51 protein-coding genes and 2 pseudogenes (1 of these 53 running past the window's edge) are annotated in these 57,671 nt (G+C 59.4%); 30 read left to right on the plus strand and 23 right to left on the minus strand.

The features are described 5' to 3' along the window. Nucleotides 1-82 precede the first annotated feature (82 nt). The 3 genes from ACQZ5H_RS30280 to ACQZ5H_RS30290 form a co-directional block, all read right to left on the minus strand. Complete coding sequence (locus tag ACQZ5H_RS30280) at nt 83-520, minus strand: lipase family protein (protein ID WP_449099960.1); 438 nt, start codon at nt 518-520, stop codon at nt 83-85. After that, the gene (locus ACQZ5H_RS30285; protein ID WP_449099961.1) at nt 517-1,206 is read right to left on the minus strand and encodes a hypothetical protein; all 690 of its coding nucleotides are present in this window, start codon (nt 1,204-1,206) and stop codon (nt 517-519) included. Before ACQZ5H_RS30285 ends, ACQZ5H_RS30280 begins: the two co-directional genes overlap by 4 nt. Before the next feature lie 843 nt (nt 1,207-2,049). Then, complete coding sequence (locus ACQZ5H_RS30290) at nt 2,050-2,781, minus strand: hypothetical protein (RefSeq protein WP_130279820.1); 732 nt, start codon at nt 2,779-2,781, stop codon at nt 2,050-2,052. A 598-nt stretch (nt 2,782-3,379) separates the two neighbouring features. Here ACQZ5H_RS30290 and ACQZ5H_RS30295 point away from each other — a divergent pair. Further along, on the plus strand, nt 3,380-4,534 hold the full coding sequence (locus ACQZ5H_RS30295) for a nucleotide disphospho-sugar-binding domain-containing protein (protein WP_130279821.1): 1,155 nt from the start codon (nt 3,380-3,382) through the stop codon (nt 4,532-4,534). Nucleotides 4,535-4,657: 123 nt separating this feature from the next. Here ACQZ5H_RS30295 and ACQZ5H_RS30300 read toward each other — a convergent pair whose 3' ends face one another. Both ACQZ5H_RS30300 and ACQZ5H_RS30305 read right to left on the minus strand, forming a co-directional pair. After that, the gene (locus tag ACQZ5H_RS30300) at nt 4,658-5,671 is read right to left on the minus strand and encodes a substrate-binding domain-containing protein (protein WP_449099962.1); all 1,014 of its coding nucleotides are present in this window, start codon (nt 5,669-5,671) and stop codon (nt 4,658-4,660) included. A gap of 10 nt (nt 5,672-5,681) precedes the next feature. Then, entirely contained in the window at nt 5,682-7,034 is a 1,353-nt protein-coding gene (locus ACQZ5H_RS30305) for an ROK family protein (protein WP_449099963.1), read from the minus strand. A gap of 186 nt (nt 7,035-7,220) precedes the next feature. On the opposite strand from ACQZ5H_RS30305, the gene ACQZ5H_RS30310 reads away from it, so the two are divergent. The 6 genes from ACQZ5H_RS30310 to ACQZ5H_RS30335 all read left to right on the plus strand — a co-directional run bounded on the left by ACQZ5H_RS30310 (nt 7,221) and on the right by ACQZ5H_RS30335 (nt 13,268). Further along, on the plus strand, nt 7,221-8,033 hold the full coding sequence (locus ACQZ5H_RS30310) for a sugar phosphate isomerase/epimerase family protein (protein ID WP_449099964.1): 813 nt from the start codon (nt 7,221-7,223) through the stop codon (nt 8,031-8,033). A 45-nt stretch (nt 8,034-8,078) separates the two neighbouring features. Beyond that, nucleotides 8,079-9,200: a substrate-binding domain-containing protein gene (locus ACQZ5H_RS30315; RefSeq protein ID WP_449099965.1), complete on the plus strand. Its 1,122-nt coding sequence runs from the start codon at nt 8,079-8,081 to the stop codon at nt 9,198-9,200. Nucleotides 9,201-9,310: 110 nt separating this feature from the next. Then, on the plus strand, nt 9,311-10,477 hold the full coding sequence (locus tag ACQZ5H_RS30320) for a levoglucosan dehydrogenase (protein WP_449099966.1): 1,167 nt from the start codon (nt 9,311-9,313) through the stop codon (nt 10,475-10,477). After that, the gene (locus tag ACQZ5H_RS30325; RefSeq protein WP_449099967.1) at nt 10,474-12,048 is read left to right on the plus strand and encodes a sugar ABC transporter ATP-binding protein; all 1,575 of its coding nucleotides are present in this window, start codon (nt 10,474-10,476) and stop codon (nt 12,046-12,048) included. The genes ACQZ5H_RS30320 and ACQZ5H_RS30325 overlap by 4 nt, the downstream gene beginning before the upstream one ends. Further along, nucleotides 12,041-12,976: an ABC transporter permease gene (locus tag ACQZ5H_RS30330; protein WP_449099968.1), complete on the plus strand. Its 936-nt coding sequence runs from the start codon at nt 12,041-12,043 to the stop codon at nt 12,974-12,976. Before ACQZ5H_RS30325 ends, ACQZ5H_RS30330 begins: the two co-directional genes overlap by 8 nt. A gap of 4 nt (nt 12,977-12,980) precedes the next feature. Continuing rightward, nucleotides 12,981-13,268: a putative quinol monooxygenase gene (locus ACQZ5H_RS30335; RefSeq protein ID WP_449099969.1), complete on the plus strand. Its 288-nt coding sequence runs from the start codon at nt 12,981-12,983 to the stop codon at nt 13,266-13,268. Nucleotides 13,269-13,407: 139 nt separating this feature from the next. Here the strand turns inward: ACQZ5H_RS30335 and ACQZ5H_RS30340 are convergent, their stop codons facing one another. Further along, nucleotides 13,408-16,290 carry a PAS domain S-box protein gene (locus ACQZ5H_RS30340; protein ID WP_449099970.1) on the minus strand — a complete coding sequence of 961 codons (2,883 nt, stop codon included), beginning with the start codon at nt 16,288-16,290 and terminating at the stop codon, nt 13,408-13,410. 639 nt (nt 16,291-16,929) lie between these two features. Here ACQZ5H_RS30340 and ACQZ5H_RS30345 point away from each other — a divergent pair. After that, nucleotides 16,930-17,619: a response regulator transcription factor gene (locus tag ACQZ5H_RS30345; protein WP_449099971.1), complete on the plus strand. Its 690-nt coding sequence runs from the start codon at nt 16,930-16,932 to the stop codon at nt 17,617-17,619. A gap of 21 nt (nt 17,620-17,640) precedes the next feature. Next, on the plus strand, nt 17,641-19,002 hold the full coding sequence (locus ACQZ5H_RS30350; RefSeq protein WP_449099972.1) for a sensor domain-containing phosphodiesterase: 1,362 nt from the start codon (nt 17,641-17,643) through the stop codon (nt 19,000-19,002). Between the two features lie 321 nt (nt 19,003-19,323). Here the strand turns inward: ACQZ5H_RS30350 and ACQZ5H_RS30355 are convergent, their stop codons facing one another. Next, nucleotides 19,324-20,181, minus strand: a complete 858-nt coding sequence (locus tag ACQZ5H_RS30355; RefSeq protein ID WP_449099997.1) for an efflux RND transporter permease subunit — start codon at nt 20,179-20,181, stop codon at nt 19,324-19,326. Between ACQZ5H_RS30355 and ACQZ5H_RS30360 the strand changes: the two are divergent. From ACQZ5H_RS30360 to ACQZ5H_RS30375, 4 genes and pseudogenes are all read left to right on the plus strand, one after another. Continuing rightward, nucleotides 20,119-20,537, plus strand: a pseudogene (locus ACQZ5H_RS30360) (SDR family NAD(P)-dependent oxidoreductase); the annotation flags it as partial. The gene ACQZ5H_RS30355 and the pseudogene ACQZ5H_RS30360 overlap by 63 nt on opposite strands. A gap of 234 nt (nt 20,538-20,771) precedes the next feature. Continuing rightward, nucleotides 20,772-22,718 (plus strand): putative bifunctional diguanylate cyclase/phosphodiesterase, encoded by a 1,947-nt coding sequence (locus tag ACQZ5H_RS30365; RefSeq protein ID WP_449099973.1) that lies wholly within the window; start codon nt 20,772-20,774, stop codon nt 22,716-22,718. 65 nt (nt 22,719-22,783) lie between these two features. Next, nucleotides 22,784-23,200, plus strand: a complete 417-nt coding sequence (locus ACQZ5H_RS30370) for an iron chelate uptake ABC transporter family permease subunit (protein WP_449099974.1) — start codon at nt 22,784-22,786, stop codon at nt 23,198-23,200. Continuing rightward, nucleotides 23,101-23,325, plus strand: a complete 225-nt coding sequence (locus tag ACQZ5H_RS30375; RefSeq protein WP_449099975.1) for an iron chelate uptake ABC transporter family permease subunit — start codon at nt 23,101-23,103, stop codon at nt 23,323-23,325. Before ACQZ5H_RS30370 ends, ACQZ5H_RS30375 begins: the two co-directional genes overlap by 100 nt. A 104-nt stretch (nt 23,326-23,429) precedes the next feature. On the opposite strand, the gene ACQZ5H_RS30380 is transcribed toward ACQZ5H_RS30375, so the two are convergent. Beyond that, nucleotides 23,430-24,167: an SDR family oxidoreductase gene (locus tag ACQZ5H_RS30380; protein ID WP_449099976.1), complete on the minus strand. Its 738-nt coding sequence runs from the start codon at nt 24,165-24,167 to the stop codon at nt 23,430-23,432. A 358-nt stretch (nt 24,168-24,525) separates the two neighbouring features. Continuing rightward, nucleotides 24,526-25,164, minus strand: coding sequence for a glutathione S-transferase family protein (locus ACQZ5H_RS30385; protein WP_449099977.1), 639 nt, complete (start codon nt 25,162-25,164; stop codon nt 24,526-24,528). A gap of 145 nt (nt 25,165-25,309) precedes the next feature. Here ACQZ5H_RS30385 and ACQZ5H_RS30390 point away from each other — a divergent pair. From ACQZ5H_RS30390 to ACQZ5H_RS30430, 9 genes and pseudogenes are all read left to right on the plus strand, one after another. After that, nucleotides 25,310-25,420 (plus strand): annotated as a pseudogene (locus ACQZ5H_RS30390) (helix-turn-helix domain-containing protein); the annotation flags it as partial. A gap of 155 nt (nt 25,421-25,575) precedes the next feature. Next, on the plus strand, nt 25,576-26,214 hold the full coding sequence (locus ACQZ5H_RS30395; protein ID WP_449099998.1) for a substrate binding domain-containing protein: 639 nt from the start codon (nt 25,576-25,578) through the stop codon (nt 26,212-26,214). A gap of 401 nt (nt 26,215-26,615) precedes the next feature. Further along, the gene (locus tag ACQZ5H_RS30400) at nt 26,616-28,310 is read left to right on the plus strand and encodes an ABC transporter substrate-binding protein (RefSeq protein WP_130279824.1); all 1,695 of its coding nucleotides are present in this window, start codon (nt 26,616-26,618) and stop codon (nt 28,308-28,310) included. Between the two features lie 21 nt (nt 28,311-28,331). Continuing rightward, entirely contained in the window at nt 28,332-29,312 is a 981-nt protein-coding gene (locus tag ACQZ5H_RS30405; protein WP_449099978.1) for an ABC transporter permease, read from the plus strand. Then, the gene (locus ACQZ5H_RS30410) at nt 29,312-30,214 is read left to right on the plus strand and encodes an ABC transporter permease (protein WP_449099979.1); all 903 of its coding nucleotides are present in this window, start codon (nt 29,312-29,314) and stop codon (nt 30,212-30,214) included. The genes ACQZ5H_RS30405 and ACQZ5H_RS30410 overlap by 1 nt, the downstream gene beginning before the upstream one ends. Further along, a complete protein-coding gene (locus ACQZ5H_RS30415) occupies nt 30,211-31,026 on the plus strand; it encodes an ABC transporter ATP-binding protein (protein ID WP_130279829.1) in 816 nt (271 codons plus the stop codon). The genes ACQZ5H_RS30410 and ACQZ5H_RS30415 overlap by 4 nt, the downstream gene beginning before the upstream one ends. After that, nucleotides 31,023-31,955: an ATP-binding cassette domain-containing protein gene (locus ACQZ5H_RS30420; RefSeq protein ID WP_130279831.1), complete on the plus strand. Its 933-nt coding sequence runs from the start codon at nt 31,023-31,025 to the stop codon at nt 31,953-31,955. Before ACQZ5H_RS30415 ends, ACQZ5H_RS30420 begins: the two co-directional genes overlap by 4 nt. 11 nt (nt 31,956-31,966) lie before the next feature. Next, nucleotides 31,967-32,443, plus strand: a complete 477-nt coding sequence (locus ACQZ5H_RS30425; protein WP_130279833.1) for a GNAT family N-acetyltransferase — start codon at nt 31,967-31,969, stop codon at nt 32,441-32,443. Nucleotides 32,444-32,453: 10 nt separating this feature from the next. Continuing rightward, a complete protein-coding gene (locus tag ACQZ5H_RS30430; RefSeq protein ID WP_449099980.1) occupies nt 32,454-34,481 on the plus strand; it encodes a beta-N-acetylhexosaminidase in 2,028 nt (675 codons plus the stop codon). 8 nt (nt 34,482-34,489) lie between these two features. Here ACQZ5H_RS30430 and ACQZ5H_RS30435 read toward each other — a convergent pair whose 3' ends face one another. The 3 genes from ACQZ5H_RS30435 to dinB all read right to left on the minus strand — a co-directional run bounded on the left by ACQZ5H_RS30435 (nt 34,490) and on the right by dinB (nt 37,606). Further along, nucleotides 34,490-35,692: an ROK family transcriptional regulator gene (locus ACQZ5H_RS30435; protein ID WP_148194775.1), complete on the minus strand. Its 1,203-nt coding sequence runs from the start codon at nt 35,690-35,692 to the stop codon at nt 34,490-34,492. Between the two features lie 319 nt (nt 35,693-36,011). Beyond that, nucleotides 36,012-36,392, minus strand: a complete 381-nt coding sequence (locus tag ACQZ5H_RS30440; RefSeq protein ID WP_130279839.1) for a DUF6180 family protein — start codon at nt 36,390-36,392, stop codon at nt 36,012-36,014. 125 nt (nt 36,393-36,517) lie between these two features. Continuing rightward, a complete protein-coding gene (dinB, locus tag ACQZ5H_RS30445) occupies nt 36,518-37,606 on the minus strand; it encodes a DNA polymerase IV (protein ID WP_130279841.1) in 1,089 nt (362 codons plus the stop codon). Between the two features lie 519 nt (nt 37,607-38,125). Between dinB and ACQZ5H_RS30450 the strand changes: the two genes are divergently transcribed. The 3 genes from ACQZ5H_RS30450 (at nt 38,126) to ACQZ5H_RS30460 (ending at nt 42,529) form a co-directional block, all read left to right on the plus strand. Then, nucleotides 38,126-39,349: an ATP-binding protein gene (locus tag ACQZ5H_RS30450; RefSeq protein ID WP_449099999.1), complete on the plus strand. Its 1,224-nt coding sequence runs from the start codon at nt 38,126-38,128 to the stop codon at nt 39,347-39,349. 420 nt (nt 39,350-39,769) lie between these two features. Further along, the gene (locus tag ACQZ5H_RS30455) at nt 39,770-41,089 is read left to right on the plus strand and encodes an LLM class flavin-dependent oxidoreductase (protein WP_449099981.1); all 1,320 of its coding nucleotides are present in this window, start codon (nt 39,770-39,772) and stop codon (nt 41,087-41,089) included. Nucleotides 41,090-41,158: 69 nt separating this feature from the next. After that, nucleotides 41,159-42,529, plus strand: a complete 1,371-nt coding sequence (locus tag ACQZ5H_RS30460) for an FAD/NAD(P)-binding protein (RefSeq protein WP_130279843.1) — start codon at nt 41,159-41,161, stop codon at nt 42,527-42,529. A gap of 193 nt (nt 42,530-42,722) precedes the next feature. Here ACQZ5H_RS30460 and ACQZ5H_RS30465 read toward each other — a convergent pair whose 3' ends face one another. From ACQZ5H_RS30465 to ACQZ5H_RS30505, 9 genes are all read right to left on the minus strand, one after another. Further along, a complete protein-coding gene (locus ACQZ5H_RS30465) occupies nt 42,723-43,673 on the minus strand; it encodes a L,D-transpeptidase family protein (RefSeq protein ID WP_449100000.1) in 951 nt (316 codons plus the stop codon). 662 nt (nt 43,674-44,335) lie between these two features. After that, entirely contained in the window at nt 44,336-44,566 is a 231-nt protein-coding gene (locus ACQZ5H_RS30470; RefSeq protein ID WP_130279915.1) for a hypothetical protein, read from the minus strand. A gap of 474 nt (nt 44,567-45,040) precedes the next feature. Beyond that, nucleotides 45,041-45,862: a carbohydrate ABC transporter permease gene (locus ACQZ5H_RS30475; RefSeq protein ID WP_449099982.1), complete on the minus strand. Its 822-nt coding sequence runs from the start codon at nt 45,860-45,862 to the stop codon at nt 45,041-45,043. Further along, nucleotides 45,859-46,731: a carbohydrate ABC transporter permease gene (locus ACQZ5H_RS30480; RefSeq protein ID WP_449099983.1), complete on the minus strand. Its 873-nt coding sequence runs from the start codon at nt 46,729-46,731 to the stop codon at nt 45,859-45,861. Before ACQZ5H_RS30480 ends, ACQZ5H_RS30475 begins: the two co-directional genes overlap by 4 nt. A 52-nt stretch (nt 46,732-46,783) precedes the next feature. Further along, a complete protein-coding gene (locus tag ACQZ5H_RS30485; RefSeq protein WP_449099984.1) occupies nt 46,784-48,109 on the minus strand; it encodes an extracellular solute-binding protein in 1,326 nt (441 codons plus the stop codon). Between the two features lie 41 nt (nt 48,110-48,150). Continuing rightward, the gene (locus tag ACQZ5H_RS30490) at nt 48,151-49,686 is read right to left on the minus strand and encodes a putative N-acetylmannosamine-6-phosphate 2-epimerase (protein WP_449099985.1); all 1,536 of its coding nucleotides are present in this window, start codon (nt 49,684-49,686) and stop codon (nt 48,151-48,153) included. Nucleotides 49,687-49,741: 55 nt separating this feature from the next. After that, on the minus strand, nt 49,742-50,491 hold the full coding sequence (locus ACQZ5H_RS30495; RefSeq protein ID WP_449099986.1) for a GntR family transcriptional regulator: 750 nt from the start codon (nt 50,489-50,491) through the stop codon (nt 49,742-49,744). A gap of 426 nt (nt 50,492-50,917) precedes the next feature. Next, nucleotides 50,918-51,112 carry a hypothetical protein gene (locus ACQZ5H_RS30500; protein WP_130284496.1) on the minus strand — a complete coding sequence of 65 codons (195 nt, stop codon included), beginning with the start codon at nt 51,110-51,112 and terminating at the stop codon, nt 50,918-50,920. Between the two features lie 171 nt (nt 51,113-51,283). Continuing rightward, the gene (locus ACQZ5H_RS30505; protein WP_130284494.1) at nt 51,284-51,484 is read right to left on the minus strand and encodes a hypothetical protein; all 201 of its coding nucleotides are present in this window, start codon (nt 51,482-51,484) and stop codon (nt 51,284-51,286) included. A 130-nt stretch (nt 51,485-51,614) separates the two neighbouring features. Between ACQZ5H_RS30505 and ACQZ5H_RS30510 the strand changes: the two genes are divergently transcribed. The 3 genes from ACQZ5H_RS30510 (at nt 51,615) to ACQZ5H_RS30520 (ending at nt 54,645) form a co-directional block, all read left to right on the plus strand. Continuing rightward, a complete protein-coding gene (locus ACQZ5H_RS30510) occupies nt 51,615-51,881 on the plus strand; it encodes a hypothetical protein (RefSeq protein WP_449099987.1) in 267 nt (88 codons plus the stop codon). A 1,097-nt stretch (nt 51,882-52,978) separates the two neighbouring features. Continuing rightward, nucleotides 52,979-53,272, plus strand: coding sequence for a metalloregulator ArsR/SmtB family transcription factor (locus ACQZ5H_RS30515; RefSeq protein ID WP_130284488.1), 294 nt, complete (start codon nt 52,979-52,981; stop codon nt 53,270-53,272). Nucleotides 53,273-53,589: 317 nt separating this feature from the next. Next, complete coding sequence (locus ACQZ5H_RS30520; RefSeq protein WP_449099988.1) at nt 53,590-54,645, plus strand: methyl-accepting chemotaxis protein; 1,056 nt, start codon at nt 53,590-53,592, stop codon at nt 54,643-54,645. Between the two features lie 396 nt (nt 54,646-55,041). Here the strand turns inward: ACQZ5H_RS30520 and ACQZ5H_RS30525 are convergent, their stop codons facing one another. After that, entirely contained in the window at nt 55,042-55,236 is a 195-nt protein-coding gene (locus ACQZ5H_RS30525; RefSeq protein WP_130284484.1) for a hypothetical protein, read from the minus strand. 195 nt (nt 55,237-55,431) lie between these two features. On the opposite strand from ACQZ5H_RS30525, the gene ACQZ5H_RS30530 reads away from it, so the two are divergent. Continuing rightward, nucleotides 55,432-56,052, plus strand: coding sequence for a TerC family protein (locus ACQZ5H_RS30530; RefSeq protein WP_112720328.1), 621 nt, complete (start codon nt 55,432-55,434; stop codon nt 56,050-56,052). 707 nt (nt 56,053-56,759) lie between these two features. Here ACQZ5H_RS30530 and ACQZ5H_RS30535 read toward each other — a convergent pair. Next, on the minus strand, nt 56,760-57,056 hold the full coding sequence (locus tag ACQZ5H_RS30535) for a hypothetical protein (protein WP_112720318.1): 297 nt from the start codon (nt 57,054-57,056) through the stop codon (nt 56,760-56,762). A 300-nt stretch (nt 57,057-57,356) separates the two neighbouring features. Here ACQZ5H_RS30535 and ACQZ5H_RS30540 point away from each other — a divergent pair, with 300 nt between their 5' ends. Beyond that, nucleotides 57,357-57,671 carry the 5' portion of an Hsp20 family protein gene (locus tag ACQZ5H_RS30540; RefSeq protein WP_130284482.1) on the plus strand. 153 nt of this gene lie beyond the right edge of the window, so only the first 315 of its 468 coding nucleotides appear in the window; it begins with the start codon at nt 57,357-57,359; its stop codon lies beyond the right edge, outside the window.

Here is a 57,671-nt window from a genome sequence, read left to right on the forward strand (position 1 = left end):
AGCCCCCGCTGAAAACATGCGAGGGACGGTTGAAACATGGGTCAATTCTCAATGGAAATATTACGCTGCGCCGGGTCAGCTCTCAGTGGAAATCAACACCCTTAACCCCGTAAATCGTACCGACGAGCCCTGCGAGCCCTCCGCCCAGAGAGTGGCCAGTCAACGTTATGTCTGCGCTAGAACCTCCGTTTGCTGTCACGGTCGCCAAAAGGTTCTGGTAGTAGGCAATAGCTGCGTTTACGTCTGCTGCCTCGTCGGTGCCACCACCGATCGTCCATCCATTCCACAAATCGCCATCAAAAAAGTTGCTGCCGAATACGGTTGTGGTGCCGCGGTATGCGATTTCGTATTTGCTGCCGTTCGAGTAGGTGACTGCCCCGAAGTCGTTGCTTCCGATATCTTGATAGGTCGTCCTTGTCCAACTTCCCAATCCTGTTGACGCGGAACCATCCAATGCCGCGTGAGATCCAAAATCATAAGCGTTCATCGCGAGAATTGCATTCATCAGGTCATCATTCATAAATCGTTCCTCCGAAGATAGTTGACTAGATTTTCCATCAAGCTGTAACCAAAGAAGTAGTTTGGTAGGTTTTTGAGTGCCCCCTTTCCCGCGTAACGGTCGAGCTTATTATGAAATGATGTCACCCAGGGAAGGTAAGCGTCGACACTACGCGTTACGGGATCGTCCGTTATTTGAATTGTTGCGTTAATGAAGCGAGCATTTGGACCACCTACTTGCGCTATATTTTTATAGTCGACGAATTCTATGGAGTACGGATTAGTGAGATCGGAGAACGTAATAAGCTGGGGGAGCCATGGTTCACCGACTGTAAAGGCCTTGCCGGCCCACGCGGTTAAGGTGCCACCAGGCGGGTCGTGCGGAAATGCACGGCTGGTGACCTCTCCATTGTACTCAATTAGTGCGAAGACGATGCGTCCGTTTGGAAACCTGATTGGTAAGGCATCCCCCTTTACGGCGATGTGGCTACAGTTCGTCTCAATGACCATGCACGGAGGCTGGTGGATCGTCTCCTGTATCACCCCGCTTTCGACAAGCGGACGCCCGTCCACCTCAAAATTTAAGGTGAGACGATACCGATAGGAATCCGTGACGTAAAACAGATCACGTGTAAGAATAATGCCGGCTACGGCAGCAGCCGTGACAAGGGCGCCGAGCGTAAGAAGTACGAAAAGTGTCCGCGTCATGGGGCCCGCCCTCTTGCTGCGGGGGGTTGAGCACAATTGCCTAAGGTTTCGTTGACGAAATCGCTAGGCGACTTCTTTGGGGGATAGGCTATGGGCTTGCTAATCCAACCGACCCAAGTCAGTACAGGCGGAAAGGTTGGGCTATCGATGGCCTCCTCGTACATATAGTCCACCAGATTATCGGCTTCTGGTCCGATTAGCCGTAGCTCAAAGGGGCCAAGGCTGTACGAAGACGGCCCCCCGGGTGGCTGTATGACGGAGTCCGAATAAGTGCTCAGCTTAAGGTACTTTGCAGGAAGCTTGGCGGGGCCGAGTTCCCGCCCTGTTTCGCGATCGAGCGAAACCAGTGGAGCTCCTGTGTACCTTTCCCCGAGAAGCTGCTTGTTCCATATTATTTGCAGCGGGCAATCTATGAGGGGACTGCCAGATAAGGTGGACCCGTATGCGTTCATAAAGATTGTGTCAGGAAGCATATTGCTCATCGGACGTTTTGAAAGGCCCGCGTTAAAGCGCGTCAGCTCAGCTCTGCGCCAATCTGCGTGAATTCTCGCCGCCTCCCATGGTAAAAATGGAAGAAGCAGCATGGTGACACTGGCAATGGTCGCCCAGCGCCATCCGCGCCTTATAGCCTTCCGAATGACGTCGATCGCCACGCAGACGTAAACGATTGTCGGAAGATAAAGAATCAGCAGTCCGCCGATTAAGATCAAATACACGGGACATCGCCGGGGATCTTTGACGCGTGCGAAATAAACCGACGAAAATGACTGCAGCTGCCTGGCAGCCCTTTCGCAGAACGAAAAGGTTCGGACATCGGTAAAGGACTGAGCGCTAAGAAAGAGATCATATGTTCCCTTTATCGTGCGAGGTAGAAGCGCATTTGCCCAATGCCAGGTTCACAAATTCCACCGGTTCCAACCACCTAGGCTGCAGCGGCGGCAATCGGGAAACAAAGAGCCAGCCCCCGGAGGTTAAAACTGGCGGGAATGCCGGCTTCATGATGCGCTCGTCATATTGGAAACCCGCCAGACTGTCTTGGTTTGGTCCGATAATCCGCAGCTCGTAAGGCCCGTAAACATCGCCCGCGGAACCTCCCGATATACTCTGCTTCACACTGGGGGGAGAATTGAATTGCAGGTATGTGGTGGGGAGGCTGGCCGGTCCTAATTCCTTGCCGCTTCCTGGGTCCAGTTCGACGAGAGGGGGGCCTTCATACTTAATGCGAAATGCGGCGAGACGTTTGTTCCACATCACGCGTTCGATGCATTTCAACCGCCCGCCACCTGCTAGCCTTGTTTCGTAGCTGTTAACTTCAATCGCTCGCGGAACGAAGTCAGGCATCGGCTCGACTTTGACACTAGCAATGGCCTCAGATATTTCCGCATACCGCCAATCCGCCTGAATTCTGGAGGCTTCCCACAAAAGCAAAGGGAGGGCCAAAAAAAGCCCAACGCGGAGAAAGGCGGGTCTCGCCGCCCATTTTCTCAGATGCGATGCGATATAGAGCCCGACGCAGACGTAAACAATCGTGGGCAGATAAAGGATTAGAAGACCGCCAAGCAAAATGAGGTACACGAGCCACCCGACTAAGTGTGAAAGAACGCGGTTGATTTGCACATGCGCTGTCGGCGATTGGGAAGGCCCAGCCGCGAAGTTGAGGAATGGCAACGTTCGTTGCCACTATTGTCGTCGTGGATTTTGCATGCCCGGGCCAAACGCCTACTGACGAGTGAACCCCAGGCTATAGTGTTAGAAACGCTTTGCCGTTGGCTCAAGAGGTCGCTTTAAAAGCCCGGCAGTTCGTAATCGCTCGCGATTTGTTGCGGTTCAAGAACGCTAATATGCAACATATCCTTGTGTCAATCGAACTTCATCTTGTCATTCAACGCAGCGGGGACCAGGAATCCTATTCTGGTAGAAAATAGCCATAATAGCGCTCGCGCAGGTCGGGCATGTAGCTGATTTTCAACACATATATTTAATTCGGAATGGATGGGGCTGCGTTGACTTGTCGCATCCTCTGGCGCTCATGCAATCGCATGCGGTACGCTCCTGAACGAAAGCCACAAACCACAGGTCCAGGATACTCGTCTTTCGCGCGAGTTCTACAACCGTCCGAACAGATCCTGAATGTTCTTGGATCTGTAGATGCCGCCGTGTTGAAGGGGAAGCGATGGCGAGAGTACTCTTCACATGGGAGTTGGGAGACAACTTCGGCCATATCGCGCGCGACTATCCGGTGGCTAGCCGCTTAAGGGCGCTTGGTCACTCGACGATGTTCGCCTCGCGAAATCTTGCCGACGCGGTAAAGCTACTCGGTCCCAAGGGCTACCAAGTCCTACAGGCGCCACGCCTATTGCGACAGACGACCAAAGACCGCCCGGCAAGCTACGCCCAGATTTTGTTAGCCAACGGTTATCACGGTGAACTGCTCAATAAGCTTGTCCACGCGTGGCGGCTCGTGATCAGCGAAGTTGATGCTAACGTGGTCGTGGCCAATCATGCTCCTACTGCAGTGCTTGCCGCGCGCTGCATGGGCCTCCCGACGGTCGCTACGTGCATTGGGTTTGAACTCCCTCCCGACGATCCCCAGACGTTCCGAGTGTGGGAGCAGCAAGATCAAGCGCGTATATTTGAATCCGAGGCTCGTGCGCTGGATGCCATCAACAGCGTTTTGGCAAGTTTTCGAAGGACTCCTATCACGGGCCTTGCAGAACTCTTCTCTACAGCCACCGTGCTTATGACGACGTTCGCCGAGCTGGATCATTACGGACCTCGCCGGCTCGAATACATCGGTCCGGTCTCTGAGCTGCCTGCCGCCGGACAGACGTCAGTTCCACTCAAAGCAAACGAAATCTTCGGTTACCTTCGCAAGAGTGTTCCGAACCTCCGCGCCATACTGGATGCACTGGAGGTCCTTCCAGAGCATTCTCTCTGCGTCATTCCCGGTGATAAATCAAGCGACTGGCGCGGTCGTCTTTCTATTACCAATGTCCCGCAGGATATCGATGTCGTGATGAGATCGGCGCGGCTCGTTGTCACTTACGGCACAGGAACACTTCATGATGCTTTGCTCGCGGGGCGGCCGCTCCTCCTTTGCCCTCAAAATGCGGAACAGTACCTGGCGGCACGGCGCGTGATAGAAATGGGGGCTGGCTTGCTGCTGCCACCACGCCTGGATTCCTGGAGCATCAAGGATGTGTTAAGGTTGCTACTTGACCAGCCCAAGTTCACCGACGCTGCCGCGAATTTTTCAGCTAAGCGGAAAAGCTACAGCAAAGACGCTGCCGTGAACCGAGTGGTTGATTCGATCTTAGCTCCGCTTTAACGGGCCAGCGGGAGTGTCGTGGTCGTTGCGGCGATGGAATCGAACACGTCAGTCGGGCGCCAGAAGTAATAGAACGTTAAAGTGGTTTGCGGGTCGGCGGTTCATATCCCATCAAGGCGAACTCTACTTTGCCGGGCCGACGAGGCTAAGCTTTCGCAACACTTCACGCGGTGCGGGCATGCGCCACACAGTCTGGAAACATTCCACCACATTGCGCGCTGTGACGGCCAGACCAGGCAGCGCTACCCAGGCAGGAGCCAGCCGGCCCAGTAGGGCTGTTACGACGATGGAGGCTGCGGTTTCGCCCTGGCGGAAAGGTTGCTGGGCGGCGATAGCAACCAGCGGTTCGCTGGCGGCGAGGCCGATGGCAGCCTCATGGCCGAGATCCACCGTCGCCATGGAAATCCTGCGGCCCATTGTTTCGAGAACCTGGGCGGCCGTTATCGCCGGTGTGTCCCAGACGACAAAGAGGCCGGCAAGCCCGGGATGGGCCTCGGCGAGGCTTCGCGTGGTCTTCGCGGCGTCCGACAGGGCGGAGAACCGCTGCACACGCAGCGTCACGTCCGCACGGTTGATCTGCATCCATTTCACGAAGGCGATTTCGCGTTCGTTCGTTGCAAAGAAGTCGGCGTCATAACCGAGGACGCCGACTTCCGCCCCTTCCGGCAGATATGGTGACAAGCCATCGGCCGCGATCTTGCCAAGCCCAAAGTTGTCTGCAGAGACCAGCGAGATATAGTCCTTGCCGGGAAGAAGGCCGGTCGGGACGTTGTCGAGCAGGACGAGGTTTATGCCGGCGGCAGCCACCCTCGCATGCGCTGCCGCCACTTTGGAATTGGCGACGGGCAGCGATATGATGGCGTCCGGGGCCTCGCCGATCAGCCGATCCAGCGCCTTTATCTGAACATCCGGCGTGAAGGCGCAATCGACGACGTCGATGACCGCCACCCCGCATTGGCCGAGCATGCCGACGATGCCGGAAAGCTGCTGCTTGGCCCAGTCGCTCTCAAGCGTGTGCAGCACGATCGCGACGCGGAAGCCGCTTGCCCGTGCGCGCGTCATGTCTTCGGGCAGAAGCAGCACACGTTCGGGCGCCGATGCCCGCTCTCCGTGAGGGCCAAGACCAGTAATCGTCATTCCATCCTCCTCACACGTCCGGCGGTCGGGCAATGTCTCCCCCACTGACCTTCCGCCGTGCAATCTCGTTTTTCATGTGCTGGAAAAGCGGATGCGCCTGCGGCTGTCCCGCCATGATCCACTCTCGCAGCATGGGCGCCGCAAATAACCCTTCAGTCGCAACGATCGCTGCGCCGACAAGCCCGGACGAACTGCCCATCTGGGAGCGGATGATCTGCAGATCCCGGCTGACGAGTGGATGGCAGGCGCCGTAAATTGCCTCCCGCGCAGAGGCCAGAAGAATGTCGTTGGTCTGCGCGATCGAGCCGGATAGCACGATGAGCGCTGGATTCAGCATGTTGGCGAGCGTCGCGACAACCTGGCCGATCAGCCGGCCGCTCTGGGACAAAATCTCGATTGCCGCCGCATCGCCGATCTGGGCGGCCTGGGCGACTTCCAGTGCGGTGATGTCGCCGCCGCGCCGGGCCAGCTCGGCGAGGACAGGGCTCGCTCTGCTTTCCGCAGCAAGCTTGCCGTCCTGGGCGATATGATCCGCTCCTGCCATGGCTTCGAGGGTGCCGGTCCTGTCGCCCATCGTTACCGGTACGGAGCCGATAAGCCCGACCGTACCCTGGGCGCCGCGAAACAGCGTGCCGTCACTTGCAAGTCCGGCGCCGATGCGTTTTCCGACCTTGACCAGCAGCATCGTGCCTTTGTTTCGTCCCGCACCGGCATGGAGTTCGCCCATCGTCATCGTTTCGACGCTGGAGCGAAGCCAGACCGGAGCATCGAAGGCATCAACCAGCGTCTCGACTAGCGGAAAGCTCTCCCAGCCGGGCAGCACACCCGGCGTGGCACGCTGGAAAAGCGCTTCGCCGCCGTCTGACACCGCGCCGGGAACGGAAATGGAAATGCCGTAGAGCAGCGGATTTGAATGCCGTTCGAGAATCCAGCGAAAGAGCGTCACCAGACGTTCGGCAAGGGCCGAGACCGGCTGGGCAAGCTCGGTCGCTTCGTGATGTTCCATGAGCAGGGAGCCAGAGAGATCGGCAATGCCGACGCCTATCGCTGTCTGGTCGAGCGTTGCAACGAGAATACGGCCCCGATCCGCTGAAAAGCGCACGAGGCGCGGTGCGCGGCCGCCGGTGGCCGTGCCGAGCTCGCTTTCATCGATAAGGCCGAGTTCGCCAAGGGTGCCGAGGCGGTCGGCGACGATGGCGCGTCCAAGCTCGCTATGTCGCTCGATCTCCTGGCGAGTGGTGGCTTGCTCGGTGCGAACGAGGTTGAGGATATCGACGAGGCTGGGGGCAGCTGTTTCGGAGACGCGTGGACGGCCTTTGCGGCGGGAAGGCCCATCAACGCCCTTGGTCGCCGTTGTCGGCATGGTTCTTCCTTTCCAGCGACTTCGCCCTCACTTCCTTGATAAAGCGGTTTGTTTCGACTGGCAACAACCAACTTTTGTATTAAATCAGCAAAAGTTTTGATTGTTTTGCATATAAATAATTGACATACGATTTTTGTAGACGTAAGACATCGGCCACATCATGACGGTCACTGGGAGGAGGCGCCGATGTCGAACTTCAAGCTCGCTTATCATGCGAACTGCTGGGGCAGTCTGGGCGGGGATGCCGTCGGCGTAACCTCGATCACCAATCTCGCTTACCGGACCTTCGGCGACATGCGCCGCGCCTTCGCCGATATCGCTGCAGCGGGATACGAGGGCGTCGAACTCTTCGACGGCAACCTCCTCGATTTCAGCGCCGAGGAGATGCGTACACTGCTCGCCGACAACGGGCTCACGCTCGTGGCCACCTATGCCGGCGGCAACTTCATCTTCGATGACATTCTTCCAGAGGAGCTGGCCCGCATCGTCCGTGCGGCGGATCGCGCCGCGGAACTCGGCGCGCCTCATCTGGTCGTCGGTGGCGGCGCCAAGCGCTTCGACGGTATTCGCGAGGCGGATTATCACAAGCTGGCGGCGGCACTCGACCGGGTGAAGGAGATTGCTGAGGCACGCGGCCTTACCGCCCATTATCATCCGCATCTCTCGACGATCGTCGAAGGGCCGGCGGAAGTGCGCAAGATCTTCGGGCTCACCGGCATAGACTTCTGCCCTGACACGGCCCATCTCGCAGCTGCCGACGGCGATCCCGCCGCACTCATTCGCGAGCATGCAGCGCGTATTTCCTACGTGCATCTCAAGGGTTTCCAGAAGCAGCCCTTTGCCTTCACGCCCATTGACCGTGGCGACATCCAGACCGACAGGATTGTCGCGGCTCTTCGGGAGACCGGTTTTGCCGGCTGGGTTTGTACTGAACTCGATTCATGGCCTGATCCGCTTGAAGGAGCGAAAGCGAGCATGGCCTATCTCAAATCGGCCTGACAGCCGCGACCGGGGCTGGAGCCCCACTTTCGGGAGGAGAAAGTGATGATAACGAGACGATTCCTGTTGGGCACAGCCGCTATGGTGGCGCTTGCTCTTTCACATGCCGCACCGGCCTTTGCCGATCCGGATACCGCACTAGCCGAGCTTCAGAAAACAGTTCTCTCCAAAGGGCCTTCAGGCGAATCCCCATCCCCGGCCTCGGACGTCAAGCTGACCGATGAGGAGCTGGCCAAGATCAAGGCCATGAACGCGACGGCAGCCATCGTCATGCACTACGGCGGCAACGACTGGTCGCGCGCTCAGATCAACGGCCTGCAGACACAGTTCGCCGCCATGGGCATCAAAGTTCTTGCAGTGACCGACGCCGGTTTCAAGCCGGAAAAGCAGGTCTCCGACATCGAGACCATCATGGCGCAGAAGCCGAGCATCATCGTCTCGATCCCGACGGATCCAACGGCGACCGCTGCGGCCTACAAGGCGGCTGCGGAGGCAGGCACCAAGCTTGTTTTCATGGATAACGTTCCGGCCGGTTTTGCCGCGGGCAAGGACTACGTATCCGTGGTGTCGGCCGACAACTATGGCAACGGCGTCGCCGCCGCCCATCTCATGGCGAAGGCGCTAAATGGGGAAGGCGATATCGGCCTGGTTTTCCATGCTGCCGACTTCTTCGTCACCAAGCAGCGCTACGATGGCTTCAAGGCGACGATCGCGTCCGACTACCCCAAAATTAAGATCGTAGCCGAGCAGGGTATCGGCGGACCGGACTTCTCCGGCGATGCGGAAAAGGCGGCGTCTGCGATCCTTACCTCCAACCCGAATATCAAGGGCATCTGGGCGGTTTGGGACGTTCCGGCCGAAGGCGTGATTTCCGCGGCGCGCGTTGCCGGTCGCGACGATCTGGTCATCACCACGGTCGATCTCGGCGAGAACGTCGCGATCTCTATGGCCCAGGGCGGTTTCGTCAAGGGGCTTGGTGCCCAGCGGCCATATGACGCCGGCGTGGTCGAAGCCAAGCTGGCCGGCTATGCGCTGCTTGGCAAGCAGGCACCCGCCTTCGTCGCGCTACCGGCCCTGCCGGTGACGCGCGAAACCCTGCTCGACGGCTGGAAAGCTGTTTATTCAGCCGAGGCCACCGACAACATCAAGTCAAGCCTCGGACAGTGAGTGACGAGGCGTGGGGCAACCAGCGTGCCCCGCGCCTCATGACATGATCCGGCCTTGGCCGGGAGATGGAACGCGGCTCGCTGCAGCCGACCCCTTTCAGGAGAAAACCGATGACCAAAGTGATGAACGTCGCCATGATTGGCGGCGGCTTCATGGGCAAGGCGCATGCCATGGCCTACGCCTCTATGCCGATGTTCTTCTGGCCCGCACCGGCCATTCCCCACCGCAAGGTCGTCGTCGATGTAACCGACGGCATGGCAGAGGAGGCACGCCGGCGCTACGGCTTCGAAGAAGCGTCCTCGGACTGGCGCGCCGTTGTCAATCGGCCGGATGTCGACGTCGTCGATATCTGCACGCCGAACAACGTGCATGCCGAGATCGCTATTGAGGCCGCGAAGGCCGGAAAGCACATCATCTGCGAAAAGCCCTTGGCCCGCACCGTCGAGGAAGCGAGGGCGATGCGCGACGCGGCAAAGGCGGCCGGCATCGTTCACATGGTCGCCTTCAACTACCGCCGTACGCCGGCGGTGGCGCTCGCCAGGAAGTATATCGAAGAGGGCCGGATCGGCCGGATCCTGAATTTCCGCGGCTCCTATCTGCAGGACTGGTCGGCAGACCCTGACTCACCGCTTTCTTGGCGCTTCCAGAAAAAGATTGCCGGCTCCGGCACGGTCGGCGACATCGCCACCCATGTTGTCGATCTCGCTCACTATCTCGTGGGCCCGATCGCCGAGGTCAACGCGATCACCACCACCTACAACAAGACGCGGCCGCTGCAGCAGGGTGGCGTCGACAAACTCGGCGCGGCGGAGAAGGCTACGGACGCCGAACGCGACGAGGTGGATGTAGACGACGAGGTCGTCTCGATGCTTAGGTTCGAGGGTGGCGCCATCGGCAGTCTCGAAGCCACCCGCAACGCCTATGGCCGCAACAACTTCATCACGCTGGAAATTCACGGAACGAAAGGCTCGATCCACTTCAACTACGAGCGCCGCGACGAGCTTCAGGTGATGTTTGCCGACGACCCGGCGGATGCCCGCGGCTTCCGCACCGTCTATACCGGCCCGGCCCATCCCTATGGCAACGGCCTCTGGCCGATCCCCGGTCTCGGTATCGGCTATTCTGAAACGAAGATCGTCGAGTGCTACGATTTCTTCTCGGCCATCGCGAAGAACCGGCAGCCGAGCCCGAACTTCGAGGACGGCATGTTGACGGAACTCGTCGCCGACGCCCTTATCCGTTCCGGCGAGACCGGTCTTTGGGAGAAGGTGGGATGAGTGCGAGCGCCGCTGCCGTCCGCATGACCGGCATATCCAAGACCTTTGGGGGAGTGCGAGCGCTTGACGACGTTTCCCTCGAGGTCATGCCTGGCGAGGTGCATGCGCTGCTGGGTGGCAACGGCGCCGGCAAGTCGACGATCCTCAAGGTGCTGAACGGGGTGCATCGCCCCGACAAGGGCGCCATCGAGGTCGGTGGCGTGCCGCTTACGACGCATACGCCGGAGGCCTCGCGCGCCGCCGGCATTGCCATGAACTACCAGGAAATGAGCCTAGTCCCGACGCTGACGGTTGCCCAGAACATCTTTCTGACGCGCGAATACCGCGTCGGCATGGGGCTTATCGACGACCGGGAGGCCGAGCGGCGCGCGGCGGAGCTTTTCGCGCTGCTCGACGTCTTCGTCGATCCAAAGGTGGTGGTCGGCGATCTCGGCGCCGGCCAGAAACAGTTGACGGAAATTGCCAAGGCAATCTCGCAGGACGCCAAGGTGCTGGTGCTTGACGAACCGTCGACGGCGCTCGCCGTTTCCGATGTCGAGCGGCTCTTCGTCTTCCTGCGCAAGTTGAAGGCGAAGGGCGTGGCGATCATTTATGTCAGCCACCGCATGGACGAGATCGCCCGCATCGCCGACCGCGCGACAATCCTGCGCGATGGCCGTCACGTTATCACCGCACCGCTCAGTGATTTACCGATCGATACGATGATCGAGCATATCGTCGGCCGGCGTTCCAAAGGGCTGTCGGACGTCGAGCGCGGCACGGCTGTCCGGGGCGATGTGCTTCTGGAACTGAAGAATGTCAGCGGCCGGCACAAGCCGGAGAACATTTCCCTGACGCTGCATCGCGGCGAAGTGCTGGGGCTTGCGGGGCTTCTCGGTTCCGGCCGCTCGTCGCTAGCGCGGGTGATCGCCGGCATCGACCCGGTCGTCAAGGGCGAAATCCGCATCAAGGGCCGCGCGGTGGCGATCCGCAAGCCGGGCGATGCTATTGCTAAGGGTGTGGCGCTCGTGCCGGAAGCACGCGCCACCCAAGGCATCATCCCCGCCCATTCGGTTGCCTCCAATATGATCCTCGCCGTCATCGACCGGCTTTCCGCACGCGGCCTCGTCGATACAAAGGCGGCAAACGAGCTGACCGACGCGCAAATCGAGCGCCTGCGCGTCAAGACGGCGAGCCGCGACCATGCCGTCTCGACGCTTTCGGGAGGCAACCAGCAGAAGGTGGTCATCGGCAAATGGCTCGCCACCAACCCCGACATCCTCATTCTCGACGAGCCGACCGCGGGCATCGATATCGGTTCGAAGTCCGAGATCATTCGCCTGGTGCGTGAACTCGCAACCGCCGGCAAGGGCATCATCATGATCTCATCGGAACTCTCCGAACTTTTGACAGCCTGCGATCGCATTCTCGTCATGTCTGAGGGATGCGTGCACCAGGATCTCCCGCGCGAGGCGCTGGAAGATCCGTCCGTGCCGCCCGACGACCTTGCTCACCGTCTTCAGGCCGCCGAACAGCGGCTCCAGATCGAAATCCAGAAGGCCCTTGCGGTTCAGGAGATATCCCATGGCTAACGCCTTCTTCGCCAACTGGCGCCAGAACATCATCTATATCGGCTTTGTCGTCATTTTCATCGTCTTTGCGGTGACGCTGGCTGACAAAGGCTTTCTCAACCCCAACAATCTGCTGAACATCGTGCGGCAGACGGCGATGATCGCCGTCATGGCGATTGCGATGACGTTCGTGCTCTCGGCCGGCGAGATCGACCTTTCGGTCGGTGCAGTCGCAGGTCTCTCGACCGTGACCGTCGCGATGGCAATCGCCGCGGGCGGGCCGGTTGTCGGAGTCGGCGCGGGCATCGCCACGGGGCTTGCCGTCGGCATGTTCAACGGCTGGCTAACCACCCGTATCGGTATCCCGTCGTTTCTCACCACGCTCGCTATGATGGGCATCGCCAAGGGCGTCGCCATGTGGATATCGGCGACAGCCGCCGTGCCGATCCTGTCGCCGGGCTATTCCTGGCTCTTCGGCGGCGGCAATTTCGGGCCGGTGCCGGTGCTGCTTCTCTGGATGGCGGTTCTCGGCGGTATCGGCCATATCGTGCTGCGCCGTTCGGGCTTCGGCCGGCGGGTGCTGGCCACCGGCGGCGGCGAGACGGCGGCGCGTTATTCCGGCATCGACACCAAGGCGATCAAGTTCAAGGTGCTGGTCCTGTCTTCCTCGGCGGCAGCGCTTGCCGGCATGCTTTATGCTGGACGTCTGCAATCCGGCCGTTTCCAGCTGGGCGAGGGCGATGAACTCTCGGTTATCGCGGCGGCGGTGCTCGGCGGCACGAGTCTGTTCGGCGGCAAAGGAACGGTTATCGGCACCATCGTCGGCGCCCTGATGATCGGCCTCATCAACAATGGTCTTATCCTGATGGGTCTCGAATTCAGCCAGCAGCTGATCGCCCGCGGCGGCATCATCATTCTCGCCGTCGCGCTCAGCCAGAAGCGGAGCTGATGCGATGATCGTTTCTCTAATTGCAACGCTGACAGCCCGTCCGGAAACGCGGGAAGAGCTTTTCCGCCTTCTCGTCGATCAGGTTGGACCGACCCGGGCCGAACACGGCTGTATAGACTACAACCTTCATATCGATGCGGCCGATCCCTGCGTCTTCGTGTTTTACGAAAACTGGAAGACGCAGGCGGATCTGGATGCGCATATGGACATGCATCACCTCAAGCCATTGCTAAGCCAGATCGACCGCCTGCTCGCCAAACCTATCGACATGTGGCGGCTGTTGCCGGCATAATCCACGGGGATCGTGTGGTCGCAACGCGACTGACCAGAACGACGACGCGGCCTGAGTTGCTTGCGGAACTGAGCGCGACCGCCTATGGCTCTGGTGCGCCTGGATCGTCACTCTCCGGCTTTGAAAAAAAGGGTGCCCATCACCTGTCCTGCGAAGCGTCGATGGCCTCCCGCAAAGCTTCGGAAAGCTGCTGTCGCGTGTAAGGCTTCGCAAGCGGCCGGAAGCGCGACGTGGCGCCGATACGTTCGATATCCGCATAGCCAGATGCCAGGACAACGGGGAGGCCGGGATACAGTGTCATGATCTCGGCCGCCATCGCGTGGCCATCGAGTGGTCCTGGCATGACCACATCCGAGAAAACCAAATCGAACGGACTATCCGTTTCCAGTATCCGCAACGCTTCCGTTGCATCGGCCGCGCTTGTCGCGAAATAGCCGAGAGACATAAGCGTCGCGGCGGCAAATTCTCGCACCATCGGGTCATCTTCGACGACGAGAATGCGCTCGCTGCCGCCATGCAAGAGCCCGTTTGGTATCATCTCGACAGCGGTTTCGGTGGACGCCAGCCTCGGAAAGTAAAGGGAGACGGTTGTTCCTTTGCCTGGCTCCGACGCAATCTCGATCCGGCCGCCTGATTGCCGCATGAAACCGTAGACTGTGCTCAGGCCCAGGCCGCTTCCCTTGCCGAACGGTTTCGTGGTGAAGAAAGGTTCAAAAGCCTTTGCGCGTGTGTCCTGGTCCATTCCAAAGCCGGTGTCGGAAATCCGGATCACGACGTTGATGCCACTTTGTGCCGTCGATATCGTTACGTTGCCCCCATTAGGCATCGCATCACGGGCATTGATGCAGAGGTTCATGAGAGATGCTTCCAGCTGCGCGGCATCCGCTCTCAATTGGCCTGCTCCCGGATCGAGCTTAAGATCGAGGACGATCGTTCCGCCAAGTGCCGTCGAGAGAAGGCCCTCCAATGCCCGAATGGAGCTGTTGATATTCAGGGCCGCTGGTTCGAGAGGCTGTCGTCCCGCGAAGGTGAGAAGCTGGCGCGTGAGGGCGGCGCCTTGCTGCGAGGCTTTATGGTTTAGCCGCGCTACCGCTGAAAGTCTCGGATCGGCGATTTCGTCGGCCAGTGTTTCCGCCGTCCCGATGATGACCGTCAAAAGGTTGTTGAAATCATGAGCGACGCCGCCCGTCAGTTGGCCTATGGCTTCGAGCCGCTGCGCCTGCAGCCGCTTTGCCTCGTTCAGCCGCGTCTCGGTAACGTCGCGGACGCCGCCCACCATCCGGGTTGCCTTGCCTGCGGCATTGCGGATGATGTGGCCTTGGTCAATGACCTCGGCATATGTGCCCGTCCCGCGACGGAAGCGGTACTCCTCCATCCAGGTGACGGCCGCCTTGCCTTCAATTGCCGCGAGCACACTTGATATGACCCGGGTGCGGTCATCGGGATGGATCTTGGCTTCCCACTCCCGAAAACCATCCTCGACCGGGACGTCGGCATGCCCGAAGACGGATGCAATGTTGTTATTCCACTGCACATGACCGGTGGCAACGTCCCAGTCCCAGACCGCGTCCGTCGTCATCATGGCGACGATGGCGAAGCGTTCCTCGGTTTCCGCTAGCTGTTCTTCAGCATGCTTCCTGTCGGTTATATCTCGGCCAGTTGCAACGAAGTGTGTCGCGCGTCCATCGGAACCGACAATGGGTGCGATGCTCATGTCTATCCAATATTCGCGGCCGTCCTTTGTATAATTGAGCAGTTCGGCGCGAACCGCTTTTGACCGCGCTATCGCTCTGTCGATCCTTTCGATGCTCGCCGCGTCGGTTCGCTGACCTTGGAGGAACCTGGGGGAGCGGTTGAGTGCGTCCTCCGGCGAGTAGCCGGTGATCCTGACGAAGGCGTCGTTGACGTAGACGATCGCTTGCCTGCCTCCCGTCTGAGATTCGGCTTTCGTTATGATCACGAAGTCCCCGATTCTCGAGATCGCCATTTCGAGGAGGCGCAAATGTTGATCGGCCGCATGCCGCTGCGTTACATCCCGAAAATAGACAGTCATCCCCGCCGGTCCAGGATAGGCGGTGACCGAAAACCATGCGTCGAGAGACTCGTAAAACACTTCGAAATCGGCCGTCCTGCCTTCGCGGGCCGCGTCCTCGTAGTGCTGACGGATGGATCCTGAGGAGGCCTCTGGAAATTCGTCCCAGATCGACTGACCCATAAGTGTTGAACGCGGGCGCTCAAGCAGGCGTTCGGCCTGATGGTTAAGGTAGGTGAAGCGCCACTCGGCGTCGAGCTGGAAAAACGCATCGCTGATGTTTTCCATCGACTCGGCAAAACGCCGCTCGAGGTCCCGGGCCGTCTTCTCAAGCCGCTTGCGCTCGTCGATGTCCTGAAGGGCACCCTGCACCCGGCAGATCCGATCCATGTCATCGCGGATCGCCACGCCGATCGCGCGAACCCATTTGCGGCGTCCCGTGCCATCGATGATCTCGACCTCGATATCGTAGGGCAAGCCGGTCGCGACGCAGGATTCGAAGTGTCGCGTGATCGTGTCCCGCCATTCAGGAGCAAAATAGCCGATCGCTTCATCTATGGTGACAGTCTTGCCCTTTGGTATCTCGTGGATCGCCCGGGTTTCATCCGACCATTCCATTTGCCTGTCCGGCAGGTGCACGACCCATCCGCCGAGTTTCGCGACCTTGCCGGCAATCTCCAGAAGTGGCTTATTTTCATGGAGATCGTGCCTGGACCACGCTCCATTTCGACGCAGTCGCCAGGCAACGAACAGAGCGGCGCCGACGAGCCAGAGCCAGATCGGCAATCGCGACCACGCGAGAACGAGAGCCGATACGCCTCCTGCCACCAGTCCGGTGGAAAACCGATCCGCTCTCCACTGCTTGAGACTGGTCACGAAACAGCGAAAGACATTGCCTACGATTGCGTACCCCCTTTGCATGGTCCGTGTTTTCCCTAAATCGTCATCGAATTCACACATTCGATAGTATGCCAAGGCGCTGTAATCCATGGAAAACTTAGGCGCTTTAACCTTTTTTAAATTTGGTGCGACAGTCGCTTAAGAACAGGCCGGTTTAATCGATGCATTCAACTGCCAAGGCCCCACTTTTTCAACGACGGAGGGGGGGCCAGGCAAGCATTGAGGTCAAGCTGTGAAGTCCAACATAAGAAAGACCTATCTTAGTCGCGTCCAATCCGATTACTTCACCCGTAAATGGTATCGCCGAAGCGTCACGCTCTTCTGCACTCTGCTGTTCGCGGCAAAATGGATGCGAAAGGCACAGACCATTCGTTGCCTCGTGCTCGAAATCAGTGAGGGTGGCGCTACGGTGCGAATAGGAAAAGCGGAGATTCCAAACTTCGTCTACCTCGTCTTTGGCAGATTTGACGTCGTTGTTGGCAGCATCGTCGTTCAGCGCGATCCTGGCCACTTACACCTTTGCTTCCTCAAGCAACTGAGGCCCGATTTCGTCAATCGATTGTCACGCGTTACATCCCCGTTTGCGACCTTGGAAAGCCTTAACCCGATAACCATATCAGGGGGTGAGAACACGCAGCGAACGCTGCGTCCAAAGCCTCCTTCGTCCTATGGCGACCGGAGCGGAGGCTTGGGCCAACCCACCAAGCATTCGAGAAAACCATGAACATAATGATCATCGAAGATCAGCGCGATGTCGTTGAAATGTTGCGGCTAAACTGGTCGGATTCTCGGGATCGGCTCGATTCGCTTGCGACTGCTCGACAGGCACACCGCTTTATTCATTCCAATGAACTCGCTGCCTATGACTGCATACTCATCGATATCAATCTGACCGACGGGTGCGGACTGGAGCTGCTTCGCGACTCGCGCGTTCGGTCCGACATTCCCATCGTCATGATCTCGGGCGCCGGCGATGCAGATAGCCGGGCTGACGCCATCAGTGTCGGCGCAGACGACTATGTGATGAAACCCTTCAGTGTGAAGGAACTGCGCGCTCGCGTTCATCGGCTCCACGAAGCGCGCCTGGCGCGCAGCGCGCCACGGCAAAACCCTTCGTTCAGGATCGGCAATGTCGATTGCGACATCAGTCGCCTGTCCATGGATTTTGGGGGCGCCAGTCAGGCTCTGACGGCCCTTGAGGGACGGATACTCCAAGTCCTGCACGCCAGTATCGGCGAAGATTGCCCGAAGTCGAGCATTGCACGCCAAGCCCTCTTTCGCGAATACGACCCCCGCGACAAGACGATCGACGTCTACATCAACCGACTGCGCGGCAAGCTTGCGGAACTCGATACGGCAAGCGGCAAAGCCATCAAGACAATCCGCGGCGTGGGCTATCGATTAAGCGATGTCCAATAATACTGAAAGTAGAAGCGCGATATGCATGAGTTAATCGAGCGTCATTTGCATTCCGCTCAAGCTGCCGAAGCCCAAAGCTTCTCACCGGAGGAGAAAGTTCGCCTAAAGCGGCTCAGAGAGTTGTCAACTGTATCGACCGGCCCGGACCCGGTGCTCGACGCGTTGGTCGATGCCGCATGCCTTGCGGCCGGCGCGCCTATCGGGCTCATCACATTGCTGGACGATGAGCGTCAATGGTTTAAGTCCAAGCGCGGGATCGGGGGGGAGGGCTCCCGCCGGGTGGACGCCTTCTGCGATTATACAATCCGCTCGTCGATGCCTTTCGTCGTGCCGGATGCCGTTCGCGATGCCCGCTTTGCTGATAACCCCTTCGTAACAGGCAGAGACAAGATACGCTTCTATGCCGGGGTGCCGCTGGAGGTCGAGCCTGGGTTACGGCTTGGCTCTCTCTGCGTTCTCGATCGGGTGCCAAGACGGCTGGGAGCGGACGTGCGCGGTTTGTTGGCTGGCCTGGCACAGTGCGCAGTGGAACGTATTCTGCAATCCGAAGACCGGTATCTCTTGTCCCGGATCGACTCCGGGCGGCTTGAACGTGCGAAAGCAGACAAGGCGGAACTGGTGCTGGCGGAGGAGGCGCTTACACAAGGTCATTTCCTGCTCCACTACCAGCCGAAGATCGCGCTCGATACGGGTCGGCGCGCCGGCTTCGAGGCCCTCCTGCGGCTCAAGAAGGCGGATAGTACGATACTTGGTCCCTCAGCATTTGCGGCGGCTCTTGTTGAGCCCGCACTCTCCAAGCGCATTGGCAGTCACGTCCTAAAGAGCGCCATCGCGCAGGCCAAGGAATGGAAGGACGCAGGCTTCGACAATTTCGGACACATCGCTATTAACGTCTCGTCGTCCCAATTTAACACGTTTCCGGACAGTCAGTGTTTTGTCGATGAAATCCTGGAGGCCACACGGTCGGCCGGACTTTCGCCGAAGCACATTCAGATCGAGGTCACGGAGGGGGTCATGCTGTCGGAGCAGGGCGACGAGATCGGCGCACAACTCGAGGCGTTGCGGGCTGCCGGCTACATCGTTGCCTTTGACGATTTTGGTACCGGCTTTGCTTCTCTCGTGCACCTTAAGGGGCTTGCCTATGACCAAATCAAGATTGACGGTTCCTTCGTGCGGGCGATGACGGGCTCGAGCGCTGATCATGCCATCGTGAAAGCTATCATCGACATGGCAAGGGCAATGGGAAAGCACGTCGTCGCCGAAGGTGTGGAAACGGCGGCCGAACGGGATGCGCTGCAAACGTTAGGCTGCCATTATGGCCAGGGTTTCCTGTTCGGTCGACCTGCCGGTGCTTCCGATATAGGTTTCTCTCCCAATTGCTGAAAGGAACAAGGGAGACCTCGCCCGAATATCAGACCGGCGCGGCGTTGCACGCTTATATGGTTTAGCCAAGACCAGCCAAGTATTTTGCTCGCCCAACAAAACTGCGAGACGGGCGCGTGTAACGACGGGTCGAGCGTTCAAATCCCATCAAGGCGGCCGTCTTGAACTGCGTCGTAGGTTCGACTCGCTTCAAGAGCTTAGGCGCCGACCAATACGAACGGCCGCGGTGTTTCGCGGCGCAACCCTGTGAATCCGAGAATAAATCTCGTCGGATTGCCAGCGTTCTTTAAGTTGATCCCAAGCCTTTGCGTTCGTCACATATTACAAGTCCAAAGCTCTATCGCACAGCACATCTCGACGCAGTTCTTGCGCTTCAGTTGTATTTCCGCTTGATAGAGGTTGAGGGGTGGTACGAAGAACGCGTTTCAGAGCCTGGTGGCAATCATCAACGAAAGTAAAGATCACCGGGATAACTAGAAGGCTCAGGAACGTTGACGTCATCAGACCGCCTATAACGACGATGGCCATGGGTTGACGGAAGCTTGAATCCCCGCCAGTCAGGCTAAAAGCGACCGGCAGCATGCCGCATCCCATGGCAATGGTGGTCATGATGATCGGGCGTGCGCGCTTGTGACAGGCATCGACCAGCGCATTGAATCGCGACATGCCGGCGCGCCGCGACATGATGGCGTATTCGACGAGCAGGATCGAATTTTTCGTCACGACGCCCATCAGCATCAACAGGCCGATCACGGCGGGCATCGAGAAGCTAGTTCCGGTCATGACGAGTGGCAGCAGCGCGCCGCCGAGTGACAGCGGCAGGGCCATGAGGATGGTCAGTGGCTGCAGGAAATCATGGAAGAGCAGGACCAGCACGGCATAAATGCAGAAGACTCCAATCGCCATGGCGATCCCGAAGCTCTCGAACAGCTCGGAACTGCGCTGCAATTCGCCTTGTTCGACCAGCCGTACGCCTTGCGGCAGATTGCGCAGAGCCGGCAGTGTCTTTGCTTCGCTGTAGACATCATTCAAAATCCGTCCATTGAGTTCGACCGAAAGTGTGATGTTGCGTGAACGGTCGATGCGGTTGATTTCTGATGGGCTGCCGCCAATGCGGATATCGGCGATCGAGCCGAGGTCGACGGTGCCGTTTGCGCCGCTGACGCGGAGATTGGCGATGTCGTCCAACGTCTTGCATTCAGAACGCGGGTGTCATCACAATCGCCAAGATCGAGGACATGACCGAAGGCGAGTGGGACAAGGTCATGGCCGTCAATACGAAGGGCGTATTTCTCTGCGCCCAGGAAGCGATCGCCCGGATGCGCAAGCATGGGCGCGGCGGCCGCATCATCAACACCGCTTCCGGCCAGGCGCGCGACGGGTTCATCTATACGCCCCACTATGCAGCTTCGAAGATGGGTGTCGTCGGCATTACCCAGAGCCTCGCCAAGGAGGTCGCCACGCAGAAGATCACCGTCAACGCCTTCTGCCCCGGCATCATCGAGACTGACATGTGGGCCTATAACGACCAAGCGTCCGCAGGTTTTCTCCTCTAAGCGCGATCTTATCTGGCTATGCCGCCCCCTTAGGCTTGGTGTCGCGCAGACGTCCGGTTCAAACACCAGGAGTTATGGCAAAAAGGGAGGTGGCGAAGTGGCGGCGAAAGGCAACCGCCCGCTGCGATTTTTTGCACTCCTTCGTTAACCTTCTCGATTTCCGCAATCGTAACCGGGCCTTGTTAGTGTCGGCTAACGAAAGGGTTTGCGGATATGAATTTTCGGGATGCATCGCTGGCGATAAGGAAATTCATCTCGGTGCAGACCGACAATCCGGATCTGCTCAAGGCGCAATATCGGGCGTTCACGCGGCAAATGCCGATGATGTATCTCATCCTGATCTCGAGCACATGGGCATTGGCGATTACTCATAGCGGTGTTGCCCCAGGCTGGCTGACTGCGGGAGTGCCTATAATCTTGACGTTTGGTTGCGCAGTCCGTGTGGCATTCTGGTGGCGCTCGAGAAAAATAGATCCCGCACCAGAAAAAGCCCATGCGGCACTGCTGCGCACGAACCGGCTAGCCGCTTTCATTGCCTTCGCTTTTACCGCGTGGTCATTTGCGCTCGTTCCCTACGGGGATGCCTACCAGCGCTCCCATGTAGCATTCTACATGGCCATCACAGTCATCTCGTGCATATTTTGCCTAATGTATGTGCGCTCGGCAGCATTCATTGTCGCCATAGTCGTGAATGGCGCATTCATCGGTTTTTTTGCGTCGAGTGGGCAACCTACCTTCATTGCGATTGCGATCAATGTTCTTCTCGTGAGTGCGGGCATGATGTCCATCGTGCTTACCAACTTCCGCAACTTCGAACAGATGGTTGTTTCGCAGCAGCGGACTGAAGCCCTGAGCAACGACAATTTCCAGTTGGCGAACCTCGACAGCCTGACTGGGCTCGCCAATCGGAGGGCGTTTTTCGCGCAGCTGGAGAAGGAATTGGCAGCAGCACGGTTCAATGGAACGCGCTTGGCTTTGGGAGTTATGGACCTGGACGGGTTTAAGCCTGTCAACGACCTATATGGTCATTCCGTGGGCGATCGGCTCTTGGTGCAGGTAGCCGAAAGGCTTTCGGGGCTCCTTAAGGCCAGCACCGCCTTCAGATTGGGCGGCGATGAATTCGCGATCATCGCACCTGTTATTCCTGAGAACGACGAGCTGGTTTTTAACGCCAACGCGATCAGCAGGAGCCTGCGTGAGCCCTACAAAATGCCGGAGGGAACGGTTCACATTTCGGCGTCTATGGGAATCGCCGTCTACCCCGATCTAGCCTCGAACCTGGAACAGCTGTTTGATCGCGCCGACTACGCTCTCTATCACGCCAAAAGACGAGAGCGTGGCGGCGCCGTTCTATTTGACGAAGTGCACGAGAGCCAGATCAACGTTGAAGCTCGAATTGAGAACGCGTTACGAGAGGCGAATTTTGATACCGAACTCTCGGTCTTATTCCAGCCTATCGTCAATATAGACCTCGACAGGGCCGTTGGCTTTGAAGCCTTGGCCCGATGGGAGAGCCCTTCGTTAGGTAGAGTATCACCGGGAAGCTTCATACCGATTGCTGAGCGAGCAGGGATAATCAGCTCGCTGACCCAGCCTCTCTTGAAGCGTGCACTTGCAGCCGCATCTACTTGGGACCCGCAATTGCGTCTGGCGTTCAACCTATCTGCGCACGATCTCAATTCAGACGCTGGTGTGCTCTCACTCATTTCAATAATCGACCAGAGCAAGTTTGATCCCCGCCGACTGGATCTCGAGATAACCGAAACTGCCTTCGCACATGATTTTGCTCAGGTGAAGCAATCTGTCGAGAGGCTCCGCCTGCTTGGATGCGGGATATCGCTCGACGATTTCGGCACAGGGTACTCGAGCCTGACGCGACTGCATGCTCTGCCGCTGACGAAAATAAAAATCGACAGGAGCTTCGTGACGGAACTTCACCTCAAGCCTGCAAGTTATAAAATCGTCAAATCGTTGCTCACTCTGAGTCAAGAGATGGGTTTGGATTGTGTAGTCGAGGGTGTGGAAAGCGAGGAGGAACTGACCACGCTGATCGCGCTGGGTGCGACGAACGTTCAAGGATACCTGTTCGCGCCTCCTTTGGACATTGCCGGAGCCAAAGCGTTTGTAGCACCTCCGTCAAGAATCCGGATCTTTGCATGATCGAGTTGGCTTGGCGGCCAAGCGCCTGACATCCGGGGAGCGTTGGCGAATAGTGCCCACCGGCGATGATCAGCGCCGCCTCGGTGGTTGTCGATCATCGCACTGCTAAGCGTCCGAGAGCCGACCTGACCTGCCATTGGCCGGGTGGAAGCAACCGGCAGAAACGCGGAGCTTCCAGATTGCATAGCGTTGGAGCCGGTTGCGGCGATGGTCTCGGCACAGTCCGCCGGTGTTGGCGGTCAGCCTCACGATCGCGCCGTCCTTTTCGTGTGGCCTGCGCATTCTTTCGCTTGGCGAGGAAGTCGCCCGCGCGAACGCGGGTTGCAATCCTGCTGTTGTGCGCAGTTGTCACCGCAGCCTCCACCCTGTTGATCGGCCCGCTGTGCTTCGTCGGCCTAATGGCACTGCATCCGGCGCGAAAAGCCGTGTCGGGAGGGGGGCAAAAGGAATGCTGGCAGCCGCACTTGTCGGCGCGTCGCTGATGGTATCCGCAGACTGGATCGGGCGGGTGGTCGATTTTCCATATGAGATACCTGCCGGGGTCATCGCGTCTTTGGTTGGAACGCCGTATTTCTTCTTTGCTTTTCTTTCGGGCAAAAAACGCTAGGCGGGAGGACCAACCGAACTGCGATGCCACGACCATGATTGCAGGCCGTTCTGGACCGACAGGCGCGGCTGAAATGGGGCGGACCGCAGCCCGCCCCGGCACGCCTAATATTGCGCCACGCCACCGTCGACGTGGATTTCGACACCTGTGATATAGGCGCTATCGTCGGAGGCAAGGAACAGGGCGGTCTTACCCATATCCTCGGGTGTTCCCATGCGTCCGAGCGGAATTGTGCCGGCGATTCCTTCGTAGGCTTCTGCGGGAATAAGCCCCGACCGGCCAGGCGTCAGCGTATGACCGGGGCTGAGGACGTTGATGCGAAATCCGCGCTCCTTCGTGTCGATGATCCAGCCGCGCACGAGATTCCGGATCGCTGCCTTGGTCGATGAGTAAACCGACATGGTCGGAATGCCCTTCGAGGCGGCGATCGAGCCCGTCAGAATGATCGATGCGCCATCGCGCAAGATCGGCAACGCCTTCTGGAACCCGAAGAGCAGGCCGCGAACATTCGTGTTGTAAGTCTTGTCGAAATGCTCCTCCGTGATCTCGCCAAACTTCATGAATTCATAAAAGCCCGCATTGAGGAGCAGAATATCGATCTGCCGGTTTGCCTTCTTGATGACATCATATAGCTTATCCAGGTCAGCCAGCTTCGAGGCATCGGCCTGCACCGCAACCGCTCCATTGCCGATCGCAGCAACCGCGGCGTCGAGTTCGCCCTGGCGGCGACCGGTAATGTAGACCAGCGCGCCTTCAGCAGCGAATTGCTTTGCGATCCCCAGTCCGATACCTGCACTGCCTCCGGTTACCACGGCAACCTTGCCTTCCAATTTCCTGCTCATCGATTTTTTCCTTCGATTGATCTCTCGTTCCCGGCCGTTCGTCGTGTCGGGACGGCGCCCGTTGGGTGCCTGCCACTCAGATAAAATCGGGAGGGCTGACGCTGTAGCCGTGAAAGACGACTAACGACTATTCCATTTTGGAATAGTACATCGCGTGCGAAGTCGCTGTGGGCAGGGTTGGCAGATTGGAGGCACTGTTCTACAGACTGTGATGATCAACCGACCGAAGGCTAGGGCGATACAATAAAGCCTCCCACGACGGGCCGCGGCCATCGTGTATTTTGGCCAAACCTTATCGAGGCGACAATTGTCTCAAGGCTCGGGAAACAGACCGACTGATCCACTTCCCGAGTTCGGTTCAAGTCGCGGGCACGAGAGCGGTAACTTTGTCGATTGCCCGCCTTGCCGCCGGACGGGCATCGATCTCGCTATACCAGCGTGCGATAGCAGGCCACGCATCAAAGTCGATACCGGCGAAATCGCGGCGCCACAGCCACCCGAAATGCGCGATGTCGGCTATGGTGAATTCGTCGCCAGCGGTAAATTTTCTTTCGCGGAGCGTGCCTTCGAGGACCGCAAGGACCCTTTCCGCCTCAGTCTGGAACCGAGCGACCGCCAACGGTATCTGCTCGGTCGCCTGCCGCTTGAAGAACCCGAGTTGTCCGAAGGCTGGACCAATCCCTGTCAGGTGAAAGAACATCTGCTCGAAGACCCGGGCTCGACCAGCACCATCCCTGGGAAGCAGTCGACCGCTTTTTTGTGCAAGATAGACCAGAATCGCACCGGATTCACTGATTGTCAGCGGCTGGCCGTCCGGGCCCTCGCTGTCCACCAGAAGAGGCACTTTGCCGTTCGGATTGATTGCGAGATAGCCCGGCAGTTTCTGCTCACCCTTCCTGACATTGACGGATCGCAATTCGTAAGCCAGCCCGAGCTCCTCAAGAGCGATAGGAACGCGCAGACTGTTGGGTGTGGCAAATGCATAAACTTCTAACATGAGGATTTCCTTCGAACGATTGGCAGGATAGGGCGTCGGCCATGCGCCACATCGCTATCTGCGGATATTCACTTGACGAAGGAAAGTGCGATGAAGACATATGCATCATTCCAAGGAGGAATGATGCATGAACCGGCTGGCTGCCATGGAAGCATTCGTGCGCGTTGTCGATACCGGATCATTCACCGGCGCGGCGCGGCTGCTGCGTATCGGGCAACCCGCGGTCTCCAAGATGATAGCGCAGTTGGAGGATCGTGTAGGAACCAAGCTCCTGCTTCGCACCACACAAGGCCTGACCCCGACGGAGGCCGGCGAGAATTTCTATGATCATGCCAAACGCGCCGTCGAAGAGGCCGACGAGGCCGAAGCAAAGGCGAGGGGTTCGGGCGCCGCCCTCGTGGACGGCTCCGCATCAGCGGGGCCGTCACCTTCGTCAGGCTTCATGTTGTTCCGCTCCTGCCGAAGTTTCTGGCGCAGCATCCCGACCTCGATATCGAGTTGGTTATGGACGACCGCAATGTCGATCTTGTGGAAGCCGGTATCGACATCGCGCTGAGGATGGGTGATCTGCAGGACTCGTCGCTGACTGCCAGGAAGATCGGAGCGAGCCCCCGGGTGGTTGTCGCTTCCCAGAAATATGTCGCGGAGTTCGGAGAGCCCCTGTCTCCGATGGATTTGTCGAATCATCACGCAGTAGTCTATGATTTGCGCAGCGGCGGGACGGCATGGAATTTCAGAAAAGGTTCGTCGCATAGCGCCGTGACAATCAAGGGACGCATTCGTTTGAACGCCGCCGAGGGCGTGCGGGAGGCCGTTTTTGCCGGGATGGGCCTAGCGGTTGCTTCCGAATGGATGTTCGCTCCCGAACTGGCTTCGGGCACGGTTCGGCGGTTATTGACGGATTGGGAACTGCCGCCGGTCGACCTTTGGGCAGCATTTCCGAGCGGGCGTACGGCAAGCAGCAAGGCGAGAGCCTTCGCCAATTTCATCAGACAGGAATTGGCTTCGGACTTCAGTTCCGAGAGTGAAGGCGGAGAAGCAAGCATCTGACTGGCCGAGGCAAATCGCCTCCGCGGTTTATGGTCGTGCTGCGCTTCTCCTGAGCACGAATTCTTCAGCGACGTGCCTTCGCGGCAACCATCACGGCAAAGGTATGATGACGCGATGCCTGTTGGCAGGCGCTGTCTCATCGATGTCCTGCGCCAAATCGTTATGCGGTGAGGCAGCGCTGCACTCAATAAGGTTGATGGTCACCTCGGCCCGATCCATGTCGAGCCGTCGAGTGCTCGGCCGTCTCTATGCACAAGCGATGCTCTCGGCACCCTCAGTGCCATAGGTTCCAACGAGACTTCGAAAATACCATCTTCAGACCAATTGACGACCATTAAAGAGACCGCTAGCTTTATTAAATCAATTTGATTGACTGCATAACAAAAGAGGGAACCAAATCGATGATCAAGAATGAACAAGCACAGCGCAGCATCGCCGCAAGGGCAGGCTGGGCGATCACCACCGCCCTGGCGTCCACCCTGTTGTTCGGCGTCGCCGGCACTTCCGCCGCCGAGGCCATCCTGACGATGCATATCGAGGAACAGACGAGCTGGGTGCAGAACTTCAACCCCTTCGACCTTGCCGGGCGCCGGCAGAGCACGATGGATTTCATTTATGAGCCGCTCGTCATCTTCAATGCCGAAGACGGTGGCAAGCCTGTCTGGCGGCTGGCGACAAGCTTCAAGTTTTCGGACGATCTGAAATCGATCACCTACGAACTGCGTCCCGGCCTCAAGTGGTCGGACGGCGAGCCGCTGACGGCCCTCGACGTCAAATACACGATCGATCTGATGCTGAAGAACGCCGCCCTCGATACGGTCGGTGTCGGCGAAACCGTGGCCTCCGTCGAAGCGCCCTCGGCAACCGAGGTGCGCATCAACCTGAAAGAGGTCAACTCCGAATTCCCGGAATCGCTTGCGGATCTGGCCGTCGTTCCCGAGCACGTCTGGAAGGACGTCTCCGATCCGGTCGCCTTCAAAAACGAAAAGCCGGTCGGATCAGGACCCTTGACCGACGTGCGCCGCTTCACCCCGCAGGTCTACGAACAGTGCCGCAATCCGAACTACTGGGATAGTGCATCGCTCCATGTCGACTGCATCCGGCTGCCGCAGATCTCGGGCAACGACCAGATGCTCGCCATCCTGCCGGAAGGCAACATGGACTGGATCGGATCCTTCATACCGGAGATCGACAAGACATTTGTCGCTCTCGACGCCGACCATAACGGCTATTGGCAGCCGCCTGCCGAAACCGTCGCATTTCAGATGAACTTCAAGAGCTCCAACGAAGGCAACCTCGAGGCCTTCAAGGACGTCAATTTCCGGCATGCGTTCAGCCTGGCCATGGACCGTCATTCGATGGTCGATATTGCCGGCTTCGGATACCCGGTGGTCAACCTACATGCCAGCGGCCTGCCGCCGCGCTTCGAGACCTGGCGCAACCAGGCCGCCGAAGGCGACAAGGACGCCTTCATGGGCTTCGACACGGAGAAAGCCAACAAGATCCTCGATGACGCCGGCTACAAGAAGGGTGACGACGGCTTCCGTTCCACGCCTGATGGCAAGCCGATCGCCTTTCCTGTCATCGTTCCGAACGGCTGGACCGACTGGATCGATGCGGTCCAGATCGCGGTCGAAGGATTGCGCGCGATCGGGATCAACGCTTCCGTTGCCACGCCCGAATACGAGCAGTGGCGCAAGCAGATCCTCGATGGAAGCTTCGAGGTCGTGATGAACTCACGTGCTGACGGAGCGACTCCGTTCCGCGGCTATTATCAGAGTCTCTCCACAGCCTATGCCGGACGGATCACCGGCGCGCCGTCGCGCTATTCGAACCCGAAGCTGGATGCTCTCTTCGGCGCCTATCTCAAGGCAACCACCGATGACGATCACAAGAAGATCTTCAACGACATCCAGCTGCTGGTCGCCGACGAATTCCCGGTCGTGCCTGTCTTCAACGGTCCGACCTGGTACCAGTTTTCCAGCAAGCGCTTTACCGGCTGGGTGACGGACAAGGATCCGGCCATGAATCCGGAGGATCACGACAATAACCGGATGCGCCTGATGCATCTGCTGCGCCTCAAGCCGGTCCAATAAGCCGGTCGAGGGTTCAGGGATATGCGTGTTTCAGGCAGGCGCCTTGGCGTCTATGCGGTCGCTCTCGCGTTCGCCATCTTGATGAACTTCATCCTTCCCCGGCTCATGCCGGGGAGCCCCGTCGATGCGATGGTTGCGCAGCTCGGGCCGCGCGCCACGCCGGCTGCGGTCGCTGCGATCAAGGCACGCTTCGGCGCGGTCGACGCGCCGATGCTCAGCCAGTTTGCCGACTATATCAAAGGGCTGGCGACGCTCGATCTCGGCGTCTCAATCAAATATTACCCGCAGACGGTCGTCCAGGTGCTGGGCCGGGCGACAATCTGGACGCTCTTTCTGGTGGTCACCGCCATCCTGTTTTCGCTCTGCATCGGCGTCGTCCTCGGGGCCGTCGCGGCCTGGAGGCGGGGAGGGCGCTTCGACACGATCGTCTCGCCGTTTTCGGTGGTGATGATTGCGGTGCCGCCGGTGATCATCGCATTGACGACGCTCTTTGTCTTCGGCGTCTCGCTTCGATGGTTTCCGGTGGGCTATGCCTATGATCCAAACCTCGACCCCGGTCTCGATTTCACCTTTGCCGGCAGCGTGCTGGTCCATGCCATCCTGCCGGTGCTGACCTTGTCGCCCTATCTGATCGGTGAATTTCAGACGACGATGCGCTCGTCGATGATTTCGATCCTCGGCGAGGACTACGTCACGATGGGCAGGGCCAAGGGCCTCAGCCACCGGGCGGTCATGTTCGGCTATGGCGCCCGCAACGCCATGCTGCCCGTCCTGACCAACCTTGCCCTCATGCTTGGCGCAGTCTTCGGCGGATCGATCGTCACCGAGATCGTCTTCAATTATCCGGGCCTCGGATTGACCCTCTACACGGCCAGCATCGCGCGCGATTATCCGGTCATTCAGGGACAGCTCCTGCTGATGACGCTTGCCACCCTCGGCGCCAATTTCCTCGTCGATATTCTCTATGGACTGATCGACCCACGACTGCGGGAGGCTGTGTAATGAGCTTCACTTTCGGAACCATCCTTCGTCAGCGAAAGGCCGTCGCTGGGCTGATCATCATTGCCGCGCTCTGGGCGACGGCGCTCTCTGCCCCGCTGATTGCTCCCGGCGAGCCCGGTGCGCGCGTCGGCCGCTCCCATCAGCCGCCGTCGATCGAACATGTCATGGGCACCACGAAAATGGGGCGCGATGTCTACCGGCAGTTTGTCTGGGGAGCGAGGAGCTCGCTTTCGGTCGGTTTTGCCACCGGTATTGCGATCACCATTATCGGAACCGGGATCGGACTCGTGGCGGGATATGCCGGCGGCAAGATCGACGCCGGCCTCGACCTCGCGACCAATGCCGTGCTCGTCGTCCCCAACATGCCGCTGCTGATCCTGCTCGCGTCCTTCGCAGGAACCGTCGGTCCGATGACAATCATGACGATCATCGCGCTGACGTCGTGGCCATGGGGCGCGAGAATGACGCGCTCGCAAACCATGGCGCTCAGGAACCGCGATTTCGTGACGGCCTCGAAGATGATCGGGGAACCTGCCTGGCGGATCATCTTCGTCGAGATCCTGCCCAATCTGGCACCTCTGATCGGCATCAATCTGGTCGGCAGCATCATCTATGCAGTCGTTGCCCAGACGACGCTCGAGTATCTCGGCTTCGGCGACCCCCTGAAGGTCTCCTGGGGCACCATGCTCTACAATGCGCAAAACGCCTCGGCGATCATGGTCGGCGCATGGTGGGACGTCGGCGTCCCGGCTGTCGGCATTGCCCTGACCGGCCTTGGCCTGGCGCTCCTCAACTTCACCTTCGATGAGATCGCAAACCCGCAACTGCGCTCGGGCCCGGCGCTTTCGCGCTGGTTCCGTCTCAATCGTGCCCGCAATCGCGAACTGGAGGCACGCCGATGACCGACACCCTTCTGGAAATCGACAACCTCAATATCGACTACCTCGTCGACAAGGGCGAGTTCCGTGCGGTCAGCGATGTCTCCTTCACCATAGGAAAGGGTGAGATCTTCGGGCTTGCCGGCGAATCCGGGTGCGGCAAGAGCACGATCGCCTATGCCATCACCCGGCTTTCCAAGGCGCCCGCCTGGATTGCGGGTGGCAGTATCAAGCTGGATGGGCAGGACCTGCTGCGCCTGCCCGAACGCGAACTCCAGAAGATCCGCTGGAAGCGGGTCGGCATGGTGTTTCAAAGTGCGATGAACTCGCTCAATCCGCTGATGCGGGTCGAGGCACAGTTTCACGACGTGCTCTTTCGCCATACCGGATGCTCACGCGAGCAGTCACGGGCACGCGGCGAGGAGATGTTCCGCCTTGTCGGCATTCCCGCGCACCGTATCAGCGATTATCCGCACCAGTTTTCGGGCGGCATGCGCCAGCGCATCGTCATCGCCATCTGCCTGGCGCTTCAGCCGGAGCTCATCATCATGGACGAACCGACGACGGCGCTAGACGTCGTCGTCCAGCGCGAGATTCTCGAACAGGTCGTCGACCTGCAGAGGACCCACGGCTTTTCTGTCCTGTTCATCACCCACGACCTGCACCTGATGGCGCAGCTGTGCCAGCGCATCGGCGTCATGCTGAAAGGGCGTCTCGTCGAAGTCGGGGATGTCCGGCAGGTCAGCACGGCACCCAGGCACGACTATACGCGCAAGCTCTGGAACGCCATCCCGCAACTTCCCACCCACGAGCAATCCTCCGGAGTCATGGCATGAGGGCCGAAACGAACCTATCAACAGCGCCTCTGCCTCTGATCCGTCTTGATGGCATTACCCGGCAGTTTGGTCCCGTCCAGGCTCTACGGGGCGTCAACTTCTCGCTCTATCCAGGGCGTGCGCTGGCCCTCGTCGGAGAATCAGGATGTGGGAAAACCACCTGCGCGCGGATCATTGCCCGCCTCGACCGGCCGTCCGGCGGCACGCTGCTCTTCAGGGGGCAGGATTTCACGCTTCGCGGAACGCCGAAGGAAGAACGGCGCTATCGCAAGGACGTGCAGATGGTGTTTCAGGATCCGTTTTCCTCGTTGAACCCTGCCTTCAGCGTCAGCCATCACCTGTCTCGCCCGCTCGAATTGCACGGCCGCTTCGCATCGAAGGCCGAGCTCGACGCTCGCATCGATCAGCTGCTTGAAAGCGTCGGGCTTGACCCGGCGGTCTCGCGCCGGAAATTTCCGCACGAGCTCTCGGGTGGCCAGCGCCAGCGCGTCAACATTGCGCGCGCACTTGCCGTCGATCCCAGCGTTCTCGTCGCCGACGAACCGACATCGATGCTGGATGTCTCCATCCGCAAGGACATTCTCGATCTCCTGGCGCGGGTCAAAGCCGAGAACGAACTCGCCCTTCTCTACATCACCCACGACATTGCCACCGCGGCTCATGTCGCAGAAGAGATCGTCGTGATGTTTGCCGGCCAGATGGTCGAGTGGGGCGATACAAACGCCGTGCTCGGAGACCCGCGCCATCCCTATACGCGACTGCTGCTGTCGGCCGTTCCGGTTGGAGGCAGGCCGTTTATAACGGGCGGAAGCGCGCGCTTCCTGGAGCAGGCGGAAAAGGTGCGCAACGTCAGCCGGCCGGCATCGACTGTCATCGAACAGGTCGGCGCAAACCACTTCGCCGCCGTACCCGGCAACGCAGATCAGTAAGGTCAAACAGCATGGATTACCTCGTCAACCTTTCGACCTTGCCGGTCGACAACAAGTCATCAGCCGCCATGGCGCAGGCTGAGGTCACGATCAGGCGTGCCCTGCCGCCTGAACTGAAACTGATCACCGGCTGGATCGAGACGCATTTCGGAAAGGGATGGGCGAGCGAAGCGACGGTCGCTATGAGCCGCCAGCCGCCGACCTGTTTCATCGCAACCCGTGGCCAGACGCTGATCGGATTTGCCTGCCACGAGGCGACGGCTCGCGGCTTTTTCGGCCCGACCGGCGTCGATGAAGACGCCCGCGGCCTCGGCGTCGGACGGGCGCTCCTGTTTGCCAGCCTCAATGATCTCAAATCGATGGGCTACGCCTATGCGATCATCGGCGATGTCGGCCCGTCTGCCTTCTACGAGAAGGCCGTGGGCGCAACCGCAATCCCGAATTCCGAGCCCGGCATTTATGCCGGCATGCTCAAGACCGAAAACTGAACCTGAAGGAATGACCATGTCCGCACCCAAACGCTCCACCCTGCGGCTGGAGACCATGTGGAATCCGCCATCCGGCGACACCGAGTTCTCCTACGTGCTTCGCCTGCGGCACATTGGAGGTGAGCCGCTCGAACATTTCGCCCTCTGTGTGAGCGGACCGGGCCGTGTCGATCCGGCCGGCCGTGTCGAGGGCGCGGTTGTTTCCAAACGCCTGTCGAACTTCACCGAGTTCCGCCCCCCTGAAGGCTTCGTTCTGGAGCCCGGCGATACCTGGTCGATCTCGGTCTTTGCGCTGAGCTGGCAGTTCCAGCACTGGACCGACGGTGCGACCAATGCCTATCTCGCGCTCGACGACGGACGGATCATCGCGCTGGAATGCGAGCCGACGCGCTCGTCTGCCAGCAACGCGACGCTCAAGCGCGGCGCGGAGAAATTTCCGGTGCCTGCCCAGCCGCCGGTATCCGTGTCGATCATTCCCTGGCCAAGCAAAGTCTCGGTCGGCGCGCGCGCGCCGCTGCCTGCCGGCTTCGCATTGGAACCGTCCGATGCCATCAGCACAGAAGCCGCGGCGGGCTTTGCCGCGCTTGTCGAACAGCTCTTTGCCGTGGAAGGCATGGTCAGGCCGGCTGCCGAAGGCGGCATGCCGGTTTCTCTCAAGGCCGCAGAGATTGACGGCGCAGAGAGCTATCGCCTGCGTTTCACGGGCGAGACCGTTGTCATCGAAGCCAGCGGCCGGAACGGATTTCTCTACGGTCTGATCACGCTCGGCCAGATCTGGCGCGGGGCACGGCTGCACCCTCAGGCATTCCATTTCCCCGGCTCCGGCGAGATAATCGACGCGCCGGAAATGGCCTGGCGCGGACTGCATCTCGATGTCGCCCGGCAGTTTTACAGCGCGGCGGAAATCAAGAAACTGCTTGCCGTCCTGGCGTGGAACAAGCTCAACCATTTCCACTGGCATCTTTCCGATGACGAGGCGTGGCGCGTCGAAATCGACGCTTACCCGGCACTGACCGAGCTCGGCGCCTGGCGGGGGCATGGCCTCGCGATCCCGCCGCTGCTCGGATCGAGTGCAGCTCGAACGGGCGGCTACTATACGAAAGCGGCCGTTCGGGAGATCGTCTCGCTGGCATCGTCCTTCGGGATTTCCGTCGTTCCCGAGATCGATATGCCTGGCCATTGCTATGCTATGCAGCTTGCCATTCCGGAACTGCGCGACCCCGAGGAGAAGGGCAGCTACTATTCGGTTCAGGGCTTTCCGGACAACTGCCTCAATCCGGCAAGGCAAGAGACCTACGAGGTCGTGGAGGCCATTCTCCTCGAACTCATCGAACTCTTCCCTTCGAAGATCATCCATATCGGCGCCGACGAGATACCGCTCGGCGCGTGGTCCGGTTCACCTCAGGCTTTGGAGCGGTTGCGCGCGGTCGCCGGCAATGACGTCGCCGAAAAGCATGCCAAACGTCTGAACGTCATCACCAACACGCATGGCGCCGATGACATTTCCGGATCCGGAACGGCTGTCCTTCAGGCCGAGTTCCTCGAGCGCGTGCAACGTTTCCTGGCGTCCCAGGGATGCACGACCGGCGGCTGGGAAGAAGCTGCGCATGGAGACGTGATCGACAAGTCGAAAAGCTATCTCTGCAGCTGGCGAAACGTCGAAGTGGCAGCCGACCTCGCCGCGCGCGGCTACGAGCTCGTGGTATGCCCGGGTCAGGTCTACTACCTCGACATGGCACTGCGCACCGACTGGGATGAGCCGGGGGCTAACTGGGCCGGAACCTCGGATGCCGAGAAGCTCTACAACTTCGACCCGGTCGAGGGATGGACCGGCGCCCAGAGGAAGATGCTACGCGGAATCCAGGCGTGCATCTGGTCCGAGCCGATGACCGACAGGGCGGTTTTTGACCGCCTTGTCTTCCCAAGGATTTCGGCCCTTGCCGAAACGGGCTGGACCAAACCGGCAGCAAAGTCGTGGGAACGCTTCAGGGCGCTCGCTGGCCTTATGCCGCTTCTCTACGGCATCCACGAGGCATAAGAGGTCCGTCAGCCAAGCGGCTTCTGCAACACGTCGAAGCGCGGGTTTGTTTCGGAAAAGATCGGGAGGGCAGCGGCACCGAGAATGGCCGTGTCCTTGCCGGTCGTGCCGATGGTGACGCGCGGCACCACCCTGACTTCGTCCGGATCGATCGGCACGGGGAGGGGCTCCAGGCAATCGGCGAGCCGCTGCATCATCGAGGTCGAGATGCTGCCGCCGAGAACGATGGTCTGCGGATCGAAAGCGAGCTCGAGAAAATCGATCGTCTGGCGCAGCGGCTCCACTGCCTGCGCCAGCCACTCTTCCAGCCCGCGGCCGCCGGCCTTGACGCGTTCGTCGAGTTCCTCGGTCGAGAGCTCGCCTGCATTGTCGATCCCCATAAATTCGTAGGCAACCGACGGAGAGACATAGCGGTCGAGACAGCCCCGTTTGCCGCAAGGGCAGGGCCTGCCGTTACGCTCGACGACGATATGGCCGATTTCGCCGGCATTGTAGCGGCTTCCCTTGTAGAGGTGGCCGTCGAGGAACATTCCGGCGCCGAGACCGCCATCGCGAGCAAGATAGAGATAGACGAAGCTGTTGAGCCCTCGCGCGACACCGTGAAGCCGCTCGCCGATGGCTGCTGCCGCCGCATCGTTTTCGATAAGAACCGGCAGGCCGAGGCGGCTCTCGAGCTCGCGGCCGACGGGAAAGCGTTGCCATCCGGGAAGGTTCTGCGGGCTGAGAGTGGTTATCCCGCCGTCAGCATAGCGGCCGGGAAGCGCCATGCCGATGCCCAGCAGTCGGCGGCGATCGAACGCATACTGGCGCTCCAGCTCGCCGACGACCTCTTCGAGTACGGGGATGGCCCTCTGGGGCTCCGCATGATCGATGTTACGCTCCACGCGTGCACAGATTACCCCCGAAAGATCGGTCAGGATCCCGCTTGCGCGCTGGCTTCCGAGCTCAAGCCCGATCGAATAGGCGCCTTGCGGATTGATCGAATAGGGAATGATCGGCTGACCCCGCGCCGTCTTCTGCGCTTCGCCGGCTATCAGGAGGTGCGAACGCTCGAGTTCCTCGACGATGTTGGAGACCGTTTGGGTGGTCAGCGCCGTCATCCGGGCAATCGCTGCACGCGACAGCGGCCCGGTGCTGCGGATCGCCTCGATCACGACACGGCGGTTGTGAAATTTGGCTTGCTCGAGGTTGGTGCCGGATATTGTTTTCATGGGTCTTTTCGTCGAAAATTCGCTCCTATCCATTCCCATGAGAATGGCGCCAAGGAAAGCGCTTTCTGTGGCCGCCGGTCAGCCGTCTGGTCAAACAGAGGATGATCGAGCCGCACACGACCGCTGAGAACCGGACCGTTCGCCCAAGCCCGCAGGATACGCAGGTCTCCGATCGCCGATAGCGATCCAATTTCGGCCGTCTGCCGCAACGGGGACGCTCCGGTCTTGCCGCCTCGGCCGTCTGCGGCAGAAGCCACATGCCGGCAAAAGCCATTGCCGGCATTCGCAAGCTCCGTGCGGATAGGAGCGATTTCGAAACTTAGTTCGCCGCGGCTTTGACCGCAGCGTTTGCCTGATCAGCAAACTCGCCAAGCGCAGCCTTTGGTCCCTGATAGTTGATCCCTTGGACAACGCTCACAGTTGTATGCTCAACCTCGATGCATTGCGCGATGAAGGCACCGTGGCCCTCAAGACCGCCTCGCACGACCACGAGCTGCCCAGGAAACGCCTGCACGTCCGATGTGAGCCTCGCCTGCTTCGCCAAATTTTCGATTGTACTTGCGCATGCTTCGATGCTCAGCTTCGACTTCGGCGTGCGCTCCACATGATATGTCAGACTGAAATCGCTGCCTTGAGCCAAAACCGGAACGGCAAAACCAACCACGCTCGCTGCGATGAGGAGCAGGGCAGAATAATTCATTGAAACGTCTCCGTTGATAAGGCGGTATGCGGGCAAGGAAGTGGTGCTTTGGCGACGAAAGGGAAGAGCTGCATATGCGTTCAAAGTCGATCGCCAGACAAATGGGGCGCATGTCGAATGGCTTCTCAGAGCGTCAGCTGCAGCTGATCCGTCCGGAGGTTATCTCTCCTTTCAAGCGAGGATAGCGTCACTCCCAGCAATCGCACGCCTTTCGGCAGCGGAAAGATGGACTTCAATAGCGAGGCGACGGCCTCGTCGATTTCGCCGGCAGACAGGAAAGACCGCTCGACTGTCCTTGCGCGCGTGATCTGCGTGAAGTCAGCATATTTCACCTTCAGCGTCACGGTTTTTGCCCTGATCGAGTTGGTCTCGCAATAGCGCCAGACCTTGGCGATGAGCGGCCGCACGCCCTCGAGCGCCGGGTCATAGCTGTGAATGTCCTGCGCGAAAGTATCCTCGGCGCCGACCGATTTGCGGATCCTGTCCGGCTTGACGCGGCGCTCATCGATGCCGCGGGCAATGCCGTAAAAGTATGGACCAGCTTTCCCGAAATGATCGGTCAGGAACTGCAGCGACTGCGCCTTGAGGTCGGCGCCGGTCTGGATTCCGAGGCGGTGCATCTTCTCGGCGGTCGCCGGCCCGACGCCGTGGAATTTCTTCACGGCCAGCCCTTCGACAAAGGCAGGGCCGTTCTTCGGCGTGATGACGGCCTGCCCGTTCGGCTTGTTGAGGTCGGAGGCCATTTTGGCGAGAAACTTGTTGTAGGAGATTCCGGCTGAAGCATTCAGCCCGGTAACGGCCTTGATCCTTGCGCGGATCTCCAGCGCGATCTCGGTCGCGATCGGCATATCCTTGAGGTTTTCGGTCACATCGAGATAGGCCTCGTCGAGCGACAGAGGCTCGATCAGCGGCGTGTATTCGGCAAAGATCTCGCGGATCTGCTGCGAGACGGCGCGATAGACCTCGAAGCGGGGCGTCACAAAAATCAGGTCAGGGCATTTGCGAGCGGCCGTGACCGAAGGCATCGCCGAGTGGACACCGAATTTTCGTGCTTCATAGCTAGCAGCCGCAACCACGCCTCGGGCGGCTGCACCACCGACGGCGAGCGGCTTGCCACGCAGTTCCGGATTATCGCGCTGTTCCACTGACGCGTAAAACGCATCCATGTCGACATGGATGATCTTTCTAATCGTCGAAGCTGCCGTCACATCCATTGGTGCGGCCTCAGGTGAAGTTCGAAGTGTGCCGGTTCATGTCTATTTCATCTATCTAAATGAATAGAACAAAGTAAGAACTTTTTTAGCTGGAGTCAAATAGCTGTGGCGATCCGTTGCCTCGGCTAGCGCCCTGCCAGCCCATCCTGTGTTCATTTTTTCTGAAGACACCTCCCGGAGTGCGGGACGGCCGGACTGCCGCGACTGCTGCCGAGCATCCCTGCAGGCCAGGACGAGCGGGGCACCTGACCTGCGATGGACAACCTGCGCTGATCGCGCAGGCGGCGATTGAGCGACAGCCGGGGGCAAGAGGATCGAGCTGCGACCGAGTACGCTTTGTTTTCTCCTTTGCCATCTCAATTTTTTGGCTGGACGGCAGCTCCGATATAGACGGCGTGCCTTTCCGGATTGGCCGAACTTGAAATCCGGATTGGACGAAGATATCTTCCGGATCAGACGAATAGTTACGGTTAGTTCCAAAGGGGCCAATATTTGATCAGCAACAACAAGGCCGACCTGCTGTTTCCCAGAGGTGCGTCTCAACGCGTGGCCATAGCCATGACAGATACGCCGGTCGTCCTCGTGAATGGACCCCGACAATGCGGCAAGACCACTCTGGTACGATCTCTCCTCAAGACAGACCGGCCGTATTTCACGCTGGATGACGACACGACGTTCGCATCGGCAAAGACCGATCCGGTCGGCTTTATCAGGCAAATCGATACTGCAATCCTCGACGAAGTGCAGCGGGCTCCCGAACTGTTGCGCGCCATCAAAAGCGCCGTCGACAACGACCGACGTCCCGGCCGATTTCTTTTGACAGGATCCGCCAACATCCTTGCGCTTCCGACCGTCTCGGAAAGCCTTGCCGGCAGGATGGAGGTTGTGACCCTGCTGCCCCTGGGCCAGGCAGAAGTCCTGAGAGGGAAGGGCAATTTCCTCGACAAGGCATTTGCCGGAGAGCTTACGGCGCCTGGGAGCGTTATTGTCGGGTCTGACCTGATCGAACACGTCCTCACTGGCGGATATCCGGAGATGATCGCACGCCCCGATCCTCGCCGTCGTTCTGCTTGGGCAAGAGAATATATCCGAGCGATTGTCGAGCGCGACGTTAGCGAAATCGCCGATGTCGAGCGTCTCGACCAGATGCCTCAGCTACTTCGCGCACTCGCACATCACTCGGGACAGCTCTTGAATTTCGCGCAGCTGGCAGGACAAATCGGTCTCGATGATAAAACCGCGCGTCGCTATATCGGCATCTTCGAGAACCTGTTTCTGGTGCGCAGGATCGAGCCATGGTTCCGCAATCCACTGAAGCGTCTCGTGAAGACGCCGAAGCTGTTCTTCCTGGATAGCGGACTTCTTGCCGCATTAACGGGATTGACCCAGGATCGTATTGCAAGAGACCGCTCGGCCTTCGGTGCCCTGCTCGAAACCTTCGTTGCCAATGAGATTCTCAGGCTCGCCACATGGAGCGATGCTCGACCGACCTTCCATCATTATCGTGACAAAGATCAGGACGAGGTCGATATTATTCTGGAAGATGAGAGCGGCGATATCATCGGGCTTGAGGTAAAGGCTGCGGCGACGGTCACAGCGCCGGATTTCAAGGGCCTCCGGAAAGTTGCGGCTGCCACCGGAAGCGCCTTCAAGGCAGGATGGGTTCTTTACGACGGGGACAAGATCCTACCCTTTGGTGATAGACTGGCGGCGGTCCCGCTTTCCTGCCTCTGGGGCGAGTGATTTCGGAAACAGCCCATCGCTTGCGGGAATGCTCACACAAAAAAGGTCGATTCAACGCAGAGCTGCATGCTGCGGCGGCGCCGTGTGGCTTTCCGTAGCGAAGGCGCGGCTTCCGTGCGTGCTAACTCGTAAAGCCAGGTTGAAGAGCAGGCGATTTCCTCAGTGGAAAGAGTCTCGTGAGACTGGGCGCGGATACCATAGTGCCGACATCCGCCACCACATGCTAACGTGTGCGGACCTGTACGTGGCACCTGATGCTCGTGCGCAAACACGGCTTCTTTTCGCAGCCGAGTTGCAGAACGAAAATATATTCCTTTAGCGCCCCCGCGCCGTAGAGAATATTGGGCCGAACCCAAGCGACAACCGAGTTCCCACGCCGCCGACAAGTATCGGCACCGGGAGCCGAGAAGGTGAACGCAATTGACCGAACGGCAACTTCATCTGGGCGCCTTCATGCGCCCCGTCAGCCTCCATACCGGAGCCTGGCGGTATCCGGGGTCTTATCCGGACGCGAATTTCAACTTTGCCCATATCGTCGCGTTTGCGAAGAAACTGGAAGCGGCGAAGTTCGACGCCTTCTTCATGGCCGATCATCTTGCCGTGCTCAACATGCCCGAGGAGGCTTTGAAGCGCAGCCACACGGTCACGTCGTTCGAGCCGTTCACGCTGCTTTCCGCTATTGCGGCGCTGACGAGCCGCATCGGTCTCGTCGCCACGGCATCGACCACGTTCGACGAGCCCTATCATGTGGCGCGGCGCTTCGCATCTCTCGATCACATTAGCGGCGGACGCGCCGGGTGGAACATCGTCACGACTTCCAATCCCGATGCTGCACTGAATTTCGGCCTTGATGCGCATGTCGCTCATGGCGAACGCTACGAACGTGCGCGCGAATTCTATGACGTCGTCACCGGTTTGTGGGATAGCTTCGACGACGACGCCTTTATCCGCGATATCGAAAGCGGTGCCTTCTTCGACCCGGCGAAGTTGCATGCCCTCAACCATAAAGGCACTGAACTGTCCGTACGGGGTCCGCTTAATATCGCCCGCCCTCCACAAGGATGGCCCGTCATCGTTCAGGCCGGTCAATCCGACCCGGGCCGGCAGCTTGCCGCTGAAACGGCTGAGGTCGTCTTTTGCTCGCCGCGCGACTTGCCCTCCGGACAGGCGCTCTACGCCGATATCAAGGGGCGGATGGGGAAAGTGGGGCGCAATCCTGATCATCTGAAGATCCTGCCTGCGGCATTCGTGGTGATCGGGGATACGCTTGAAGAGGCGAGGGCAAAGCGCGCGCATCTCGATGGCCTCGTGCATTACGACAGTGCCATCGCCTCATTATCAATCGCGCTCGGTCATGACGCCTCGAAATTCGATCCTGACCTGCCGCTTCCCGAGGTCCCCGAGACCAATGCCAGCAAGACCGGCCGCGAGCAGGTGCTGAAGCTCGCTGTTCAGGAGAGCCTGACCGTGCGGCAGCTGGCGCAGCGATACGGCGGGTATTCGGGGCTCGCCTTCGTCGGCACGCCGCAGCGGATCGCCGACCAGATGGCCGAGTGGCTTCATGAAGGAGGATCGGATGGTTTCAACGTTGTGTTTCCCTACCTGCCGCAGGGCCTCGACGATGTCGTCGAGCGGCTGGTTCCTGAGCTTCAGCGGCGGGGGCTCTTCCGCAGCAAGTATGAGGGAGCAACGCTGCGCGACCATCTCGGGCTTCCCCGGCCCAGGAGCCGCTACGCTTGACGCGCCCATGACGTCGCGGGAACACGATCCCGCCCGGGCGCGTTTGCCGTGCGCTTACGAGGGAAACGAATGATTTATGATACGGTTTTGGTTGGCTCCGGCTTCTCGGCGATCGCGACGCTCTGCAATCTCATCGAGATTCTTCCGGCATCGGCTGCCGTGGCCGTGATCGGCGATGACCCGGGCTTTGGCCGCGGAACCGCCTATCGCTCGGAGCTATATCTCCACCGGCTGAACGTCCCGGCCGGCCGGATGAGCCTCTTTCCAGACAGGCCGAATGCATTCGTCGAATGGCTTGCCGAGCGCAAGCGGCCGCTGAGAGACGGCGATTTTGCTTCCCGCCAGGATTACGGCCTCTACGTTCGCGACAGCCTTGCGGCGCTGCTGCGCAACAGGCGGCCGCGATGCAAGGTGGACTTCATCCGCGCCAAGGCAACGGGCTGCGTCGAGCGCTATAACGCCACACTTGGCTTCCTTCTCGACAATGGTGGGGAGATCGCCGGGCGGAACGTCGTGCTGTGCCTCGGCGTCGGCAATGCGCCGCTGCCCTTCGATGTATCCGGATTGGCCGCGTCGGCAAGGAAGCGTATCGTCGAAAACCCGTGGCGCCTGTCGTGGCTGAGACGCGTCGGGCGCGACGACAACGTCTGTATTCTTGGCTCCGGCCTGACGATGATCGATCAGGTTCTGGCGCTGCACGCACGCGGTTTCCGCGGAAAAATCGATGTCCTTTCCCGGCGCGGCCTTGTCCCCCATGGGCACGTCGTCGCTCCGGCGCCCCCGGCCGATTTTGATCCGCAGACCCTGCCCGTCAAGTTGAGTGAGCTGCTTCGTCGACTGCGCGAGGAAAGCCGGGCTGCAGGTGACTGGCGCTCAGTCATGGACCGTCTGCGCCCGCAGACGCAGGCGCTCTGGGCACGGCTTCCGGCCGCCGAGCGCGTCCGCTTTCTTCGACACGCGCTGCCATGGTGGAACATTCATCGCCATCGGGTGGCCCCAGATGTCCATGCACGCTTTCGCGAGTTGATGGAGAGTGGCCGCGTCGCTGTGCATGCCGGCTTCCTCTCAGGCGTGGAGCAGACAGGGGGCGCCCTTACCATCACTTATAGATCCAAGGGGACGCTGCAAAGCAGGCAGGTGAATGCCGACTGGCTGGTCAATTGCACTGGCGTCGAAAGGGCGGGTATCGCGCATTCACCATTGCTTGCGGAAATGAAGCGCCAGGCTCTGATCAAGGCAGACGCACAGGGGCTCGGCATCGTTGTCGATCGGCAATCGAGAGTGCAGGCAGATGCCGCAAGCGCCGCAGGGCTCTATGCAGTCGGAGCGCTGACGGCAGGCCAGTTCTGGGAAATCACGGCGGTTCCGGATATTCGCATCCAGGCTCAGGCCGTCGCGAGCGATGTTGCAGCCGCAATCGCTGGCGGTGATCGCGAATGACAGCCAGTCGCGGCTAGCTTTCCCTTGTGGCCTTGGGACTGTTGATCTCCAGAAAAGAGGTGATCTGCGTTCGGCGGGAGGTGTCGATCGAGACCGGATCGACAGCCCCTCTTCAACAATCGATCTGGTGAAAAGGCAATTTTCTCCCAATCGGTTAGAAGTCGATAGCGACGGCCCGGCCGGGCGGCCAGCATCATTCGGTAAAGACCACCACGACGCCAGGTTTTACCATGCTTGCCAGTTCCTCGACGTCCCAGTTGGTCAATCTTACACAGCCATGCGAGCCGGTCTTATCGATGAGGGATGGTTCAGGCGTTCCGTGGATGCCATAGGTCGGCTCCGAGAGGTCGATCCAGACAGACCCAACCGGATTGTTGGGTCCGCTTGGCAAGGTAAGCTTCGTCCTGTTCTTGCCTTGCTGGAAATTGACACGCGGATTGTATTCGTAGGTTGGGTTGCGGGCAACACCGTTGACCTTGTGCTTTCCGGAAGGGGACGGGTTGTCTTCGCTGCCAATTGTCGCCGGATAGATTGCCAGAACATCTCCATCATCGGCAAAGGCGACGAGCTGTCCGTCCGCGCGACGCGCTTCGATCCGCTTCACCCGGCCGGTTTTGGGTGCTCCGACAACGGCTACGGAGATCGTCTCGCCGGGCGAAAATTTTGCGGACGGGTTGAGGGCATGGAGAAGGTCGATATCCATGTGAAAGCGCTCGGAAAGCTTTTCTGGGATGCTTGTATAGCCGAGGTGATCCATCTTGGCTTGTTCGGCATAGTCTTTCGGCACTTCACTAACGAGGTCGTCGGCGTCATCGGGCGCGATGATATACGGGCCGATCACATGCTTGTCGTCGCCGAGCCGCTCTACCACCAGGGCGTCGAGCTTGCCGTCCACCGGCAGATGCTGCATTGCTTCGAAACCGGCAATCGCCTTGCTGACATTGGCGCCATCGAAGCCATCGATCACACCCGGCGATGCGCCTGCCCGGTCAAGCAGGACCTGAAGATGGACTGTTGCGGCCTTCGGTACAGGCGGGTCCTGCGCAACCTGCCCGTCGAGCCCTGACAAGACATCCGAGTTGTTGATTGAATCGGGCGACAATTCCTGGGCGTGGGAAAAGCCAAGCGAGCCGAAAAAGATCATTGAGCCAAACAGAAGTCTTTTCATAGCACCGAAAGGGCTGAACAGCTCGATTGTTCCATAGCGCGAAAGCCGCGCTCTCCAGCGGCCTTCAAGCGCCGCAGTGAGCCAAAATCGAGCGGTCAGTTTGGCTTGGAAGACGCGAGCCCGCGAGAGCAGCGTGCGAGGCAAGTCACGAGCGCCTGGCGAGAGGAGGCCATGAGCGAAGATTTGCTGACACCACTGCGACGATGATATCGTTGAGATAGAAAAGTCGCTGGTTCCGGCGCGCCTAGCAACTCCGGTCGATCGAGCTGACCGATGCCGGCTCACGACGATAGGTGTTTGGCAAGCGTTCAGATTGCGAGGCTTGATAATTTCGATCCCTTGAAACTCTCCCTCGTTGTCGGTGACAACGTTACATCCGTTGGCCTGAGCGACGGCGGCCACGATGGTATCCATGGCACTTCGCGGGGGGCCGGTTGCCTTTCCCTGTGCCATCAGTTCTCCCCAGATGAGATCGGCCTTCGTCGAACGGAGGACGACGGTGAGGGATACGACCAATAAATCAGTATCAGCTCGCTCGGCCATCCATGTCGAAAGCAACTATAACGTTTGTGGCTTCGTGATATTGCTCAGAATGTTCGTGTCGAGCAGAGCGCGCATTACAGATCGAGCTCACGATCTTACTCGGGCGAGCGGGCTAGACGCAGCGCCGCGAGAATCCCGCCCTTCTTTGGCGGCTCACCGGCGAGGGTTTTGCTCACGACTGTGCGCAGGTTAGCTGCTTCCGGGCGCGCAAGAAACCTGATCAAGCTGCGATCACTATCGCGTCCAAGGACCTCAAAACGAGCGAGGCCGCGGTCGCCCAAGCGGCTTCTGTAACTCTGAATTGCCCATGTCTGAGAGCTGGCCACCAGACCCTTATTTGTTTCCAGTAATACCCCAAGTTGGCCGTTGTACGCAAGCAAACTCGGCATGTGACGTCTGACGTAGGGCCGCCGATACAGAGGCGTCTCAACAAGCGTGATCAAAGAGCACACCTATCCGCGGTAATCGCATGGCACGTCAGGAATGGCATCGCAGCTGAAGCGGTAGCATCGGTGCGCACCGGTGTCGTTACCAGTAAGCTTCTGCAGGTCCGTCCTCGAATGGCAGAGCTAATCAGCGCGCCCCAGTAGTCTTGCAAAAATCGGTGAAGACACGAACCTTCGCAGCACGCTGGCTCGCGACGAAAGATGTGGTCTCGCGATTCAGGAAAGAATCTCGACGCGCTTGCCACTCGCCATGATGTGCTGCGACCGTCTCCAAAGGCTGTCGAATGGGTAATGCTGAATTTTCCGGAATTATGGACACGTCTGCGCGGGCACCATCATCAACATCAGGCAGCGTCAGCCCTTGACGGCACCCGCCGTCATCGAACCCGATATCTGCCGATACATCAGCAGTCCGAGCAGTGCAGGCGGCAGCGCGCCCAGCGCCATGACCGCCGAGGCGACGCCCCATTGCACGCCGCCGCCGCTGGCTGCGAAGAAGAAGGAGGCGCCGACGGTCATCGGCACTGCCTTGTTGGTCGTCAGCATAAGGCCGAACAGGAACTCGTTCCATGCCGTGATGAAGCCGAAGATGAAGGCGGTGACGAGGGCAGGGCGGATGACGGGCGTGATGATGCTGACCATTGCCTGGAATGAGGAGGCGCCGTCGATGCGGGCGGCCTCGTCGAGTTCAAGCGGCACGTCGTTGATGGCATTGACCAGCATGACGAGGGCGAGCGGGATGTTGACGATCGTCAGGATCAGGCCGAGGCCGAGCTGGGTGTCGAGCAGCCCGAGCCACTGGTACATCATGTAGAGCGGGATGGCGAAAATTATCAGCGGCACGGCGCGCAGGTTGATGACCAGCGGCATCATGATCCGCCGGCCAACCTCGCTGCGGGCGATGGCATAGGCGGCCGGCAGGCAGAGGGCGATGGCGAGCGCCGTGCCGAGGGTCGCAGCGATCGTGCTGTTCAGGAGATAGGCATAGATATTGAAGCGGTCCGTCTCGGTGAGGATGCGCGCGTAATTCGCGAGCGTCGGCTGGTTGACCCAGAGGCCGGCATTGCTCGAGAGTTCACGTGCGCTCTTGAACGAGGTGACCAGCGTGACAATGATCGGGAAGTTCATCGCAACGGCGGCGATTGCGAAGACGATCCAGCGGAGCGCGTTGATCATGCTGCCTTCCTCCTGCGGCCGGCGAGCCAGTTCAGCCCGTAGAGAACGGCAAGCGAGGCGATGAAGAGCACGACGGATGCCGCCACCGCCTTGCCGATCGAACCATCCTTGAAGAAGGCCTGATAGATGTAGATCGACAGCGACGTCGTGGAGCCCCCGGCGCCGCTGCCGGTCAGCGCATAGACGTTGTCGAAGACGCGGAAACCATCGATGAAGCGGATGAAGAAGGCGATGACGAGCGTCGGCATCATCAGCGGCAGATCGATCCACCAGAGGATGCGCCACGCCGAGGCGCCGTCGAGCGAAGCTGCCTCGCGGACATCGAGCGGGATTGCCGAATAGGCGACGTAGAAGAGCAGGAAGGCGAACGGGGTCCATTGCAGCGTCTCGACGACGACGAGCGTCTTGAAGGCGTTGTTGACGTCGAGGAACGCCGGGCTGTCGCCGAACCACATGAAGAGATAGTAGGGCACGGGGCCGGCGAACTCGTGCAGCACGAGCCGGTACATCAGGCCGATCATCGCCGGTGCGACCATAAGCGGCAGCATCAGCGATGCCATCAGCGCCGAGCGCTTGGCAAGCAGCGGCGCCAGGAAGATTGCCAGAAACAGGCCGATCAGGCATTCGGCGACCGCCGTCAGCATGCCGAAGCGGAAGGAAAAGAAGGTCGCCTGCCAGAAGGTGCGGTCCTGCACCACCGCGAGGTAATTGCCGAATCCGCTGAGTTCCGGGCTGCGCAGGTTCTGGAACCCGACCGTCGAGACCGAATAGACGAGATTGACGAGAGCCGGAAAGCCCAGAAAAAGCAGCAGGAAGCCGAACAGCGGCGTCAGGTAGGCCCTGCCTTCGGCACGTGTTACGATAGCCATGTCGCTCCGCCGGATGGGAGGGATGCCGGGACGACCCGGCATCCGGATCAGGTTATTTCTTGAGGAGATCCTGCATGCCCGTCTTGGTATGGGCAAGCGCATCCTCGAGGCTCTGCTGGCCGGACCAGTAGCCGGTGAATTCCTTGGCCTGCAACTCGTAGACCGAGAGGGCATTGGCCGAGGTGGCGCCGGTCATGACATAGCCGTACTTGCTGGCGAATTCGCCGAGCTTGACGAGATCCGGGCGCTCGGAAGCGACCTTCGCCACGACGTCGGGCGTCAGTGCCGGCGAACCGCCGCTCTTTGCATAGGTCAGCGCCGCATCTTCCGTTGCCAGCCACTTCAGGAACTTGACGGCGCCTTCCTTGTTCTTGGCGTTCTTGTTGAGGCCAAGGCCAAGACCGTGGATATGATCGGCGCGGCCGTTCGGGCCGGCCGGCGGCGCGACGATACCCGTGACGTCGGCGACGGCCGGCGACTTCTCGGCGCTGGTGAGATCGGCGGCAGCCGCATTCCACTGCAGGGCTGTAGCTGCCTGACCAGCGGCGAAGGCGGCGTTGGTTTCCGGATATTCGTAGCTCAGCGAATCCTTCGGCGAAGCGCCGGCATCGTAGAGCGTCTTATAGAGCTGCAGGGCGGTCTTGTAGGCGTCGGAATCGACCGTCACGTTTCCACTGGCGTCCATCCAGTCGCCGCCGTAGGAGCGGGGCACGGACTGGAACACCATCATGTTGAACAGCAGGTTCTTCATCTGCAGCACGGTGCCATAGCGCACGGGGCTGTCGGGATTGGCCTGCTTGGAGAAGTAGAGCGCGGTCGCCGCCCAGTCGTCCCAGGTCCAGCTGTCCGGATCCTTCGGCTGCAGATCCTTGCCAAGCACCTTCTTGGCGAGCTCGGCATAGGTCTTCTTCGCTGCATCGTCCTTCATCAGGGCATCGATGAGATCCTTGCGGTAATACATGAAGTGCAGCGACAGGTCGGTCGGAACACCATACTGCTTGCCGTCGAACTGCATGGTCGTCAGAACGGAATCGCCGAACACCTTGGCGGCATCGGCGCCGAGATCGACCGGTTCCATGTAGGGTGCGTAGCGGCCGATCGAGTAGGTGGCGACGAGGTTGATGTCGAAGGCCGTCGAACCGGCGGCCATGTCGGCCTGCAGCTTGTCGAAGAAGCCGTCGCGGTTGAAGAACAGCAGCTCCACCTTGTCGGCGTCGGAGGCGGTCTTGTTATAGACCTCGACGGTGGCGCGCAGCGCCGTCTCCTCTGAGCCGCCGGGCCAGCCGAGGACGGTGACGGTGGCATTGGCAAGTCCCGGCAGGGCGGCGCTCGAAAGAAGCGCGGCGAGAGCCGGAGCAATTATCTTCTGCATTTTCATTGTTGTTCCCTTTCTTTGTTTTCGTGATTATCCGGTGGTCTTCATGCCCTGCTGCGCGCCAGATCCGCGGCGCCGATAATGCCTGCGCGGCTGCCGAGTTCTGCCGCGACGAGGTTGGGAGTGGTGCGGGAACTCAAGCCGCCAAGCTGCGACCGCACCTGATCGAGATAGCCGGGGGCAAGGCCGATGCCGCCGCCGATGACGATCCGCTTCGGATCGAGCATCAGCTTGATATCGCTGCAGAGCAGGGCAACGCGCCCCGCGGACCGCTCGATGATCGCCTTCGCCCAGGCTGCGCCCTTTTCTGCCTCGGCAAATACCGTCACCGCGTCGGCGTCATGGCCGGCCGCTTTCGCCTGTGCGGCGATCCAGAGCCCGGATGTCATGTCTTCCAGAGGCTCCACGCCCTGCGACGGACTGCGGGTCAGCCCGAAATGCCCGGCAAGACCAGAGGCGAGCCGGCCGTTGATGACGATGCCGCCGCCGATGCCGGTCGAGATCGTCAGGAAGACGATATCCTCGCCGCGTCCGGCGCCGAAACGATATTCGCCCCAGGCGGCGGCCTGCGCATCGTTGATGGCGATGACGGATACGCCAAGACGCTTCTCTGCGCGCGACACCAGCGGATAGTCATTTGGAATTCCAAGGGTTGCCGGATTGAGCGCCGACCAGTTGCCGTCTTCGACGAAGCCTGTCACCGCGATGCCGGCGCGGGCGAAGTGACCGGCCCACCCGGCGGTTTCGGCGGCGACCGCATCCAGCCAGGCGTCGGGACCTTCTTCGCGCCGCGTGCGGACGACGCGCTCTTCCAGCACCTCGTCCTGTTCGACGAGGGCGACCATTGTCTTCGTCCCGCCGATATCGATCGCCAGCACCGGCTTGCCTGCATCCTCGCGCGCCGAGAAGGCGGCGTCGATCGCTTGATGAAACCAGGCCGTCGCATGCTCGGTGCGGGTGATGGCGGAGCCGACGACAACGGCGAGCGCGCCTGCATCCGCTGCCTGCGCCGCCTGTTCCGGTGTGCGGATGCGGCCCTCGGCGATGACGTAAGGCGTCAACGCGCGCATTGCGGAAATCAAGGCGATATCGGGCTCGACCGGTTCCGGCCCGCCGACATAACCAGACAGTGTCGTGCCGACAAAATCCACACCGGCGGCGAGCGCACGCCTGGCGTCTTCGAGCGAGGAGCAATCTGCCATCGTCAGCTTGCCCTTGGCCTTCGCGGCAGTCACCAGCGCTTCGACAGGTGCCGGACGGGTGCGATCTGTCGCGTCGAAAGCGATGATATCGGCCCCCGCATCCGCCAGTGCCTCGACATCCGCAATAAAGGGCGTGATGCGGACCGGGCTGTCGTCGAGATCGCGCTTGACGATGCCGATGATCGGCACAGTCACATGCGGCCGGGCGGCCTTTACGTAGTCGACGGATTCAATGCGCAGTGCTTTAGCGCCGGCAGCGGCTGCGGCATTTGCAAAGCCGATGACGAAGCGCGCATCGTCCATCGGGCCGTCGGGCACCGGCTGGCAGGAAACGATGAGGCTGTTTCTGATGTCTTCGCGCTTCACGGGATGCTCCATTTCGGACATCACGATAGATGGAAAATACCAGATGGCAACCAGTTAATGACTGGTATTACCGCTGCAATTCGAAGACGAAGTCATACACGTCGCCCTTATAGCGAGTTTCGCACAGCTCGACGGTCTGGCCATCCGCCAGATAACAACGCCGCTCGGTCACCAGGAGCGGTGAGCCCGCCTCGCAGTGAAGATGGTCGGCGTCTTCAGCCGTCGCTGCTCGCGAGCGCATACGCTGGATCGCACGTTCCGGCATGAACCCTCGCGCTTCCAGCACTTCGTAGAGCGACTGGCCGATCACGTCTGGCGAGGGAATGAAGCGAACGGGAATGATCGACGTCTCCAATGCGATCGGTAGTCCGTTCGCGGTTCGAACCCGCTTCATCCTGATCACATTGGCATTTCCGGCAATGCCGAGGGCCATCATCTCCGTGGAAGAGGCCCGGGTCATCTGCTTCGATATCCAAATACATCCAGGCACTTGTCCCCGGGCGCGAATGTCCTCGGAGAAGCTGGTGAGCGTCGAAAGAGACTTCTCGACGCGCGAGCCAATTTCGGTCTTGAAGCCGTGGCGCCGATTGAGAAGCCCCTCTTCTTCCAGGAGCGCCAAAGCTTTGCGCACTGTTACGCGGGAGAGCGAGAAAGACGTCGCAATCACCCGCTCACCAGGCAGGACGCTACCGGATTGAAAGGCCTGCGTCTGGATCGCCTCCTCGATTGCCAGCTTCAGCCGCTTATAGAGCGGGATATCGGCCGGAAGCCGGTCGAGAGACTTCCCGATTGCATCGATGACCTGATTGTCTGCCATGGGAAATCTGCCGAAGAAACACTCAAGAAAAATTCACTGGATATATACTGGTATTATCTCACAAGCGCAAACAGTGCTTCGCGAACGATTGAATTGTGCATTGCGTCAGGTCGAGCCACGCGACAGTTTCGGGCGAGTTTCGCCGCAAGGTTTAAGGAGGTGGTGTGCCCTAGTCCGATCGAGTACCTGCAGCGCGGGCGCATCGCCTTCCAAGTGTAGTCTGGCCGGTGAAATCAGAACCGTTGCAGAAGTTGCTCCTTTGGGACATGATTTGTGAAAGTCGCCTATCTGCGTCGCAATCTCAGGTGCTGGCAATGAGCTGAACATTTCCCAGCTAGCGCTATCGGCGGGTAATCCGCCAGCTTGAGAATCCCCACGGCGTTAGTCTGTTTGTGCGAACTGGCGAAGGCGTTGAGCCCCTATGGGTCAGCTTTCTTCAGCAAAGCCTTCCAGATATTGACAGCGCTCGCCGAGGTGCGCGAAGAAATCGAGCATCTTGAGGGTCGCGCCAAAGCGAAAATCAGGCTGGCTAAAGGCGATCTCTGGAGATTTGTCATTTTCTCTGAAATCATACTGACATTCAACGAGAGCGATCCGGGCGGCGGTCTCGATCGCCAACAACGAAGGTGGACGTTCCGGAGCGCGGGCGGTGTCCAGGCATCAGGAGCAATCTACACCGCGGCGGCATCCGCAAAGCCATGCGACCCAGCGTTGGAATGACAGGGAGCAGGTCTCACCAACTGGCGCCCCAACCTTGTCGCGAGCTTCCATCGGTTCTCAGCGTAGGTACTTCTACGCCACCTTCGACGAAAGGGCGTCGGCGATCTCAGCGGCTTCCATCCGTGCAGAAGTCTTGTAGGGATAGTGACTCCAACACCACCATTCCTCACGCTCGCCTTTCCCGAAGCCGAATCCCGCCCAATCCCCGCAACTGCATTTGCGGGCGACGAGAGTAGGGGCACGCTGCAGCGTGGGACGGTCGAGGTCACTCATTACGTTCTTCCTTGTGCTGTTGCCGTGGGCCCCGGAGGCGGCCAAGCTTCATTGGAAAATCTTATGTTCCCATTTTGTTCTTTCTGGGATATATGTCAACTGGACTTGCCGATACTCAAGGGAGTGCGATGTGGCGAAGAAGCTGACTCTATCGACAATCAATCGGGGCTGGCCTCATCAGATCGCGCTCTTGAAAGCATTGTCGGAAGGCAGTTTGGCAGACGAGCAAGCGCTTTACTGCAACCGTCTGTTACGCTGCAATGTCATCCCATCGGTGACGTCCAACGGGCAGATTTTCAATATCCATTGTTTCGCCACGCGAGCGGGAGCTTCTGCATTCATGTCGAAATTCGGTGGAGAGTGGTTCGACCCTGCACGGCGTGGCCGTGGCGAGTAGGTCGACCGCTGGATCCGGATATCCGTCGGCGACCACGGTCTGACTGAGCTTAAAGATATAGCCGTTGAGGTGAGGTCAGCATCCGGCGCCCCAAGCCGACGCATGCAGCCATCCTCCCTCCTGGAAATGCTCATGCCGCCTTCGATGACGCCGATCCAGATATAAGCTCTCACGACAAGGACAGCTCATTCCCTGCTGGAGCACTCGAAGGAATTCGAGGGCGCGTGCGATGACTGCCAAGCCTGGTATCTTGATCGCTCGACTTAGGCTGATCGCGTCCCTAGAGTTCTCTAGTCGCGGTTGTCAAGCACGTCGCAGCTGGCATCGCAGGTCACGCTTTTGGTTCTCTCGAGGTCGTGCGAGCCTGCGCATGTCACTCGTCGGCGGTTTCCGGTGAATTTGTCGGATCGTTTCTGGAACACGCTCTGGGCGAGGGTAAAAGAGCTCTCAGTCGCCCGCGCCACAAACTGTGGCGAGCAGAGCGCACGCGCGGGCAATCAGGCAGACGGCGAGCCGCCTAGGCTCTGCAAGAATTTTGGCCTTATCGAAGCGCTGACAGCATCCGCGCGTCGCGGAGATCTCGCGGAACTTTTTCACATGGCGCTCATTCATATGGGACGCTGGAGAAATAAAATGTTCGCCCTTCTGACAATACTGACAGTCCTTATCGCGACCATGTTTGTGGGACTGGTAGCCTCGACCTTGACAGAATTGCGCAACGAAAGCGCTGATCCAGGCGAAAGAGCGCTCTGGAAGACGAGCCGCTAAGGTCGACTTCGATCTTCGGTACGATCTCCGCTGGCAATTGACTGCAGTCGCCCTATCTGAAAGTCAGGCGGTACCATTTCCGGTCCTCCCTTGGAGGAATAGTGTGGACCGACCAGAGCTCGAAACGGAAAAGTTTTACTGGGCTCGCCGACGAGGCAGCAGCCGCACCGAGATAGTCATGGTTTCATCCGTTTTCGGCCGAGAGCGCGAATTTTGGACTGTCGCGGTGATGGGCTCTGAAAGCCACGCGATGCTTGATAACTTTGAGTTCTTCTCCGCCGTTGATTGTCCGGCTGGTCTCCACTACAGTCCCTCCCTTCAGGATCTCGATGATCGACATTAATCCCGATCAGCGCGCCTTGTTCCGGGCGCTACTTTCCAATCCCCTGAAGCTTAGGCTCGCTAAGGCGGTATCGGAAGGCGAATTACGTGCCGAGCAGATTGTTCGGCTTTGCGACCGGAGCCGATCGACTGCAACCGCTCATCTTCGCGAGCTGCGCAAGGCCGGCCTGATCAGGACGCGGAGATGTGGCCGAACAGTATTCTACCATTGTGCCTCCGAAGAGATTAGATCTTGGATCGACAGCTTCCAGCCAGACTCCTTGGATCGACAGCCTGTATGACCGCATTAACCGAGGTCGTCATGGGCCTTCTCCAATCGGCAGCGGCAGCGGTGTGACAGCCGGAGAGCGGCCTGTCGGTCGCAGTGCCCCGCCTAATCGACAAGCAGCTTCGTTGCACGAGATCTGTGGTTCATTCCCTCGCGCCCTCTCAATTTCCCCACATCTGAGGAAACCTTCACGAATGGCTGTCATGGTAACGAGGATCAGGAAGACGCTGGCCGTGCAACAGCGTTCAGCGGCCTTCGAACGCACGAACAAGATTGTAGCAGACGCGCCGCAGATGAAGAGCGGCATCTCCGGGAGGAGAGCGAGCGACTTTGCAAACTGAGGTTGGCTGCTTTGAATGCGGCGATCTCGGCGTACGTCTTGTTGATCGATTTGCCGACGAGTTCGAAAGCCTTCGTCTCGACTTCAATCGCGCGGTCGAGCAGCTGCGCTCGACGTTGGCGGCGGTCGCAACCTCGACGACGTCCATCGAAAGTGGCTCGCGGGAAATCAGCCAGAGCGCCGACGATCTTTCGAGACGGACAGAGCAGCAGGCAGCTTCGCTTGAAGAAACGGCAGCAGCGCTGGACGAGATGACGGTTAATGTAGCGAATTCGTCGAAGCGCGCAGATGAGGCGCGCTCGATCGCGATCCAGGCAAACAGCAGCGCCAGCCAGTCGGGCGATGTTGTCCGTAATGCGGTCCAGGCGATGAGCAAAATTGAGAAATCGTCGAGTGAAATTTCCAACATCATCGGCGTCATCGATGAGATTGCTTTCCAGACGAATCTCCTCGCGCTCAACGCCGGCGTCGAAGCTGCTCGCGCGGGCGAAGCGGGGAAAGGCTTTGCGGTTGTCGCGCAGGAAGTCCGCGAACTGGCGCAGCGCTCTGCCAAGGCCGCAAAGGAGATCAAGGAGCTCATCCGTGCATCCGGTGACGACGTTCAGGACGGTGTCCAGCTCGTCAGTGCAGCTGGTGACGCGCTCGAGAGTATCCAAGCCTACATCGTCAGCATGAACACCCATATGGATGCCATTGCTACTTCCGCCCGTGAGCAATCGGTCGGCCTGGCGGAGGTGAACACCGCTGTCAATCAAATGGATCAGGTGACACAGCAGAATGCAGCTATGGTCGAAGAGGCAAATGCCGCCGGTGCTACACTTGCCGCAGAATCCGCGAAACTGAAGTCTTTGGTAGGACAGTTCCGCTTGTCCGACGCCCCTGCGGCAACGGTCAGCATGGTTCAAGCCGCAAGGGTCATCACGGAACCAAGCGTCCGAGCTGTTGCCTCGCCAATACGAGCGATGACGGACAGAGTGGCCCGATCGTTTGGGGGCGGTCGCACCGCAACGGTGGTCGCTCCTGATCAGAACTGGGAAGAATTTTGATCGTCGTACCTCCCACTGCTCTAATATCGCCGACGCTGACGAGCGTCGGCCGATGTAATAATTACCAGAGCGGGCTCAGCAAACGTCTTTAGGAAGCTGATGGCGTTGGCGAGTTGTCAGCGATGTGGCCGCATTCACCAGGGTATGCGCAATCATAAAGGTCGACGACATCCGTCAACCTCTACCCTCCTCGTGTCGAGCGTATCCAGTGAACAAAACAATGTTCTCTGACATGTGCGGGACGATGCCGGACTTGTTTCCGGTTGAAAATGCTTGGAAGTGGGTGCCGACGTGCGTGGCTTCCGCGACCTGGCGCTTTAAGTGGATCGTTGAGAACGATGAGTTGTCGGGCTTGACCAACAGCGGCGCGGCCCGCCAAAAATCATGATCATTTCTTCACTGGTGGTAGCCGCGTAGCGTCAGGCAGGCCTTGTCCGTTATCCCTGGTTCTGGATGGTGGAAAATGACCGTGGTGTCTTTGCAAGGCCTGACGATCACGTCGAACAGAAGACCGGCGACACTCTTGTAGACGGCAGCCTTCTGGTCGTCCGTGATCTGATGAAGCTTCTGCTCCCGCCGACCTTCTACCACTGCTATTGCCGACGATCTCACTCACGCCTCAGGGGTAATGTCACGGTTCATAGGGCTACTATCGTCGCGACAATCGATCTCCGGACAATCGCGAGTTCTCTCGCAACCGTGACACGGAACTGAGTAAGCGCATGGGCATTTGGCTTTGAGGCGAGTTTGCAATTGAAAAACGTCGGAGATTAGCGTCCACCCATGATGGAGATTTTCACGCCGGCCGGTCTGACCGCACTGCTGCAGGTGATTACGATTGATCTTGTGCTTGCTGGCGACAACGCTGTAGTCATAGGTCTCGCGGCCGCTGGTCTTGAGCAATCGCAACGGGGCAAGGCCATCCTTGTCGGCATTCTCGCCGCCACCGTGGTTCGAATAGCTTTCGCCAGCGTCGCAGTCTATCTTCTTGCCATCGTCGGTCTTCTCCTCGCAGGTGGACTTTTGCTGCTGTGGGTGTGCTGGAAGATGTGGCGCGAACTGCGGTCAGGCCACCGCGGCGAGGAAGTCCCACACGAGGCGAACACTCCCCGAAAGACATTCCTTCAGGCTGCAACGCAGATCATCGTCGCCGATGTCTCCATGTCGCTCGACAACGTGCTGGCAGTCGCAGGTGCTGCGCGCGAACATCCGAGCGTTCTTATACTTGGCCTGATGCTGTCCATCGCATTGATGGGGTTGGCAGCAAACTTCATTGCCCGCCTGCTCAACAGGCATCGGTGGATAGCCTATATCGGCCTTGCCGTCATTCTCTACATATCGCTTGACATGATTTATCGAGGGGCGATCGAAGTCACGCCTTATCTGATGAAAGTGTCGGCAACGTAAATTTGCGGCCCTCCCGGCCCAATTGGGAACGGGCTGCCCGCGGTCACAAACGTTAAAGTTGCTCATGTCGGCTGATAGGGACGCTCCTGGCGTCGGTTTACGCTCGCCGGAGAAAGACCAACAACCGCAACGCCTGCAGCGTTGTCGAGAACTGGTAGATCACCACGCGACTGTATCCCGTCTGAGTACGGAAGGTGTCAGATGCCAGACGGCAAAGGCTTTCCGGGCCCCGTCTGTTCGAAGTCCGAAACAATGCCATCGAGATCTTCGAGGAAGAAAGCTGCGGTCCCGACGCCGTCGGCGTTCCGAAAAGCCTCGACGACGACATGCTCGCCCTTTGGAGCGCGACCGGGTCGAGCAACTGTCCGGAAGCCCGCACGGAACCTGCAGTGGACCGCCACCGCCCGCCCCGCGCCGAATGTTTTAGGACAGCTGTTTGGTGCGAGGACGTCGAAGAGGCGTCGGCCAGTCAGGCCTTGAACAATGGCGCTTTTTCGGCGCCGCGTCGGCGAATTTGTCTTCCTCCCGTCGACCGCGACCATACCTCTGGCTGCCGCAAATGGGTTCGGTGCGCTTCACGACGGGCATGTTCCTCGAGAATGAGAGCGTAATTTCAAAGCTACGCTCGGGCCCTGACTAGCCCCTCCAGCGTAGTGTCGTCAGAAAACACAGATGAAAAGGGCAGCCAGAACGGCGGTGGCCGCGGGTCAGTGCAAGATCGACGCCTTTGCCTGGTAGTCGAGCATGCGCTCGACGCGACCGATCAAGCGGCAAACCCGTCGCAGCGCGCTTAGGCCAAGCTCGTCGGTCGCATTGTCGCGGGCCATGTCGTCCATCTGGCGGGCGACACAAAGAAGGCTGTTAGCGAGCACCGGGCGGTCCATTTTCCCTGCTTCGCGTGCAAGTCGGCGAAGGTTCTCGGCATAACGGACGGCGATGTCCGCGGGCGTCGTGGCGGGGACCTTGTGTCGACCGGTGGGCGGGGTGAAAGCCGACCGTCTCATGGCAGCCCCTCCACCTTCGATGAAGAACGTTGCGAGCCGCCTAACGATGCTAATCTTTGGATGCTCATGATGCGTCTCCTAGAAAACGGATGAAAATCCTCAGGTGAATTGGAAGATCGGAGCCGTTGACATCAACTTCAAGACCTAGCCGAAGGCGGTCTAAAAATTTTTGTCTCAGATCTCTTGAAGCCCGAAAAACGCGATCCCAAATCGTCGACACGGTCTTCCAATGGGGTCCGGAAACCGGAGGCGCGAGTTGCCGCTGCGTCTCCTTCCAACTCGCTTCACGGAGGTTTTGGGATGAGAAATGAACTCGATTTTTCACCGATGTACCGGTCCAGCGTCGGCTTCGATCGCGTTTTTAAGCTGCTCAACAATTCGCAGCGCCTGCAGGCAGTCGACTTTTGGCCGCACCATGACATCGTCAAGACAGGCGAGGACGAGTATCGCATATCGATGGCGGTTGCTGGATTCGACGAGAGCGACCTCGACATTACCCAGGACCGCAACTTCCTGGTCGTCAAGGGAAGCAAAGCTGAAGACCAGCAGGGCGAATATCTGCACCGCGGCATTCCAGCACGAAGCTTCGAACGCCGTTTTGAACTTGCCGATCAT

The sequence above is a fragment of the Rhizobium sp. 21-4511-3d genome (assembly GCF_053522545.1).

Bases quoted from the DNA above. Each gene is read 5' to 3' on its own strand.
- ACQZ5H_RS30495 (WP_449099986.1), bottom strand. From the start codon at position 50,491: ATGGCAGACAATCAGGTCATCGATGCAATCGGGAAGTCTCTCGACCGG.
- ACQZ5H_RS30475 (WP_449099982.1), bottom strand. From the start codon at position 45,862: ATGATCAACGCGCTCCGCTGGATCGTCTTCGCAATCGCCGCCGTTGCG.
- ACQZ5H_RS30530 (WP_112720328.1), top strand. From the start codon at position 55,432: ATGGAGATTTTCACGCCGGCCGGTCTGACCGCACTGCTGCAGGTGATT.
- ACQZ5H_RS30320 (WP_449099966.1), top strand. From the start codon at position 9,311: ATGACCAAAGTGATGAACGTCGCCATGATTGGCGGCGGCTTCATGGGC.
- ACQZ5H_RS30330 (WP_449099968.1), top strand. From the start codon at position 12,041: ATGGCTAACGCCTTCTTCGCCAACTGGCGCCAGAACATCATCTATATC.
- ACQZ5H_RS30415 (WP_130279829.1), top strand. From the start codon at position 30,211: ATGACCGACACCCTTCTGGAAATCGACAACCTCAATATCGACTACCTC.
- ACQZ5H_RS30490 (WP_449099985.1), bottom strand. From the start codon at position 49,686: ATGGAGCATCCCGTGAAGCGCGAAGACATCAGAAACAGCCTCATCGTT.
- ACQZ5H_RS30460 (WP_130279843.1), top strand. From the start codon at position 41,159: ATGATTTATGATACGGTTTTGGTTGGCTCCGGCTTCTCGGCGATCGCG.
- ACQZ5H_RS30485 (WP_449099984.1), bottom strand. From the start codon at position 48,109: ATGAAAATGCAGAAGATAATTGCTCCGGCTCTCGCCGCGCTTCTTTCG.
- ACQZ5H_RS30340 (WP_449099970.1), bottom strand. From the start codon at position 16,290: ATGGATTACAGCGCCTTGGCATACTATCGAATGTGTGAATTCGATGAC.
- ACQZ5H_RS30300 (WP_449099962.1), bottom strand. From the start codon at position 5,671: ATGACGATTACTGGTCTTGGCCCTCACGGAGAGCGGGCATCGGCGCCC.
- ACQZ5H_RS30515 (WP_130284488.1), top strand. From the start codon at position 52,979: ATGATCGACATTAATCCCGATCAGCGCGCCTTGTTCCGGGCGCTACTT.
- ACQZ5H_RS30465 (WP_449100000.1), bottom strand. From the start codon at position 43,673: ATGATCTTTTTCGGCTCGCTTGGCTTTTCCCACGCCCAGGAATTGTCG.
- ACQZ5H_RS30505 (WP_130284494.1), bottom strand. From the start codon at position 51,484: ATGAGTGACCTCGACCGTCCCACGCTGCAGCGTGCCCCTACTCTCGTC.
- ACQZ5H_RS30440 (WP_130279839.1), bottom strand. From the start codon at position 36,392: ATGAATTATTCTGCCCTGCTCCTCATCGCAGCGAGCGTGGTTGGTTTT.
- ACQZ5H_RS30365 (WP_449099973.1), top strand. From the start codon at position 20,772: ATGAATTTTCGGGATGCATCGCTGGCGATAAGGAAATTCATCTCGGTG.
- ACQZ5H_RS30480 (WP_449099983.1), bottom strand. From the start codon at position 46,731: ATGGCTATCGTAACACGTGCCGAAGGCAGGGCCTACCTGACGCCGCTG.
- ACQZ5H_RS30305 (WP_449099963.1), bottom strand. From the start codon at position 7,034: ATGCCGACAACGGCGACCAAGGGCGTTGATGGGCCTTCCCGCCGCAAA.
- ACQZ5H_RS30280 (WP_449099960.1), bottom strand. From the start codon at position 520: ATGAATGATGACCTGATGAATGCAATTCTCGCGATGAACGCTTATGAT.
- ACQZ5H_RS30425 (WP_130279833.1), top strand. From the start codon at position 31,967: ATGGATTACCTCGTCAACCTTTCGACCTTGCCGGTCGACAACAAGTCA.
- ACQZ5H_RS30405 (WP_449099978.1), top strand. From the start codon at position 28,332: ATGCGTGTTTCAGGCAGGCGCCTTGGCGTCTATGCGGTCGCTCTCGCG.
- ACQZ5H_RS30345 (WP_449099971.1), top strand. From the start codon at position 16,930: ATGATCATCGAAGATCAGCGCGATGTCGTTGAAATGTTGCGGCTAAAC.
- ACQZ5H_RS30420 (WP_130279831.1), top strand. From the start codon at position 31,023: ATGAGGGCCGAAACGAACCTATCAACAGCGCCTCTGCCTCTGATCCGT.
- ACQZ5H_RS30350 (WP_449099972.1), top strand. From the start codon at position 17,641: ATGCATGAGTTAATCGAGCGTCATTTGCATTCCGCTCAAGCTGCCGAA.
- dinB (WP_130279841.1), bottom strand. From the start codon at position 37,606: ATGGATGTGACGGCAGCTTCGACGATTAGAAAGATCATCCATGTCGAC.
- ACQZ5H_RS30385 (WP_449099977.1), bottom strand. From the start codon at position 25,164: ATGTTAGAAGTTTATGCATTTGCCACACCCAACAGTCTGCGCGTTCCT.
- ACQZ5H_RS30315 (WP_449099965.1), top strand. From the start codon at position 8,079: ATGATAACGAGACGATTCCTGTTGGGCACAGCCGCTATGGTGGCGCTT.
- ACQZ5H_RS30310 (WP_449099964.1), top strand. From the start codon at position 7,221: ATGTCGAACTTCAAGCTCGCTTATCATGCGAACTGCTGGGGCAGTCTG.
- ACQZ5H_RS30535 (WP_112720318.1), bottom strand. From the start codon at position 57,056: ATGAGACGGTCGGCTTTCACCCCGCCCACCGGTCGACACAAGGTCCCC.
- ACQZ5H_RS30285 (WP_449099961.1), bottom strand. From the start codon at position 1,206: ATGACGCGGACACTTTTCGTACTTCTTACGCTCGGCGCCCTTGTCACG.
- ACQZ5H_RS30295 (WP_130279821.1), top strand. From the start codon at position 3,380: ATGGCGAGAGTACTCTTCACATGGGAGTTGGGAGACAACTTCGGCCAT.
- ACQZ5H_RS30430 (WP_449099980.1), top strand. From the start codon at position 32,454: ATGACCATGTCCGCACCCAAACGCTCCACCCTGCGGCTGGAGACCATG.
- ACQZ5H_RS30410 (WP_449099979.1), top strand. From the start codon at position 29,312: ATGAGCTTCACTTTCGGAACCATCCTTCGTCAGCGAAAGGCCGTCGCT.
- ACQZ5H_RS30370 (WP_449099974.1), top strand. From the start codon at position 22,784: ATGATCAGCGCCGCCTCGGTGGTTGTCGATCATCGCACTGCTAAGCGT.
- ACQZ5H_RS30335 (WP_449099969.1), top strand. From the start codon at position 12,981: ATGATCGTTTCTCTAATTGCAACGCTGACAGCCCGTCCGGAAACGCGG.
- ACQZ5H_RS30400 (WP_130279824.1), top strand. From the start codon at position 26,616: ATGATCAAGAATGAACAAGCACAGCGCAGCATCGCCGCAAGGGCAGGC.
- ACQZ5H_RS30325 (WP_449099967.1), top strand. From the start codon at position 10,474: ATGAGTGCGAGCGCCGCTGCCGTCCGCATGACCGGCATATCCAAGACC.
- ACQZ5H_RS30435 (WP_148194775.1), bottom strand. From the start codon at position 35,692: ATGAAAACAATATCCGGCACCAACCTCGAGCAAGCCAAATTTCACAAC.
- ACQZ5H_RS30380 (WP_449099976.1), bottom strand. From the start codon at position 24,167: ATGAGCAGGAAATTGGAAGGCAAGGTTGCCGTGGTAACCGGAGGCAGT.